General features: G+C 67.4%; 33 protein-coding genes. 7 read left to right on the forward strand and 26 right to left on the reverse strand.

What is annotated here, in order from left to right:
* Both AC1DXX_RS24295 and AC1DXX_RS24300 read left to right on the forward strand, forming a co-directional pair.
* On the forward strand, positions 1-460 hold a 460-nt coding region (locus tag AC1DXX_RS24295), incomplete at its 5' end, for a putative quinol monooxygenase (protein WP_478136774.1).
* Between the two features lie 24 nt (positions 461-484).
* Positions 485-904 carry a DUF1330 domain-containing protein gene (locus AC1DXX_RS24300; RefSeq protein WP_478136775.1) on the forward strand — a complete coding sequence of 140 codons (420 nt, stop codon included), beginning with the start codon at positions 485-487 and terminating at the stop codon, positions 902-904.
* Between the two features lie 408 nt (positions 905-1,312).
* Here AC1DXX_RS24300 and AC1DXX_RS24305 read toward each other — a convergent pair whose 3' ends face one another.
* The 5 genes from AC1DXX_RS24305 to AC1DXX_RS24325 form a co-directional block, all read right to left on the reverse strand.
* On the reverse strand, positions 1,313-1,756 hold the full coding sequence (locus AC1DXX_RS24305; RefSeq protein WP_478136776.1) for a hypothetical protein: 444 nt from the start codon (positions 1,754-1,756) through the stop codon (positions 1,313-1,315).
* Between the two features lie 193 nt (positions 1,757-1,949).
* Complete coding sequence (locus AC1DXX_RS24310) at positions 1,950-3,293, reverse strand: MmgE/PrpD family protein (RefSeq protein ID WP_478136777.1); 1,344 nt, start codon at positions 3,291-3,293, stop codon at positions 1,950-1,952.
* Position 3,294: 1 nt separating this feature from the next.
* A complete protein-coding gene (locus tag AC1DXX_RS24315; protein WP_478136778.1) occupies positions 3,295-5,400 on the reverse strand; it encodes an acetate--CoA ligase family protein in 2,106 nt (701 codons plus the stop codon).
* Positions 5,397-6,200: an enoyl-CoA hydratase/isomerase family protein gene (locus tag AC1DXX_RS24320; protein WP_478136779.1), complete on the reverse strand. Its 804-nt coding sequence runs from the start codon at positions 6,198-6,200 to the stop codon at positions 5,397-5,399. Before AC1DXX_RS24320 ends, AC1DXX_RS24315 begins: the two co-directional genes overlap by 4 nt.
* Positions 6,201-6,213: 13 nt before the next feature.
* On the reverse strand, positions 6,214-7,212 hold the full coding sequence (locus tag AC1DXX_RS24325; RefSeq protein WP_478136780.1) for a tripartite tricarboxylate transporter substrate binding protein: 999 nt from the start codon (positions 7,210-7,212) through the stop codon (positions 6,214-6,216).
* Between the two features lie 162 nt (positions 7,213-7,374).
* Between AC1DXX_RS24325 and AC1DXX_RS24330 the strand changes: the two genes are divergently transcribed.
* On the forward strand, positions 7,375-8,160 hold the full coding sequence (locus AC1DXX_RS24330; protein ID WP_478136781.1) for an IclR family transcriptional regulator: 786 nt from the start codon (positions 7,375-7,377) through the stop codon (positions 8,158-8,160).
* A gap of 14 nt (positions 8,161-8,174) precedes the next feature.
* On the opposite strand, the gene AC1DXX_RS24335 is transcribed toward AC1DXX_RS24330, so the two are convergent.
* The 4 genes from AC1DXX_RS24335 to AC1DXX_RS24350 all read right to left on the reverse strand — a co-directional run bounded on the left by AC1DXX_RS24335 (position 8,175) and on the right by AC1DXX_RS24350 (position 11,011).
* Positions 8,175-8,777, reverse strand: a complete 603-nt coding sequence (locus tag AC1DXX_RS24335) for a DUF1326 domain-containing protein (RefSeq protein WP_478136782.1) — start codon at positions 8,775-8,777, stop codon at positions 8,175-8,177.
* Positions 8,778-8,880: 103 nt separating this feature from the next.
* Positions 8,881-9,681, reverse strand: a complete 801-nt coding sequence (locus AC1DXX_RS24340; RefSeq protein ID WP_478136783.1) for a DUF2182 domain-containing protein — start codon at positions 9,679-9,681, stop codon at positions 8,881-8,883.
* A gap of 156 nt (positions 9,682-9,837) precedes the next feature.
* Positions 9,838-10,218: a cupin domain-containing protein gene (locus AC1DXX_RS24345; RefSeq protein WP_478136784.1), complete on the reverse strand. Its 381-nt coding sequence runs from the start codon at positions 10,216-10,218 to the stop codon at positions 9,838-9,840.
* A gap of 190 nt (positions 10,219-10,408) precedes the next feature.
* On the reverse strand, positions 10,409-11,011 hold the full coding sequence (locus tag AC1DXX_RS24350) for a hypothetical protein (protein WP_478136785.1): 603 nt from the start codon (positions 11,009-11,011) through the stop codon (positions 10,409-10,411).
* A gap of 100 nt (positions 11,012-11,111) precedes the next feature.
* Here AC1DXX_RS24350 and AC1DXX_RS24355 point away from each other — a divergent pair, with 100 nt between their 5' ends.
* Positions 11,112-11,354: a hypothetical protein gene (locus AC1DXX_RS24355; RefSeq protein ID WP_478136786.1), complete on the forward strand. Its 243-nt coding sequence runs from the start codon at positions 11,112-11,114 to the stop codon at positions 11,352-11,354.
* A gap of 35 nt (positions 11,355-11,389) precedes the next feature.
* Here AC1DXX_RS24355 and fusA read toward each other — a convergent pair whose 3' ends face one another.
* Positions 11,390-13,450, reverse strand: coding sequence for an elongation factor G (fusA, locus tag AC1DXX_RS24360; protein WP_478136787.1), 2,061 nt, complete (start codon positions 13,448-13,450; stop codon positions 11,390-11,392).
* Positions 13,451-13,661: 211 nt separating this feature from the next.
* Here fusA and AC1DXX_RS24365 point away from each other — a divergent pair, with 211 nt between their 5' ends.
* On the forward strand, positions 13,662-14,240 hold the full coding sequence (locus AC1DXX_RS24365) for a DUF1569 domain-containing protein (RefSeq protein WP_478136788.1): 579 nt from the start codon (positions 13,662-13,664) through the stop codon (positions 14,238-14,240).
* Between the two features lie 53 nt (positions 14,241-14,293).
* Here AC1DXX_RS24365 and AC1DXX_RS24370 read toward each other — a convergent pair whose 3' ends face one another.
* The 16 genes from AC1DXX_RS24370 to AC1DXX_RS24445 form a co-directional block, all read right to left on the reverse strand.
* Complete coding sequence (locus tag AC1DXX_RS24370) at positions 14,294-14,566, reverse strand: hypothetical protein (RefSeq protein ID WP_478136789.1); 273 nt, start codon at positions 14,564-14,566, stop codon at positions 14,294-14,296.
* Positions 14,567-14,634: 68 nt separating this feature from the next.
* Positions 14,635-14,793, reverse strand: a complete 159-nt coding sequence (locus AC1DXX_RS24375) for a DUF3309 family protein (protein ID WP_478136790.1) — start codon at positions 14,791-14,793, stop codon at positions 14,635-14,637.
* Between the two features lie 201 nt (positions 14,794-14,994).
* The gene (locus AC1DXX_RS24380; protein ID WP_478136791.1) at positions 14,995-17,655 is read right to left on the reverse strand and encodes an AAA family ATPase; all 2,661 of its coding nucleotides are present in this window, start codon (positions 17,653-17,655) and stop codon (positions 14,995-14,997) included.
* A 3-nt stretch (positions 17,656-17,658) separates the two neighbouring features.
* Complete coding sequence (locus AC1DXX_RS24385) at positions 17,659-18,810, reverse strand: metallophosphoesterase family protein (RefSeq protein WP_478136792.1); 1,152 nt, start codon at positions 18,808-18,810, stop codon at positions 17,659-17,661.
* A 92-nt stretch (positions 18,811-18,902) separates the two neighbouring features.
* Positions 18,903-24,053 carry a malto-oligosyltrehalose synthase gene (locus tag AC1DXX_RS24390; protein ID WP_478136793.1) on the reverse strand — a complete coding sequence of 1,717 codons (5,151 nt, stop codon included), beginning with the start codon at positions 24,051-24,053 and terminating at the stop codon, positions 18,903-18,905.
* Complete coding sequence (treZ, locus tag AC1DXX_RS24395; RefSeq protein ID WP_478136794.1) at positions 24,043-25,917, reverse strand: malto-oligosyltrehalose trehalohydrolase; 1,875 nt, start codon at positions 25,915-25,917, stop codon at positions 24,043-24,045. The genes AC1DXX_RS24390 and treZ overlap by 11 nt, the downstream gene beginning before the upstream one ends.
* Positions 25,914-28,076: a glycogen debranching protein GlgX gene (gene glgX / locus AC1DXX_RS24400; protein ID WP_478136795.1), complete on the reverse strand. Its 2,163-nt coding sequence runs from the start codon at positions 28,074-28,076 to the stop codon at positions 25,914-25,916. Before glgX ends, treZ begins: the two co-directional genes overlap by 4 nt.
* 38 nt (positions 28,077-28,114) lie before the next feature.
* Entirely contained in the window at positions 28,115-28,810 is a 696-nt protein-coding gene (locus AC1DXX_RS24405) for a mechanosensitive ion channel family protein (protein WP_478136796.1), read from the reverse strand.
* Between the two features lie 36 nt (positions 28,811-28,846).
* Positions 28,847-32,158 carry a maltose alpha-D-glucosyltransferase gene (gene treS, locus AC1DXX_RS24410; protein WP_478136797.1) on the reverse strand — a complete coding sequence of 1,104 codons (3,312 nt, stop codon included), beginning with the start codon at positions 32,156-32,158 and terminating at the stop codon, positions 28,847-28,849.
* Between the two features lie 11 nt (positions 32,159-32,169).
* Positions 32,170-34,212 carry an alpha-1,4-glucan--maltose-1-phosphate maltosyltransferase gene (locus tag AC1DXX_RS24415; protein ID WP_478136798.1) on the reverse strand — a complete coding sequence of 681 codons (2,043 nt, stop codon included), beginning with the start codon at positions 34,210-34,212 and terminating at the stop codon, positions 32,170-32,172.
* Positions 34,209-36,101, reverse strand: coding sequence for a 1,4-alpha-glucan branching protein GlgB (gene glgB, locus AC1DXX_RS24420; protein WP_478136799.1), 1,893 nt, complete (start codon positions 36,099-36,101; stop codon positions 34,209-34,211). The genes AC1DXX_RS24415 and glgB overlap by 4 nt, the downstream gene beginning before the upstream one ends.
* A 180-nt stretch (positions 36,102-36,281) precedes the next feature.
* Entirely contained in the window at positions 36,282-36,599 is a 318-nt protein-coding gene (locus AC1DXX_RS24425; RefSeq protein ID WP_478136800.1) for a hypothetical protein, read from the reverse strand.
* Positions 36,600-36,717: 118 nt separating this feature from the next.
* The gene (locus AC1DXX_RS24430; protein WP_478136801.1) at positions 36,718-37,056 is read right to left on the reverse strand and encodes a four-helix bundle copper-binding protein; all 339 of its coding nucleotides are present in this window, start codon (positions 37,054-37,056) and stop codon (positions 36,718-36,720) included.
* Between the two features lie 144 nt (positions 37,057-37,200).
* Positions 37,201-37,977 (reverse strand): alpha/beta hydrolase family protein, encoded by a 777-nt coding sequence (locus AC1DXX_RS24435; RefSeq protein WP_478136802.1) that lies wholly within the window; start codon positions 37,975-37,977, stop codon positions 37,201-37,203.
* Positions 37,961-39,124 (reverse strand): DUF3182 family protein, encoded by a 1,164-nt coding sequence (locus AC1DXX_RS24440; protein ID WP_478136803.1) that lies wholly within the window; start codon positions 39,122-39,124, stop codon positions 37,961-37,963. The genes AC1DXX_RS24435 and AC1DXX_RS24440 overlap by 17 nt, the downstream gene beginning before the upstream one ends.
* Before the next feature lie 27 nt (positions 39,125-39,151).
* Positions 39,152-39,379: a hypothetical protein gene (locus AC1DXX_RS24445; protein ID WP_478136804.1), complete on the reverse strand. Its 228-nt coding sequence runs from the start codon at positions 39,377-39,379 to the stop codon at positions 39,152-39,154.
* Positions 39,380-39,566: 187 nt separating this feature from the next.
* On the opposite strand from AC1DXX_RS24445, the gene AC1DXX_RS24450 reads away from it, so the two are divergent.
* Positions 39,567-40,751 (forward strand): amylo-alpha-1,6-glucosidase, encoded by a 1,185-nt coding sequence (locus AC1DXX_RS24450; protein WP_478136805.1) that lies wholly within the window; start codon positions 39,567-39,569, stop codon positions 40,749-40,751.
* 177 nt (positions 40,752-40,928) lie between these two features.
* On the forward strand, positions 40,929-42,377 hold a 1,449-nt coding region (locus AC1DXX_RS24455; protein ID WP_478136806.1), incomplete at its 3' end, for a PAS domain-containing protein.

The raw sequence follows: 42,377 nt of genomic DNA on the forward strand, positions 1-42,377 counted from the left end.
GGAGATGTATGTCGACGCGCAGGCCTACAGGGCTCACGTGCAGACGCCCCACTTCCAGAAATTTCGCGCGGAGACCGACGCCATGATGCTGCGCCGCGAACTGCATGAAGTCGTACCCGTGCGTCTTGGAGCCAAGGCAAGCCTGAGCGGCCAGCCGCTCGTGCGCGTCGCGGAACTCACGATCGATCCAGCCCAGCTCCAGGCCTACAAGGACGCCGTGACGGAAGAAATCGACACGTCGATCCGCATCGAGCCGGGCGTGCTGGCAATCTATGCCGTTGCACTGAAGGAGCAGCCCGCCCAATTGCGCTTCTTCGAGATCTACGCGGATGACGCGGCGTATCGATTGCATATCGATTCGCCGCACTTCAAGAAGTACGTCGAGGTCACCAAGTCCATGATCGTTTCGCGCAAGCTCATGGAGGCGCAGCCCATTGCCCTCGGCCTTCCCTCACGCTGAATTCACCACACCACGCTTGCATCCATGATCTCTTTCGCCCACATCAAGAGCCTGCAGATTTCCGCTCTTGCCGCCGTCGTCCTGAGCGGCTGCGCAGCGGATGCCGTGCACACGCAGGCTTCTGCCACCAAGGCACCGGCCTACTACGTCTCGGAATTCGAGGTCACGGATCCGGAGGGCATCAAGCCCTACAGCGCGCAAGTGGACTCGACCTTCAAGCCCTTCGGCGGCTACTACTTCGTGCGGGGTGGGCAGGTCAGGTCACTGGAAGGCGAGCCTGGCAAACGCATCGTCATGATTGCTTTCCCCAGCCTCGAGCAGGCACAGGCCTGGTACGACTCGCCAGCGTACCGGGCGATCCGGCCCATTCGCTTCAAATCGGCGAAGTCGCGCGTGTACATCGTCGAGGGCGCTCCGCCTGTGCCAGAACACGTCCTTCGGTAACGGGCCAAGCAAGAGAAAAAGACGAAAGCATCGTCCATGAAATCATCGAATCAGCCTGCGCTGCCTCCGGAACGCCCTGTCTGTTGATTGCCGCCGAAAATTGACCCTGAATTGGAGTCTCTTACCGAAGGTCAACCACCATCGCTAAGCCAGCGGCCTGTCAAATCAATTGCCTCAGCCAAAATCCTGGCAATCGTTTTGACAGGTGCACCAACCGGCTCTCTCCAGAGGGGAAAGCTGAATCAGTGCATGTCAAACCAAATACGTCACCCATCTCAAGATAGCCGCCCTWCTTCCTGATCAGCGGCGCTTCTGTTGCTCAAACCGATGCGCTTGAAGAGCCGCTCCCAGCGTGGCGCTCGGCCGAGAAAGCCGTCGCGAGGACCCTCGGTATCGCCCAGCCGGCGGTCAGTCGTCATATCGTCGTCCGGAACGGTCGAAAGCCAGAAGCAAGCCTGCGAGCAATGCACCGCCTGCGGCAGCGATCAATACCGCTTTCACCGGTTCGGCTGCTATCTGTTTCGCGCAGGACTCCTGCCACTCGGCCGCGCGTTCCCTGAGGTTCACTATTCTTCTCCCGACTTCGTTGACAGCGTCCTGCGCGTAGACCCTGCCAGTGCCGACGGCGTCTGCGGCAACGTCCTTCGCATCCGCTGCAATACCTCGGACGGTGTCGAGGGCCTCGCCCGCGGTCGCCTTCGCATCCGAGGCGCTTGACCGCAAGGCCTGGACCGTGTCGCCGGCAATCGTCTTCGCCTCGTCGGCGAGCCCGCTGGCCGCCGTGGATGCGTCTCGCCCGGCTTGGCGTGCTTCGTCGGCAAGTTGGGAGGGGGTCTTTGCGTCGTCTGCCATGGCTGTCTTTCAAAGGAGCAAAAGGGGTTGCGAAGCAGGTATTTAGGAGATCCCGACCGCGTTGCCGTGTCGGGTGGGACAGGCATCTCTTGTAGGCGAAAGCAAACCACCACTGCAGACGGCGTTGACTGGCCCATGAAAACTTCGAGGAGCTCGCCGACCACGGAGCGTCGCGGCTGCCCGCGCTCGGCCCTCAGGCGCCAGGCAGCGCCGCGCCGGTATCCAGCGCCCAGATCTGCGCCAGCAGCGCACGAGCACGTTCGCTTCCAATCACGGGCGAAGCCAACTCCAGAAACTTTCCCTCAAGCTCGCCATCTGTCAGCGCCTGCTCGGGGTCGCCCTTGCGATTGGGCTGGAGGTGGTCGAGGCGACGCCCGTCGCGGGTTTCGATCACGACGCGCGCGGCGCGCTGTCCCGGAAATGCCGCATCCAGTGCTGGATCGACCGTGACGTCGATGCGCTCCATCAGCGCGCGCGTGACCCGGTCATCCAGCCGGGCCGGCTCGTAAGCCACGAGGCGCACGCTGCCGTGCGTCAACGCCGTAGCCACGACGTACGTCAGGCTGAACCGCGCTTCGTTGGCCGTGGTCGGATGTGTGTAGCAGGCAATGTCGAGCGCTGGACGGTACGTCGCCACCTGCACGCGCTCTATATCGCCGGCTTCGAGACCGTGACGCTGCTTCAGCTCCAGCGCGCCGTCGATGGCGGCGAAGGTGTGACCGCAGCCGATGTGGTTCTTGAAGGTCAGCCTGGTGATGTGGAAGTCCTGTCCCAGTGTCACCCCTGCCTGCGACCAATCCGGACCGTTGCTCATGGCTTGACCCAAGCCGATCTCCCCTTCCAGCACGTCGAGCGAGCCTGTAACGCCGCGCCCCGCAAGCCGGGCCGCAAGCCGGGCCGCAAGCACGCCGGCCTCGGCGGCGCGGCCTGCATGCAGCGGCTTGGACATCGAGTCCATGCGGAATGCCTGCTGCAGGCCCGCCGTGAAGGTGGCGGCCGTCGCCAAGGCATGCGCGAAGGCCACCTCATCGAGCGACATCAAGCAACCAGCCGCGGCCGCAGCGCCGAAACTGCCGACCGTTCCCGTGCTGTGCCAGTACTTGTAATGCGGCCGGCCCATGACGACGCCGATGCGCGTCGACACCTCGTACCCCAGGACAACACCTCGCAGGAATTCGAGACCGCTCGCGCCAACGTCCTGGGCGGCGGCCAAGGCGGCCGCAATGGTCGCGGCGCCCGGGTGGTACATGGCGTCGCGGAAACTGTCGTCCACTTCCGCTGCGTGAGCGGCCGTTCCGTTGATGAGCGCTGCCGCGCGCGCTGTGGCCGAGCGGCCCAGGATGAGTGAAGCCCGACCGCGGTCGAGGTCGTCGGCCAAGGCTTCTTCGAGTTGTTGAACGGGCGCGGCGGCCAGGCCGGGGAACACCGAGGCGTACCAATCGATCACGGCGCGCTTCGCATGGTGAGCGACCTCGGGCGGCAAGGACTGCCGGCGGAACTCCGCTGCGTAACGGGCGAATGTCTCTGTAGCGTGCATTTCAATTCTCCGGATCCGCAAGCACCACCACCCCGTCGGCGGCACGCACGCCCTGCCCCTGCGGCAGCACGAAGACCGGGTTGATCTCGGCCTCGAGCAAGCGGTCGCCCAACTGGGCTGCCATCTGCGAGAAGGCGACGATGGCAGTCACAAGCGCCTCGACATCGGCCTTGGGGCGACCGCGGAATCCGTCCAGCAAAGGCCAGGTCTTCAGCTCGCGCGCCATGGAGAGCGCGTCCTCGTGGCTCAGACCACCCTGGGCGGGCAGCAGCCGCATCGTGGTGTCCTTGAACAACTCGGCCGTGATGCCGCCCATGCCCAACAGGATGGCCGTGCCCAACGCATCGTGGTGCATGCCCAGGATCAGCTCCGTGCCGCCGCCCACCATTTCCTGCACCAGGAAGCGCTGAGGCCGCACGCCTACCTTGCTCTCGACCTCGGAGGCCATCGCCTGCAGGCGCGCCCCCACCGTCTCGGCCGTCAGGTTCACGGCGACGCCGCCGACATCGCTCTTGTGCGTGATCTCGGCCGACAGAATCTTGAGCACGACACGGCCGCCCAGTTCGCTCGCCGCAGCTTCGGCTTGACTTGGCGTGGTCACGATCACCTCACGCGCACAGGGCACGCCGAAGCGAGTGAACAGCTGCTTGGCCTGGGCTTCGTCCAGGGAGCCTGCCGGCAGGTCGTCGATGCGCACAGCCGCCGCAGGCGCGCTGGACGGCTTCGGCTCTTGCCAACTGCCGACGTCCAGCATGGCGCCCAGCGCACTGGTGCAGCTTTCGGCTGCGGCAAACGCGGGCACACCGCGCTGCGTGAGCAACGCCGCGACTTCGGGCGCGTGCGGGCTCACGTAGGCGATCACGGGCTTGTCCGAGTTGGGCAGGCAGTCCTGGATGGCACCCGCCATCAGCTCCGGCATGGCCAGGCTGGAGGAGCCGACGATGATCGCGAGCGCGTCGTAGCTCGGGCTCTTGAGCAGGATATTGATGGCGCCGCGCAGCAAGTCCGGCTGTAGACCCGCCAAGGTCACGTCGATGGGGTTGCGGTCGAGCACGGCGTGATCGCCGGACTGCAACGCGCGCAAAGCCTCGGCCGTTGCAGCATCCGGCGCCGGCGTCTCGAAGCCTCGCATGCCCAGATCGTCCGAAACCAGGGTTCCAGCTCCGCCCGTCGAGGTCAGGATGGCCACGCGCTTGCCGCGCAGCCTGCGGCCCGTGGCCAGCGCGACCGGAATGTCGAGCAGATCGCCAAAGGTCTGGGCGCGAATCACGCCGACCTGCCTGAACAACGCGTCGTACATGCTGTCGGCGCCTGCCAATGCACCGGTGTGCGATACGGCTGCCTTCGCACCGGCTTCGGAGCGACCGATCTTGAACGCCACGACAGGCTTGCCCGCGCGAGCCGCCTTCAGCGCAGCGGCGCGAAATTTCTCGGGATTGCGGACGCTCTCCACGTAGAGGGCGATGACCTTGGTGTCCGCGTCGTCAGCCAGATGATCGACAAAATCCGCCAGGTCCAGATCCACCTCGTTGCTGGTCGAGATCAATTTCGACAGGCCGATTCCGCGTGCGGCGGCGCGCGAAAGCAGCGCCCCCAGGATGCCTCCGCTTTGAGAGACCACGCCGATCCCGCCGACCGGGAAATGATCCATCTCGAGCGCGCCACTGGCGGAAAGCACGATGCTGTCGGTCAGGTTGACAAGCCCGATCGTGTTGGGGCCGAGGATCCGCATGCTGCCGCCCGCCTCGATCAGTTGCTGCTGGCGACGCGCGCCCTCCTCCCCAGTCTCCGTGTAGCCGCTGGCGAGCACGATCGCGGCAGCAGTCCCCTTGGCCGCGAGTTCGCGCACGGCCTGATGCGCCCGCTCCGCGCCCAGCAACACGATGCCCACATCGGGTGTGCCGGGAATCGAAGCGATGTCGGGATAGCAGGTCAGCCCGCCAATGGAATCGACACGCGGGTTGACTGGATAGATCTCGCCCGTGAATCCGTGCTTGCGCAGGTAAGCCACCGGGCGGCCGGCGGTCTTGGCGGCATCCGCCGAAGCACCGATCACTGCGACGCTGCGTGGCTTGAGGAGCCTGGTGATGGCGTTCATCTCGGTCATTTCGTCGTCTCGTTTTTCGCGCTGCTCTTGGCCAGGAAGGCCATCACCGACTCGCGATGCTCGGTGCTGGTGTAGCAAATACCCTGCGCCTGGCTCCCCTGTGCGAACACCTGGTGCGCGGACAACTCGAAGCTCTGGTTGAGGATCGTCTTTCCGAGCGCCAATGCGGTGGCCGATCCCTTGCTCATCTCGGCCGCCCAGCGCTGCGCATCGGGGACGAGGGTCTCGGCATCCGACTGGCGATCGGCGATGCCAAGGCTGAGGGCCTCTTCGAGCTCGACCTTTCGGCCGCTGAAGATCAGTTCCTTGGCTTTCGAGAGGCCTACCCGGCGCGGCAGGAAGTACATGCCGCCGCCATCGGGAACGATGCCGCGATGGATGTAAGACCAGGTGAAGCTCGCCGCATCCGAAGCGATGATGAAGTCGCATGCCAGGGCCGTGTCGGCCCCCAGGCCGGAAGCAGCCCCGTTGACGGCAGCGATCGTTGGCTTGGGCATGGTGTGCAGGAGCGATTGGGTGTGGTGAACACGTTGCTGGCGACTCCAGCCGTTGAAGCCGACCTCGCCTGCAGGAGCCCGCATCCGCCGCTCCATGCCGGCAACATCCCCGCCGGCGCAGAAGCCCTTGCCGCGTCCGGTGAGCACCAGTGCGCGAATCGCCTTGTCGTGGGTCACATGCTCCAGCGCCGCGATGAATTGCGTGCGCATGTCGTCGCTCATGGCGTTGCGCTTTTCGGGGCGGTTCAGCCACAGCGTGGCGATGCCGTCCGCAACTTCCAGCTCGATCAGTTGTTCAGTCATTTCACCGTTTCCTTCATTCGTTGGTGATGTTGTTTTCCTTGACGACCTTGCGCCAACGCGCTTCCTCGCCCTTGGCGTACTTGTCGAAGTCCGCCGGCGAGCCTGCGTTGATCACGAGGCCCTCCCCTTCCACGCGCTTGCGAAAGGCCTCCGTCTGGACGGCCTTCCTGGCGGCGGTGTTCAGGCGGGCGATGACATCAGCCGGAGTGCCGGCGGGCGCATACAGGCCGTACCAGCTGTCGGCCACGTAGCCGGGCACACCGCCTTCGGCCATCGTGGGCACCTTGGCAAGGGCGTGGGAGGACGATCGCGTGGCCGTGGTCACTGCAAGTGCGCGCAGCTTGCCGCTTTCGACGAAAGTGCCCACTGCAGCCGCTGTTGCGAACATGACGTCCACCTGCCCACCCAGCAGATCGGTGATGGCCGGACCCGCGCCCCGGTAGGGGATGTGGGTGATGTTCGTCTTCGTCAGGTTCTTGAAGAGTTCGCCGGCGAGGTGCGCCGAAGTGCCTGCGCCCTGGGACGCGAACGAGAGCTTGCCCGGGTTCGCCTTGGCCGCGTTGATGAGGTCCTTGACCGATTTGAGTGGACTGTCTGCGCGCACCACCAACACATTCGGCGAAACCCCGACGAGCATGACGGGTGCAAAGGCCTTCTCGTGGTCGTAGGGCAACTTGCTCTGGATGCTGGGGTTCACCACATGGGCGACGGTGGCCATCACCATCGTGTAGCCGTCGGGTGCGGCCTTGGCCACCGCGTCCGTCCCGATGATCGTGCCGGCGCCGGGCTTGTTGTCGATGATGACCGGCTGGCCCAGCTCCTGGCCCATTGCGATGCCCATGGTGCGGGCGACCAGATCCGTGCCGCCRCCGGGCGCGAACGGCACGACGATCTTGACGGGCTTGTCGGGGAAGGCTGCGAGTACGGGCGTCGAGATTGCGGTGGTCGAAGCTGCGACCGAAAAAAGAACCAGGGCGGTCCTGAAGCGTGCCGAGAGCAGGCTTTTTTGCATGGTTGTCTCCGATTGGAACAGGGTCGAAAAAGGCAGGATCGATGGCGGCTTGAGTCTTCTCATCGAGCGCCTTGAGCTTAGGTTTTCAAAGCGTCCTGCGCACCCCCCTATTTCCAACGAGTGGAATTACACTTCGGGCTTGTCCTTCAGTGCCAACCCTCCGTGCCCACGCCCACCAGACGCCAACATTTCGAAGAGCCGACGCTGAACCGCTCTCTCGAGCGGGGGATCGAGATCCTCCGTGCCTTCAGGCCGGGTGCCGACGCGCTGGGAAACGGAGAAATCGYGGAGCGCACCGGGCTTTCGCGCRCCACCGTCAGCCGCCTGACACAGACACTGGTCGAAGTCGGCATGCTCGAGCACGACCGCACCCTTCGGGCCTACCGGCTTGCCGCGCCGGTATTGAGCTTTGCCCACGCCATGCGCGCCGGCTCCCCTGTGTTGAACACGGTCGCTCCGCTGATGCGGACCTTGGCGGAGAAACTTCGCATCAATGTCGGCCTGGCTGTTCCGGACCGGGACGAAATGGTCTACCTCGAATCGGTGCGCTACAACCGAAGGGTTTCGCTGCGCAACGTCGTTGCGGGCCAGCGGGTGCCGATGGAGCTCACGTCGCTTGGCCGGGCCTACCTGGCGGTCGTCGAAGAGCCCAGGCGGCGCGCTCTCATGGCGCAGTTCCGCGAAAGACGCGAGAGCGGCTGGAACCAGATTCGTGACGAGATCAGAAGCGCAGCCCGGAGCGTGGCTGAACGCGGCTTTTGTACGGCTTCCTGGCAACCGGAGGTGGTTGCCCTCGCGATGCCGGTCGTGGTGGAAGGCCGACCTGTGTACGTGCTCAACGTGAGCGTCACGACGAAGGCCAGCATTGCCGAGACTGAGTCGACGCTTGCGGGCCCGCTGGTCGAGCTCTCAAGGAATGTGAAAGCAGCCCTTGCCAGTCGATCCTGATCCGAACGCGCCGCTCAACCGGCCCAGTGGACCTTGTGCAGCGTGCTGGAGTCGCCCTCCCAGTCGCGCACATCGGGCTCGGTCCAGCGCATACCCTTCGCGCTCGCAATCTCCATCGAGGTGCTCTGGAAGGCCCCCTGCGCCGCCGTGCCCTGCACCGTTGCGGTCTTGCCCGCGCCGTCCTTGTAGCGGGTGAGCGTGCCTTTGGCCACGTCGCCCACCGAGAAAGACGGCGCATCGCCGCCTTGAATGTCGATCGGCACGCTCTTCGCGGGCAGCCACTTCGAGACCGCCGGCCCGAGCACGGCGCCGAACATGCCGCCCTTCTGGCCCGAAAACACAGCCTCGAGCGCGCTGCGCTGCGCGTCGCTGGCGCTGCTGTCCAGGTACAAGCGGGCGGTGCCGTTGCCGGCAAAGAAATTGCCGGGCCACCAGGCCGCAAGCGCGGCACGGCAGCCACCCACGTCCTGGCCATCGATCGCGCCCTTCTCGATGTCGATCAGCAACGCGCCGGCGCACCAACCCTCGTCCGGGACGGTATCCGGGCCGAGCCAGCATGGGCACAACGCCTTGCAGCTGCACATCTCGAGCATCGTCGCATCCATCTGCCAAGTCATCGTCGTCTCCTTCGGCCGCCTGAAACAGCCAACGCCCGCGCAACCCAGCCCCACATAAAGTATAGGCACCGGCGAGTCGAATTTCCAGGCGGCGAGCCTGGCCTCAGCCCAGCACCAAGACCCCCAGGCCCGCCGCGATCATCAACGCGCCGACGACGCGWGCGGCTTGGCGCCCGAAGGGGAGCGCCTTCTCCACCAGCACAGCGACGGACAGCAGCGCGATCCACAGCAGGTTCATCACACCCGCGACGAAGAGCAGCGCCATCAGCAGCCAGCAGCAGCCGACACAGAAAGCGCCGTGCCGCAGGCCCATCGTCACCGCGCCGGTCCACCCGTCGCGCCACTCGGTGAGCAGAAAGCCGAGGGGAAGCCGGCACTTCGACAGGCAGACGTTCTTGATGGGAAGAAATTGGTAGACACCCGCCGCGATCAACAGCAGCGCGTTCAACACGACGCTGGCGCTGCGCATCGTGGGGTCGAGCAGCTCGGTCGCGTGCAGCGCCCATTGCGCGGTGGTTGCAAGTACGCTGAACCCACCCCACACCAGCAGGTAGCCGAGCAGGAAAGCAGCCGTCGCTGCGATCGGCGAGAGCCCCGCGGGCCGCGAGCGGCTCACGTTCAGGTAGGCGAACAGCATCGGCGCCGCGCTCGGCACCATCATGCCGACCATCATCACCGTCCACATGGCCAAGCCGAGCGCGAACTCCCGCACGCCCCACTCTCCCATCGGCATCAGCCACATCGCGCGCGAGCTGCGCAGTGGGTTGTCCATCGCTGCCGTCGCTTCGGCCATGATCGCCAGATACAGCCACGCGAGAGCAACGAGCAGCACCAGGCACGCTCCCACCAGCCGGCGATCGCGCCGTGCGCGAGCGAGCTGCGGGTCGGCGAAGGCATTCAACATTGCCGCTCCCACTGATCCTGGCGCCGCTCCGGCGATGTCCTGCGGTTCAGCATCGTTCCCTTGAAGAACTGAGTACCGGTTGGCTGCGAGAGGACCTTCGACCGTTCTGTACGGATCGCATTCCCGTTCGACCATCCCGAATCGGGCCCGCCAAGGTCAGCTCTTGGCCTTTGCGTATTCCTCTGCGCTCATCACCTCGAGGCCAACGAACGGTTKGTCGCCTTCGACCCATGCGTCGTGGCCCGGAGGGATGGTGTACGACATGCCTTCTTCAATGGTGGTCTTCGAGCCGTCATTCATTTGCACGGTGACCCGACCGGAAACCGCGTACCCAACGTGAGCGACCTGGCAGCTGTCCGTGCCGACGACCGGCTTGATGCACTTCGACCAGCGCCACCCGGGCTGAAACTGGAAGCGTCCCAGCGTGTACCCCTCGAGGCGGACCACTTCGACCCGCGTCTTTTCCGGTTCCCGAACCTCATCCGGTTCGTCATGGGATTTCGTCTGAAGCTTGGTGACATTCATCGGACTGGGCATCACTACTCTCCTCGCACGAGTGAGCAATTGGTCCGCGGCAGCCTCGTGCTACGCCGCACGTGGAACGATTGAATGTTAGTCCCGCCCCATGCTTGCGGTGACCTATTTTTTTGCCCGATCCGAGGGCCCAGCCGGGTCTGGGCCTGACAGCCGCCCCGGCGCGCGTCCGAACGCGGGTCTCGCGCAACCTTCAAGCAACCTGAACAATCGATGTGCACCTGCTGGTGGCCGGATCATGAAAGACGAACACCGCCGCATCGTCATGAAAGTACCCGTTGACCGCGAATTGACCGAGAAACACCAACGGTCCGGCGTCGCCCATGGGCCACGATGGAGATTGCAGCCAGCGCGGCGGCGTCTTTGCGCAGCGGAACAGTTCCAGGAGCCTCCGGCGGAGCCATGCCTTTCGTTCCTTGGGCGGTAGCGGCGGCGAAGAAGCGAGCAATGAGGAAAGGTATTTCACGTCCACATCCAGCCAGCGCGGCTGGGCAGACAACAGCAGTTCGTGGTCGTCGCCCACGGCCGACGAAGAAATTGTCTCGGCGCCATGCTTTTTGAGCAGTGCTGCCAGCACGTCTTGTGCGTCGAGGAGATGGCCAGGGTTGCCGTAGTCGAGGCCGATCAGGTAGTGGAACAGCGTCGTTCCCGTATGGCAGTGGCGGGGAGCGCCCTCCTCCGACAGCAACGATTCCATGCCCGGATCGCGATAGAGCTGTTGTTCGAACTCGGAGGCCGAGGCCTTGCCGGAAACGAAGGCGCTGATGCAATCGAGGGATTCGGCCAAGGGGCGCATGGGATGAGCGGCTGTTTCAGCCGATGTGGACAGATGTGGATTGCGCGAGCCTTGCAGGCCCGACCCGTGTCATTTTCACACTGCTTGGATGGTTCGATGGATGGCCACAACTCATACGTTGGACTGCATGCAGCGGATGCAGTGGACCTCGGCGGTGCAGCCGCTGCAGTCGGGCTGGAGCAGCCGCTACGTGGGCGACATCTACGACACCTCTCCCTATCCGGCCGATGCGCCGCCGGAGATCGCACCGTATGTGAAGCGTGAAAAACCGCAGTTCATCGTCACGTCGAACTTCATCACCCGCATGGGACGGCTGATCTCGTTCATCTCGCCGGTGGCCTGAGCGCAGCCCGGCGATCCGTGCCACGGCGGCCGCCGCTAGTCTTCTTCGCGCACCCGATACTCCCCCATCAGCGTCTGCTGGACGGCCGGTGGCACGGCTTCGTAATGCGACAACGCGATGGTGTAGCGGCCCTGGCCGCTGGTCATCGCATTGAGCCGCGACTGGTAGTTGGCCAGTTCGGCCATGGGCACCTGCCCGCCGACGGTCACCGTGCCGCCCCCCAGGGCGGACGTACCGGTGACCAGGCCGCGCCGCGACGACAAGTCGCTCGTGACGTCGCCGACAGAATGTTCAGGCACGGCGATCTCGATCTGGACGATCGGCTCGAGCACGACCGGCCGGGCCTCGCGGATCGCGGCCATGAAGGCCTTGCGGCCGGCGGTCGCGAAGGCGATGTCCTTGCTGTCGACGCTGTGGTGCTTGCCATCGTGCACCACGACGCGCACGTCGACCACGGGGTAGCCGGCGATCGCGCCGCACACCAGCACCTCGCGCACGCCCTTCTCGACCGCGGGAATGAACTGGCCCGGAATCGCGCCGCCCCTGACCTCGTCGGCAAACTGGAAGCCCGTACCGCGCGCCAGCGGCTCGATGCGCAGGAAGACTTCGCCGAACTGGCCGGCGCCGCCGGTCTGCTTCTTGTGGCGGTGGTGGCCTGCGGCCGGTGCGGTCACGGTCTCGCGGTAGGCAATGCGCGGCGGCCGCGTCTGGACCTCGAAGCGGTGCACCTCGCGCAAGCGCTCGAGCACGATGCGCAGGTGGAGCTCGCCGAGCCCGTAGAGGACCGTCTCGTTGGTCGCGGCCACGTGCTCGATGCGCAGGCACGGATCCTCGGCCGCGAGCTTGCCCAGGATCTCCCAGGCGCGCTGCTCGTCGCCACGGCGCTTGGGCTCCACGGCCAGGCCGTACACCGGCACCGGGAAGGCCAGCGGCGCGAGATGGACATGGCTGTCTTCCGCCGCGTCGTGCAGCACGGCATCGAAATGGATCTCCTCGACCTTGGCCACCGCCACGATGTCGCCCGGTATCGCGCGCGACACCTCGACATGGTCCTTGCCCTGGAGCATGAACAGGTGCCCCACCTTGAAGGGCTTGCGGCCGTCGCCGATGTAGAGCTGGCTGTCGCGCGTGAGCGTGCCCTGGTGCACGCGGAAGATGCCCATCTTGCCGACATAGGGGTCGATCGTGACCTTGAACACGTGCGCCAGCACGTGCAGCGACGGGTCGGGCCTGGCCTCCATGGGCTTGGCCTCCGCACCCTCGCCAACGATGAAGTTCGGCGGATTGCCCTCGGTCGGGTCGGGCAGGAGCTTGACGATCACGTCCAGCAGCTCGGCCACCCCGGCGCCGCTGCGCGACGAGACGAAGCACACCGGGATCAGGTGCCCTTCGCGCAGCGCCTGCTCGAGCGGCGCGTGCAGCTCGGCCGGATCCACGTCGCCCTCCTCGAGGTAACGGTCGACGAAGGCCGCGTCGACCTCGACCACCTGCTCCACCAGCGCGCGGTGCGCCGCTTCGACGGGGCCGAAGTCGGAACGCCCGAAGCGGTTGAAGAAGCAGTCCACCACCTGCCTGCCGACCCCGTCGGGCAGGTTCAGCGGCAGGCATTCGCGGCCGAAGGTCGCCTGGATGTCGGCCAGCAGGCCCGCCAGCGAGACGCCCTGCGAGTCGATCTTGTTGACGATGATCATGCGGGCGAGGTGGCGCGAGGCCGCGTACTCCATCATGCGCACCGTCATCGGCTCGATGCCGGTGGCGGCATTGATGACCACCGCCGCCGTCTCGACCGCCTCCAGCGCCGGCAGGCTCTGGCCGAGGAAGTCGGGGCCGCCGGGCGTGTCGATGAAGTGGATGCGCGTGCCGGCATGCGTGAGGTGCATCACCGATGCGTTGAGCGAGTGCTGCATGCGGCGCTCGAGCGGGTCGTGGTCGCTGACGGTGCTGCCGCGCTCGATGCTGCCGCACGCTCCGATGGCGCCCGCCTTGTACAGCATGGCCTCGGCGAGGGAGCTCTTGCCGGCGGCAGCGGCGCCGACGAGCGCCAGCGTTCGCACTGCTTCCATTTCGGCCTTGAGGCCGTTCGATCGGCTTGGCATGGCATGGGCTCCTTGGCGTCCGGAAGGCCGGCCCGGCGGCCTGCAGGGGCTCGGGCGTTGCGCGTGGACGTCGGGCCAGCGTACGGGATTGACCGCGCCGATGCAAGCTGATTGCGCTGCCGTCCGTTGCGCCAGAATAAATCCGCTTAATCGGAGATCGTCGCTAATTTGACAGTTTCGACGCGGCGCCAGACATACCATCCGGCACCACATGAACACTCACCTCGCGGATGTCCGCCCTGTCTCGCGTCCCCGGCGCGCCCTGCTGGCCGGCGGCGTGCTGCTGGCGGGCACCGCCGCCGCAGGCGTCGGATACGTCGCCACGCATTCCAACCAGCCGATCGCCATGGATGAATTTTCCGACCTTGCTCACGCCATGCACACGCTCGAGCGCCTGCGCGAGGCGCCACTGCATACCCGCTCGGGCTGGGACCTGGCCCATGTGCTGCACCACTCCGCGCAAAGCATCGAATACTCCCTGGATGGCTTTCCACAGCTGAAACCTGCATGGTTCCGCGCTTCGTTGGGCAGCATGGCGTTTGCAGTGTTCTCGGCGCGCGGCAAGATGAGCCATGGACTGGAAGAGCCGATACCGGGCGCACCGGCGATTGTTTCAGGACAGCCGCTGAACGCCGCCGTGGAGCACCTGATGGACGCACTGAATCGATTCGAACGACACAGCGCGGCGCTTGCACCGCACTTCGCCTACGGCGCACTGAGTAAATCCGAGTACACGCGCGCTCACCTCATGCACCTGGCGAATCACTGGGAATTGGTAGACGCTGGCTGACGACAGCACTTTTGGCGAGACATCGAATGCGGGGCGCAGCCAGGCCCGCCTCGTCACCGTGCGTCCGACGCCAACGGAGAGGGGGAGCGTTGCGCCGAGTTCAACAGGGAGCAAGCGCGCATCTTCAGGGCCGCTTCGCCCCTGGCCGTCACCCGCCTCACCGTGGCTTGACCGGAGTAGGTTGTTCGCCCTTGGTGATGCATGAATGGCGGAATATCTGCCACTATCAGCTTTGCAGCGCGCAACAAGTCACACTTCTCGATGTCCTCATGCGCATCGATGGTCATGGGCATCTCTGCGGAGCAAAGCCGCTCGAGCAATTGCATGGGCATTGCGAATCCTCGCATCGATACAGGTGAAGTCGCCGGTTGATGAACTCGCGTACACCGCAGTACTAGATGCGCCCCGTCAACAACAAGACGATCAGTACGAGCACGATGATGCCGAGAATGCCGCTCGGACCGTAGCCCCAGCCGCGGCTGTGCGGCCATGACGGAAACGCCCCGACCAGAACGAGGATCAGAATGATCAACAGAATGGTGCCAATGCTCATGACATGCTCCTTGATGCTTGCCTGGCATCAAGTTACCAACGCAACGCATTTCGGTCTGTTCGATATCGAACAGAAGGTCACGGCATAGGCGGTCCGGGTAGCCGCCAGACAACCGCGAATACACCAGCCGTTTCGCACGCTACGGCCGTGAACCAGGAATCCGAAACGTTCGCTCGCGTCGAGAGCAACGGGCCCCAGGTCTCAGGCCAGCGCCCTTAGCGCAACACCCATGTCGCGCCAGTCTTCGGGGTGGCAGGTAAACAGCAGCACCTGGTGCCGCTGCGCAGCGTCGAACAGCACCCGCTTCATCTGCACCAGCCGCGGAGCGTCGCTGTGGACCAGCGCGTCGTCCAGGATCAGCAGCGTGGGCCGGCCGGCCTCCTGCAGCAGGTCTGCATAGGCGAAGCGGCTGATCAGCCGCAGCTGCTCGCGCGCGCCGAAACTCATCTCCTGCAACTGCCCGCTCTCGGCCACGCCGGCTGCGTTGGGCCGTGTCAGCATGGCGGGCGCAAGCCCTGCGTCCATCTGCACGGTCGCTCCAGGCATCAGAAGAGGCAGGTAGTGCTGCATGCGCGCCTGCAACGGCGCCTGCAACCGGGTCAGCGTCGCCTGGCGTTTCTGCTCGAGCTTGTCGCACAGCAGCGTGAGCGCATCGGCGCGGCGCTGCAGATCGGCATGCCGGCGCTGCGCCTGCGCGAGCTGCCCGGCCAGTGCCTCCCTCTGTTCCTCGAGGCCCTGTGCCCCGGCCTGCTGCAGGGTGTTTTCCAGCAGCAGCAACTGCTCGCGGCGCTGCTGATGACTGCGCGTGACCTGCTCGATGCTGCGTTGCAGCCGGTCGATGTCCTGCAGCACGATGTCTGGCCGTGCGGCCTGCACGTCGGCGTTCGTCAGGTCGATGCGAGCGGTCAGCGCCTCGGCCTCGGCGCCCACGGCCAGCCATTGCTGGCTGGCCTGGGCATGGCGCTGTTGCCGGCCCGGGTCCGCCAACGTGGCCTGGGCCGCCGCGAGTTCGCGCCGGGCCGTCTCGCTCGCCTCCTGTGCGACCGACTGCCGGCGCAGCGCTTCGGTCAGCGTCTGCTGGGTCGCCTGTTCGGCCGCCACGGCGGCCCCCTGCCCGGCTTCGGCCTCCTCGATCGACAGGGCGGGTTCGGCCGATGCCGCCGGCAGGCGTTCCTGCGCCGCCTGCGCGGTCGCGATACGCGACTGCGCCTGCGCGAGTTCGCCGCGCAGCACCTCCAGCCCGCGCGGCGCGACGATGCCGAGGGCCTGCTGCGCGAGCTTGACCTGCGCATCGAGATCCGCCGAGGCACTCAACCGCGCCTGGGCTTGTGCGATGTCGTCCACGCCGCAGGCCAGCAGCGCCGCACGCAACGCATCGCGCGCGTCACCGTGCGCACGCGCGAGCGCCACGAGGTCGTCGCCGCCCGGCGTGATGATCAACTGCCCGCCGCCCGGCAGATGCAGCGTCGCGGGGGTGTCTATGAGCCGTTCGCCCTGCCCGCTCAGGTCGTGAACCTCATCTCGCGCTTGCAGTGCAAGAACCTGGCCCTCAGGCAGCACGAACTGCAAGCGCGTGGCCACGGCCTGGCGGCGCAGATCGGCATCGCGCTCGGCGCGCTCGAGTTTGAGCAGCCGCTCCACATCGGTGGACCGGATCTTCGGCGCCGCCGCGGTGGTGGCTTGCAACGCCGCCAGCCGCTCGTTGGCCTCCTCCGCGCGCGCCAGGCTCTCGGCGCTGCGCGCTGCATCGGCCTGGGCCTGCTGCTGCAACTGCTGGAGATTGCGCCGCTGGGCCTCCTGGCTCGCCGCGCGCCAGGCTTCGCGGGCGCTGTCGACACGGCGCTGTGCGTCCGCCGCGTATTGGCGCGCATGGGCCGCGGCGGCGTCGCTGTCCTGCACCTGCTTCGCAGCCTCCTCGCAGGCACGTTCGCGCGCCTGCGCCACGCTCTGTTGCTGCGCGAGGCCGGCCAGTTCCTTCGCGAGCAGATCCCGGGTGTCCTGCAACTGGTGCAGGCGAGCGCGGTCGTTGCGCAGTTGCGCCTGGCCCGCCTGCAGCGCTTCGTTGCGGCCCTGCGCGGCCTGCAACTCCAGGCGCAGGCCTTCCCACGGCTTGGCCGTTTCGTCGGCCTGGTGCTGCTGGCGCATCGCCGCGAGTTGATCCACCTGCTGCCGGTAGGCCGTGATTTGCATGTCGAGCGCCCCGAGCTCCGTCTCCAGTGCTGCCACCTGTGCAATGGCCTCGGCATGGGCGGCGCGCGGCTTGCCCGTCGAGGTCAGGAGTTCGTCGCGTTGCGCGCGCAGGCTTTCGAGAATCGCGTCGCCTCCGCTCGCAGCCAATGCCGCCGCCGAATCGCCTGCGGGCTCCCGAAGGGCGTCATGCAGGTGGTCGCGCGCATGGCTGACGTCCAGCTCCTGCCCTCGCCCCTGCTCTACCCACAACAAGCCTGGAATGCCCCAGTTTTCTGGCTTGCTCGCGCCCTTGCCGGCAAACGAAAAGCCGAACAGCTGGGCCAGGTGGTCCTCGGCGTCCGTGCCGTCGAACGAACGCGCACCGGCGACCAGCGTGCAGCGCTTCTTGCCGAGAAAGCTCTTCACGAGCCGGTGGCCCTGCCCGTCGATCAGAAAGTCGAGCTCGACCTGCGGCGCTGCGCCGCTGCCCTCTCCCCACGGTCGCAGGTCTTCCACGGCCGTGGAGCGGTGTCGCTCGAAGAAGGCCGCGCGGATGGCGCGCACCAGCGTGCTCTTGCCCGCTTCGTTGGCGGCGGCCACGATGTTGAGTCCGGGCTCGAAGCCATCGAGCTCGAACGGTGCGCGAAAACGCCGCAGCTGTTCGACGCGTAGGCGGGTGATCTGCAGCTTCATGGCTTACGCGTGCTCCGTGGAGGCCGCGGCCGATGCGCCCGGTGCGCGCTGCGCCAGTTCGGCCGCCAGCAGCGCGAGCGCATCCTGGGCAATGCGCGCCTCCGGTGAGTCGAGGTCGGCCTGCGCGTCGCGCAGTTCCTGCACCACCTCGCCCAGGTAGCCGTCGGCCTGCAGGCCGGCAATGTCTTCGTCGGTGGGCACGAGCCGCAGCGCCGACAGGTCGGCCTGCAGATGGCGAGCGCGCGCCTCCGCGCGACCGATGGCCGCCTGCAGGCGCTGCAGCCCCGCGACGTCGATCCGGCCCTGCACGCGCAGGTCGACCACATCGTGCGAGCCCAACTGGTCCAGTTGCACGGTCAATGCGTCGGCGTCGCTGGCGATCTGCAACGCCGCACCGATCGATTGCCATCGAAACTGCGCGACTGCGAGCTGGGTCACCTGCGGCTCGGCACCTGGCGCTGCAATGTCCACCAGCAGCGCCTGGCCCGATCCGTTGTCCTTGAAGCGGTCCGGCTCCGGCGTGCCGGCGTACCAGGTCCGCGCGTCGATGCGCTTGCAGCCGTGCCAGTCGCCCAGCGCGAGGTAGTCGAGCCGCGCGGTCGATGCGCGGTCGGGCGCGATCGGGTTCGTCGAATCGATGTCCTCCGGCAGAAGGCCCTGCACACTGCCGTGCGCCAGGCCGATGCGCAGCATGCCCGTGGGCGTTTCGGCCGCGTCGAACCAGGCCGTGAGGTCGTTGTAGGTGTGGCGCTGCGCGAGCGGCGCGGGCAGCACGGCAAAGCGTTGCGCCTCGAATACGCGGGCTTCGGGTGCGAGCAGCGGGTGGACGTTCGACGGCACGGCACCCAGCCGCTGCGCGCGCGTCCACACGCTTTCTGCGAGGGCGGCGTCGTGATTGCCGGGAATCATGAGCCAGGGGCCCGTGTAGCTCGCGAGCGCGTTGAACAGCCGGCGCAGCGTGCGCTCCGAGACGGTCTGCACGTCGAAGACGTCGCCGGCAACGAGCACGGCATCCACCTGGTGCTCGGTGGCCAGCGCCGCGAGGCGCTCGACCACCGCGATGCGCGCCTCGGCCAGGATCGGCGCGTGCTCGGGATCGAAGGTCGCGAACTGGCGGCCGATCTGCCAGTCGGCGGAGTGAAGAAAACGTGTCATGGGGCGTGTCCGGTGCATCGGTCGCAGAGGGCGCGATCAGAGCAGGCGGGCATTGTCGCCGGTCGAGCGCAGCCTCACGCGTCCTGCATGCTTCAGCCCGCGATGCCTGCGACCAGGGCCGCCCACGGCATGTGGCGGAATGCGTCCGCCAGCCGCACCGTGCCGCCATCGGCCGACAAGGATTCGCCCGTCAGGAGGTTCTCCAGGACGATCGCATCGTGTCCTGCGGGAAGACGCACCGTCGTGCCGTTCCATCTCGCTGCATCGGGCAGCGCCGGCGCTGCGCCGTCATCGGTGCCGGGGCGCGAAAGGCCGGCGAACAACCGCCCCGCCACGATCAGAAGCATCTGGCCGCCATGCCGGCGCGCAAAGGCCACGACGTGCTTCGACAGCGGCCCTTCGACCGCCAGCGCTTCATATCCGCCGTCGCGGAACAGCGCAGGCTGCCGGCGCCGCAAGGACAACAGGCGCCAGATGAACCAGAGCTTCGCGTGGCCGTCGTGCGGCGCCCGGGCCATCGAGGCCACGCGCTCGGCGAGGCCGTCCTGGCCGGCCATCGCATGCAGCGCATCGAGCCGTTGCTGGCGCAGCGCGTAGTCCACCGGACGCCGGTTGTCCGGATCGACGAGGCTCAGTTCGATGAGCTCGCTGCCCTGGTAGAGATCGGGCACACCGGGCGAGCCGTATTTCAGCAGCGTGAGCGTGAGGCTGTTCCAGGCGCCGAACCACGCCAGCCTGTCCGCCAGCCGCTGGATGTCCGGGAGGCACGCGCCCTCCTTCGGATCGGCCAGGAGCTCGCGCACGAAACGCTCGAGTGCGGCCTCGTAGTCCGTATCGGGCTGGGTCCATCGCGTGCGCAGCTTGGCCTCGCGGGCGGCCTTTTGCATGTATTGCCAGATGCGGTCGCTGTAGTCCGGCGCGGTGCCGGCGTCGAGCCCGCCAAGGGGCAAGGTGCCGAGCAGCGTCTGGTACAGCAGGTATTCGTCGGCGCGCGATGGCGCCTCGCCGGTCGGCAGTTTCTTCCGCGTGCCACGGCACAGGCCATGCCAGCGCGTCAGCGCCAGCACCCACTCGTTGGGCATTTCGGACAGCACGTCGATCCGGTTGCGCACATCTTCCGAGCGTTTGTTGTCGTGCGTCGAGGTGGCGAGCATTGTGTGGGGCCAGCGCAGGGCGCGGTCGGCGCTGAGCGCATGAAACGCCTCGACCTCGATGCCGAACAGGTCCGGTTCGCCCCCCACCTCATTGAGCGCACTGAGCGGAAAGTAGCGGTAGAAGGCCGTGTCTTCCACGCCCTTGGCCGCCACCGGCGCGCTGAACTGCTGGAAGCGCACCGCAAAACGGCGCACCCGTTCGCCCAGGGCGGGCGGCGCCGAGGCAACGGCCTCCCCCCGCAGCGCGCACCGCACGAAGCCGAAGATCGAGCGGTCGGCATCGCCGCTCTGCCGTGCGGCTTCGTCGACCGCCTCGTCGATGAAGCGCTCGTCCTGCGCCGAAGGGCCGTCGACGATGTAGGTGCGATAGACCGGCATGCACGCGCCCACGTCGGCCAGGGCGCGGCGCAGCGCATTGAGCGTGTAGTCGCGCGTGCTGCGGTCGGCCCTCGCGATGCGCAGCAGCTCGGTCGACAGCACGTTCAGTTCCGAGGCGAGCGCATTGCGCATCACCTCGCGCCGGCCGGCGCGCGATACCGAGGCGAAGTCCTCCGCGTCGCCGGTGAAGCGGTGCCACGCGTGCAGGACGCTCGCCTCGGCGGCGGTGTCGACCAGCACGCCGTTGGCCACGTTCGCGAAGCGGTAGCCGGTGGTGCCGTGCACGTGCCAGCTCTCGGGCACTTCCTCGTGCGCCCCGGCGATCTTCTCGGCCACCACGTACAGCGGCCTTGCAGGCCGTCCCTCGGCATCGTGCGGAGGCAACACGAGCCCGGCGCGTCGCGCGTAGCCTTCCTGCAGCTTGCGGAAGTAGCCGGCCGGATCGTAGAGCCCGTCGGGGTGATCGATGCGCAAGCCGTCCACCGCGCCGGATGCGGCGAGGTCCAGCGCGAAGGATTGCGTGGCCTCGAACACCTCGTCACGCTCGATGCGCACGGCCGCGAGGTCGTTGATGTCGAAGAAGCGGCGGTAGTTGATTTCGTCCGCCGCCACCCGCCAGTGCGCGAGCCGGTAGGCCTGCGCCTCGATCAGCCGGTGCAATGCATCGCGGGCTTCCGGCAAGGCGAGGTTCAGTTCCGCCACTGACGCCACGAGCGCTTGCGCCACCGAGGGGTGGCGCTGCGCAAGCCGCGCGAGCCGAGCCTTGAGCAGTTCCTTGTCGCGCACGCGTTCCGCTCGCTCCCCGGGAGAAGAGGTGCCGCGTCCCGGCAGATGGCCGAAGGCCGCGGCAAGGCTCGCCAGCCGGCCCGCCGCCTCCGCATCGCCGAGCCGCGCCAGCGCCCGCTCGAGCACCACGGGATAGCTCTCGGGCGCGAGCGGAAACCGGTGGCCGAAATAGCCGATGGCAAAGCTGCCGGTCGCGTCCTCGAAGCGGAGCACCAGCTCGCCGTTTTCCAGCGCCTCGCCGTAGTGCACGCCCAGCACGGGCAGCAGCACCTTGCCGGTCAGCTCGACGTTGAGCGGCTGCCAGTCGATGTCGAAGTGCTGGGCGAACAGCGAGGCGGGCCCGTTCTCCAGCACATCCATCCACCATGCGTTGTCGGCGCCGAACACGCCCATGTGGTTGGGCACCATGTCCAGCAGCTGGCCCAGTCCGTTCGCCTTCAGCGCCGCGACGAAGCGCGCGAAGCCTTCGGCGCCGCCGAGCTCGGGGTTGATCTCCGCATGTGCCACCACGTCGTAGCCGTGCATGCTGCCCGCACGGGCGCGCTGGATCGGCGAGCAGTACACATGGCTCACGCCGAGCTTCGCGAGATAGGGCAGCACGCGGATCGCATCGTCGAAGCCGAAATCCTTGTGGAACTGCAGCCGGTAGGTGGCGCGCGGCACGCGGGTCTGGAGACCGGGCAGTGCATTCCGTTCGCCCTGTTCGACCTGGCGCGGCCGGGCCGCGCGCAGCGCCCGGCCGAGGCCGCGCATGCGCTCGCCGCCGGCCAGCGCCGCGAGCGGCACGGGCAGCTTGCGCCGCCAGTTGGGATGCGTGTCGACCGTGCCCGGCATGTTTGCTTGCGCCGTCGCCCCCGCCACGTCCTCGAGCTGGACCATCATCAGCGCCGATGGCGCGGCCGCCAGGAAGGCGTGCGCCGCCTCCACGACGCGGGCGGACGGCATCGCGAGCCCGGCAGCCTGCGCCACGTCCTCGCGCGACAGCAGGCCGGCGTGCTGCATGGCCCGCATCAGCTCGATGCGCTCCTGCGCCCGGTCCATCAGCTGTTTGTCGAAGACGGCCGGGTCGGGAAACAGGCCCAGCACCAGCCGCTCCCGGAGGTCGTGGCCCGTCCACCAGCCTGCGAAGGTCGCGAGGTCGTGCGTGCTGATCGCGACCAGTGCAGCCGGCGGGTAGGCGTCGGGGGGATTGAATCCACCACCTTGCCGCTTCTCGAAATAGAGCAGCCGGTAGGAGAGCACGTCGGCCCGTGCCAGCGCGGTTCGCACCGCATCTTCCACCGTGCCGAGGTCTTCGCCCACCACCAGGCAGCGGTGCCGATGGCTCTCGATCGCCACGATGGCGAGCATTTCGTCGAGCGCGTAGTAGACATACGCACCCTCGTTCGCACCGCGGCCCGGCGGAATCCAGAACAGGCGCATCAGGCCCATCACGTGGTCGATGCGCAGGGCGCCCGCGCCGCGCATGCCGGCGCGCAGCGTGTCGATGAAAAGGCGGTAGCCGTCGGCACGCAGGCGGTCGGGGCGCAGCGGCGGAAGGCCCCAGTGCTGGCCGGCGGGATTGAACTCGTCCGGCGGCGCACCGACGCTGGCGCCTTCCGCAAAGCCTTGCTGCAGCGACCAGGTGTCGGAGCCTGCGCGGTCGACCGACACCGCCAGGTCCACGTACAGGCCGACGCCCATGCCGAGCGCCTCGCAGCGGGCCGCAGCCCGTGCCAGCTGGCGGGTGGCCAGCCACTGGAGGTACTGGTGGAATTGCAGGCGCTGTGCATGCGCCACCGCGAAGGCGGTCACCTCGGCGGAGCCCGGATCCCTGTAGGCGCTCGGCCACGCGTGCCAATCCCACGCACCGGGATCGGCCGCCAGGAAATGGCCGTGCAGGGTCTCGAAGAGTGCGTGCTGCTGCAGTGCCTCGCCGCGCTCCGCAACGAAGGCCAGGAACCTCCTGCCCGTCTCGTCGGGCGCGCCCTCCAGCGGCAGGTGCCGCGTGCAGAAATCGGCGAACAGCAGCTCGAGCACTTCGAACTTCGCCGCGGCCACGCCCGCGTAGTCCACCAGGGGCGCGGCCCGCAAGGCGGCGAGCCGCGCCTGGAAGCCGGGCGAATGCACACGCTCGCGGGCCGGGGTGCAGCCCGCGAAATCGTCCACCGCCTCCACGTCGATGTACAGCACGTTGAGCTGGAGACGGGACGAGGGGCTGTACGGGCTCGCATGCGTCGGCGTGCTCGCGAACAGCGCATGCAGCGGATTGAGGCCGACGATGTCGGCACCCTGCCCCGCCATGTGCACGACGAGCTCCTCGAGATCGCTGAAGTCGCCGATGCCCCAGTTCCGCGGCGAGCGCAGGCTGTAGAGCTGCACCGCCGCACCCCAGACACGCCCGCCGCCGCGCACGGCGGGCGGCCGGTAGCAGGCGCCCGGCGAGGCAAGGACCAGCGTCTCTGCGCGCAGTCCTTCGATGCGCAGCCGGTGGTAGCCCGCCTCGAGGGCCAGCGGAACGTGCAGGATGCGCTCGCGCAGCGAGAGCCCGTCGCCTTCGAAGCGGTGGCCGGTCTCGGGCAGCGCCTCGACATCGATCTCGTCCCCGTGCATGCGCCCTTGCTCGTCGCTGAGATGCCAGCGGAGCCGGCGCATCGAATCCGGCAGCCGCAACGGCACCGACCACGAAGGGCTCGATGCCTGCACGACCTGCACCGGCGGAAGTGCCTCGGTCCAGCGCGCACGGCGTGCTGTCTCCAGTGCGCGACCCGCGTCGGCCAGGTCGTCGATCTGCACGCCGAATTCGGCCAGCAGCGCAAGCAGGCTCTGCACGGAGACCTCGCGCCGTGCCCCGAAGGCATCGAAATAGCCGGTGGCAATGCCGAAGTGCTCGCACAGCCGCCCGAGGTCGCCGTTGACGTGGCGGTGGCGTGCCTCATCCACCATGCAGGTGCTCCAGCGTCACATGCACCGCGCCGCGCGCCAGCCGGAGGTTGCTGCCTTCGCGGCCAGTCGCGCCGTCGCTGTAGACGACCTCGCCGGGCGGCAACGCAACGCCCTCCACCGGCTGCGGCCCGAAGTGGGCGAGCAGGTGCAGCCGGCCCGCCACCCCGCCCTCTTCCTTTGCCGGCCCCAGCTTCCATTGCACCTGGAGCAGGTCGTTTTCGCAGCGGTAGACGCCCGCGCCGGCCATGCCGGCCAGCCGCGGCACGATCAGGCGGTGGCGCAGGTCCAGCAGCTGCTGTACCTCGCAGAGCCTCGAAAAATGCGCGCGTGTCCCGCGCTCCCGCCAGCGCAGCTTCGAAGCCAGGAAGGTCGCTTCTGCATTCGGGTCCGGAATGCGCGCGCGGGCGGCTTCGTCCGCGAACGCGGCGAAGCCGCCGAACTCCGCGCGCCGCCCCTCGGACACCGCCGCCGCCAGGTCCGGTCCGAAGTCGCAGAAATACTGGAATGGCGTGGAGGCGGCGAACTCGTCGCCCATGAACAGCATCGGCACATGCGGCGACAGCAGCAGGCAGGCCAGCGCCGCGTGCACCAGCACCGGATCGGCGAGCGCATGGATGCGCTCGCCGAACGCGCGGTTGCCGACCTGGTCGTGCGTCTGCAGGAAGGACACGAACGCCTGCGGCGGCAACCGGGTGCTCGGCTCGCCGCGCCGCTCGCCGTGGCGGAACGCCGACGGCTGCCCCTGGTAGACGAAGCCCTCGGCCAGCGCACGGGCGAAACGGCACACCGGGTCGTCGGCATAGTCGGCGTAGTAGCCGTCGCGCTCGCCCGTGGCCAGCACGTGCACCGCGTGGTGCAGGTCGTCGTTCCACTGCGCCGTTCCTGCCATCGGCAGGCCATGCCCGTCGCGCACCAGCATCGAGGCCTGGTTGGCATCGTTCTCGAGCACCAGGTGAACGTGGCGCTGCAGGCCCGGGCCGGCCTGCAGCGCCTCGCGGATTTCCCGCACGATGTGCGGTCGCGTCTCGTCGTGGATGGCATGAACGGCATCCATGCGCAGGCCGTCGAAGCGGAACTCCTCCACCCAGTACAGCGCGTTGTGAATGAAGAAGTCGCGCACCGTGCGCGAGCCCGGCCCGTCGAAGTTGATCGCGGAACCCCACGGTGTCTGCCGCCCGGCGTTGAAGAACTCGGGGCAGTACGCATGCAGGTAGTTGCCTTCCGGCCCGAAGTGGTTGTAGACGACGTCGATCAGCACCATCAGCCCGAGCGAATGCGCCGTGTCGACCAGCGCCTTGAGCTCGTCGGGCGTGCCGTACGAGGCATCGGGCGCGAACGGCAGCACGCCGTCGTAGCCCCAGTTGCGCCGCCCCGGGAAATCCGCCAGCGGCATGAGCTCGATGGCGGTGATGCCGAGTTCGGCGAGTGCGCCCAGCCGTTCGCTTGCGGCGTTGAAACTCCCCTCTTCGGTGAAGGTGCCGACGTGCAGTTCGTAGACCACCGCCTCTTCCCACGGCCGGCCGCGCCATGCGCCGTCCGTCCATTCGAAGCGCTGCGGGTCCATCACCACGCTCGGTCCGTGCACGTCATCGGGGTTGTAGCGCGACGCCGGATCGGGCACGCGTGTGCCGTCTGCGAGGCGGTAGCCGTAGCTGTCGCCCTGCTTCGCCGCCGGTACCGACACGCGGTGCCAGCCCTGGCCATCGCGCGCCATCGGCCGCGACACGGTCTCACCGCCGGTCGCGTAGTGTTCGAGCACGATGGTTTCCGCCGAAGGCGCCCAGAGCGCGAAGTCCACGCCGTCAGCCTGCACCGTGGCGCCGAACGGCATGCGATGCGAACGGCGGCCCGGCGCGGCGCTCATGGCCGCACGTCCGGCCGGCTCATCACGACGAGCGAGCGGCACTGCAGCGGATAGCTAGCCTCCGCCCAGGGGAGCGCCAGCGATGCCGCGTCTTCGGTCGTGGGCGGCGGCGAATTGCTCGCGGTGTCCACCAGCAGCCGCCACGCGCCGTGCGGCGCCGGCGGCAGCGTGAAGGCGATCTCGTCGTGGTGCGCGTTGAGCAGCACCAGGAAGTCGTCGTCGTGCTGCGCCTCGCCGCGCGGCCCGTGGTCGGCGATGCCGCCGCCGGGGATGTACATCGCGATGCAGCGCGCATTGGTGTCGTTCCAGTCCTCCGGCCGCATTTCCTCCCCGTCGGGCTTGAGCCAGTGGACGTCGGTCACGGTCTCGCCTTCCGCGGGCTTGCCCGCGAAGAAGGTGCGGCGCCGGAACGAGGGGTGTGCGCGGCGCAGCGCCACCATGCGCTCGACGAAGGTCGCCAGCGCCAGCCGCTCGGGCGTGGGCGTCCAGTCGATCCAGCCGAGCGCGTTGTCCTGGCAGTAGACGTTGTTGTTGCCTTGCTGCGTGTGGCCGCGCTCGTCGCCGGCCAGCAGCATCGGCACGCCCTGCGACAGCAGCAGCGTGGCCAGCAGGTTGCGCTTCTGGCGCTCGCGCAGGGTCACGATCTCGGGGTCGTCGGTGGGACCCTCGACGCCGCAGTTCCACGAGACGTTGTGGCTGTTGCCGTCGCGGTTGTCTTCGCCGTTGGCCTCGTTGTGCTTCTCGTTGTAGGAAACGAGGTCGTGCAGCGTGAAGCCGTCGTGCGCGGTGATGAAGTTGATGCTGGCGCTGGGCCGCTTGCCCGACCAGCCGTACAGGTCCTCCGAGCCGGTGACGCGCCTGGCCACCTCGCCGATGAGCCCGCCGTCGCCCTTCCAGAAGCCGCGCAGGCCGTCGCGGTACTGGTCGTTCCACTCGGCCCAGCCGAGCGGAAAGTTGCCGACCTGGTAGCCGCCGTGGCCCAGGTCCCAGGGCTCGGCGATGAGCTTCACGCGGTTGAGCGTGGGGTCCTGGCGGATCGCGTCGAAGAAGCCGCCCAGGTTCTCGACCTTGCCGGCCTCGCGCGCCAGCGCCGAGGCCAGGTCGAAGCGGAAGCCGTCGACGTGCATTTCCTCGGCCCAGTAGCGCAGCGAATCCATCACGAGCTGCAGCGCGTGCGGATGCTCGAGGTTCACGGTATTGCCGCAGCCCGTGAAGTCGTCGTAGTAGCGGCGGTTCTCCGAGTTGACGATGTAGTAGGACGCGTTGTCCACGCCGCGCATCGACAGCGTGGGCCCGAGCTGGTTGCCCTCGCAGGYGTGGTTGTAGACCACGTCGAGGATCACCTCGATGCCTGCCGAGTGCAGCGTCTTCACCATGGTCTTGAACTCCTTCACCTTGCCGGAGGCGCTGTAGCGCGTCTCGGGCGCGAAGTAGTCCAGCGAGTTGTAGCCCCAGTAGTTCTGCAGTCCCTTCTCGGCGAGATGCCGGTCGTTGAGGAAGCTGTGCACGGGCAGCAGCTCCACGGTGGTGACGCCCAGCCGCCTGAGGTAGTCGACCACCGGCGCGCAGCCGAGCGCAGCATAGGTGCCGCGCAGTTCGGGCGGCACGTCGGGGTGCGTCATGGTGAAGCCGCGCACGTGCATCTCGTAGATCACCATGTCCTGCCACGGCACGGAGGGGCGGCGGTCGTCGCCCCAGGTGAAGGCGGTTTCGAGCACGCGGCCCTTGGGCATCAGCGGCGCGCTGTCGCGGCGATCGAAGGAGAGGTCCTCGCGCTTGCTGCCCACGGTGTAGCCGTAGAGCGCGTCGCCCCACCGGAGTTCGCCCACCAGGTCCTTGGCATACGGGTCGACCAGCAGCTTGTGGGCGTTGAAGCGGTGCCCCTCCTCGGGCTTGTAGGGCCCGTGCACGCGGTAGCCGTAGGCCTGGCCGGGGCGCGCCTCGGGCAGGTAGCAGTGCCACACGCCGTCGGTGCGCTCGCGCAGCGGTATGCGCTGCAACTCGTGGCGGCCGCGCTCGTCGAACAGGCAGAGCTCGACCTTGTCCGAATGCTGCGAGAACAATGCGAAGTTGACGCCTGCCCCGTCCCAGGTGGCGCCGCGCGGATAGGGTCGGCCGGGCCAGATGGCCGTGATCGTCGGATTGTTTTTTCGTGTCATTCGGCGGCCCGGTGGGCGAGGTTGCGGGAGACGGTGTGTCAGCGTGGTGGCCGGTCGTTGTTGTCCTTGATCTGCCGCGGCCACCAGCGCTCGATCTGGGCCTTCGCCCAATCCTTGCCGGCGAGTCCGAATGCCAGGGCCAGGGCAAAAACCACCCCCGCCAGGATCACGAGGAAGCTCTCGCGCACGATGTCGCCGCCGACCTTGATCTGGTCGAGCGCGATCAGGATCACGAAGGCCATCACGGCGTACTGCGCGACCTTGCCGAAGAGTGCCGCATCCTGCATCTTCAGGCTACGGAAATAGCTGCCCACCGCTTCGCCCACGAAGCGCGCGAAGTAAGAGCCGAAGGCCAGCACCAGCAGCGCCACGAACACGTTCGGCACGAACCAGACGATGCGCCCCAGCAGATCCGCGATGTAGCTCAGCCCCATGCCGTTGAAGGCAATGAGCAGCGAGGCCAGGATCACCAGCCAGTACGTCAGGATGCCGAACAGGCTGCTGGTGTCCCCCGCCAGCCCGCCTTGGTGCAGGAAGTTGTCGAGCCCGGCACGCTCGGTCAGCACGTTGAAGTTGATGGCGCGCAGTGCCTTGGTCACCGCGAAGCGGGCCGCCTTGGCGACCAGCCAGCCGACGAACACCACCACCAGCGCGATCAGCAGGCGCGGAACGAAGGCGCCGACCTGGTAGAGGATGGCGCGCAGCGGCTCCAGGTGAATGCCGAAGTTTTCCATGGTGTGTCTTCCCTCGAGGTTGCGTCGGTGGTGGCGTCAGGCGCGGGACTGCCGGATCAGCGCGAGCACGCCGTGCAGCGGGACCTGCGCCCAGTCGGTGCGGTTGTTGAGCTCGTAGCGCAGCTCGTACAGGGCCTTGTCGAGCTCGAACAGCGCGAGCAGTTCGGTGTCGAGGGCGGCGCCGTACCCGGCCAGGAAGGCGTCGCGGGTCGCCTGCTCCCACGCGATGGCCGGCGCGGCCAGCCGCTCGGCCTCGTCCAGGTTCTGCGCCACCCGGCGCAGCGCCGACCAGCGGGCGTAGTTGAACGAACGCAGCATGCCCGCCACATCGCGCAGCGGCGAGCTCTTGGCGCGGCGCTCCTCGAAGGCGCGCGCGGGTTCGCCCTCGAAATCGATGATGACGAAGTCGTTGTCCTTCACCAGCACCTGGCCCAGGTGGTAGTCCCCGTGGTAGCGGCTCTTGATGCCGGCGCCTTCCACCGGATGGCGTGCCTCGATGCCGGCCCGCAGTGCGTCGGCCGCGGCGAGCAAGGTGCGTGCATCGGCCTGCGCGGTGGGCGGCAGCAGGTCGAGCCGCTCGCGCAGCAGCGCGAGCGTTGCCGCCGCATCGTCCGCCGCGTGCGTCTTGAAGCCGGCAAAGTCGGCGGCCACCAGCGGCTCGGGGTCGAAGGCCGCCGCGCCGCTGCGCGTGGCGAGCGCGCGATGCAGCTCGGCCGTGCGCCGGCCCAGCGTGGCCATGAGCGCGAGGAAGCCGCCGTGCACCGCGGACACGTCGGGCCCGTCGGGCGTGGTGCCGTCGGTGGTCGCCGCGTCGCGCAGGAAGCGCTCGAGGTAGCCGAGCGTGTAGTCCCAGCCGTCGCCCTGGTTGGACACGTAGCTCTGCACCATCGCAAGGGTCATCGTGCGGCCGTCGTTGGCCATGTATTCGAGCGCACCGAGCACCGGCACGCAATGCGGGTAGCCCGCCACCTCGGTCAGGAAGCGGCCCATCTCCAGCTCGGGGTTGATGCCCTCGCGCAGGTGACGGTAGCCCTTGAGGAACAGGGTCTCGCCCAGCGTGAGCACGGTGTTGCTGCTCACGCCGCTCGGACGACCGACGGCCAGCGCGTCGATGTCGGCATCGCTCTGCACGAAGGCGGCCGTCGGCTTGAAGACCAGCCTGCCGTTGACCGTCGGCAGTTCCGCGCCCTTGCGGATCGCGCGCACCAGCTCGCGGCAGAACGCCTCGTCGTAGAAGGCGTCGCCCATCAGGCCGACCTGCGCCTGCTGCCGCACCTTGGCGAGCGCGGCCTGGGCCACGCCGGCCATGCGCTCCTCGTCGCGCTCTTCCCAGGCCAGCGCGAGCGGCATGAAATAGGTGGCGCCGCCGGGCGGGCCGTCGAGGTCGAGCAGCGGCAGCATCCAGCTCATGCCGCCGGTCTCCCAGATCGCGTGGTCGACCAGCCGCGCGCGCTGGATGGCCGTGCCCTTCGAGGCGTACCAGCGCTGGATCTCGATGTGGCGCGGCAGCGTCTCCAGCTCGAACTGGTTGCGCATGCGCTCGGACATGCCGATGCGCCACGGCATCACGCGGTCGCGGAAGAAGCTGGTCCAGCCGTCGAACAGCACCAGCGTCGGCCACTCCTGGAGCGCCACGCCTTCCTGGTGCCAGCTCGGCGCGTCGACCTCGGCCGCGAGCTTGAACCAGTAGAACCCGTACGAGGCCAGCGTCAGCAGGTACGGCAGCTCGCCGATCGGCGGAAACGGCGCCCGGCCCAGCATCTCGATGGGCACGCGGCCCTTGAAGGCCGACAGGTCGAGTTCCACCGGCTGCGCCGCCCGCGAGAGGTTGAAGACGGTCAGGATGATGTCGTCGTCGTACTCGCTCAGGTAGGCCAGGATCTTGCGGTTGCCCGGTTTCAGGAAACGCCGCCTGCCGCGGCCGAAGGCGTAGCTGGTCTTGCGCACCGCCAGCATGCGCTTGGTCCAGTTGAGCAGCGAGCTGCTGTCGCGCGCCTGCGCCTCGACGTTGAGCGCCTCGTAGCCGAACATCGGGTCCATGATCGGCTGCAGGTACAGGCGCTGCGGGTCGGCGCGCGAGAAGCCGGCATTGCGGTCGGGGCTCCACTGCATGGGTGTGCGCACGCCGTTGCGGTCGCCCACGAACACGTTGTCGCCCATGCCGATCTCGTCGCCGTAGTAGATGATGGGCGAGCCCGGCATCGACAGCAGCATGCCGTTCATGAGCTTCACGCGGTCGAGGTCGTTCTCCATCAGCGGGGCCAGCCGCCGGCGGATGCCCAGGTTGATGCGCGCGCGCATGTCGGCGGCGTACATGGTGTACATGTAGTCGCGCTCCTTGCTGGTCACCATCTCGAGCGTGAGCTCGTCGTGGTTGCGCAGGAAGATGGCCCACTGGCAGCCCTCCGGAATGTCGGGCGTCTGCTGCATGATCTCGACGATCGGGTGCCGGTCTTCCTGCGCGATGGCCATGTACATGCGCGGCATCAGCGGGAAGTGGTAGGCCATGTGGCACTCGTCGCCGTCGCCGAAATACTCGCGCACGTCCTCCGGCCACATGTTGGCCTCGGCCAGCAGGAACCGGTTCTTGTACTGCGCGTCGATCGCGGCGCGCAGCTTCTTGATCACCGCGTGCGTCTCGGGCAGGTTCTCGTTGGTGGTGCCGTCGCGCTCCACCAGGTAGGGAATGGCATCGAGCCGGAAACCGTCCACGCCCATGTCCAGCCAGAAGCGCATGGTGCGCAGGATCGCCTCGAGGACGGCCGGGTTGTCGAAATTCAGGTCGGGCTGGTGGCTGAAGAAGCGGTGCCAGAAATACTGCTTGGCGACCGGGTCCCAGGTCCAGTTGGAGGTCTCGGTGTCGGTGAAGATGATCCGCGTGCCCTGGTAGAGCTGGTCGGTGTCGCTCCACACGTAGAAGTCGCGCTCGGGCGAACCCGGCGGCGCGCGCCGCGCGGCCTGGAACCACGGATGGTCGCTCGAGGTGTGGTTGATGACCAGCTCGGTGATCACGCGCAGGCCGCGCTCGTGCGCCTCGGCCAGCATCTCGCGGAAGTCGGCGAGCGAGCCGTACTGCGGATGCACGTTCTCGTACTCGGAGATGTCGTAGCCGTCGTCGCGCAGCGGCGAGGGATAGAACGGCATCAGCCAGATCGTGTTGACCCCCAGCTCCTTCACATAGTCGAGCTTGGCGGTCAGGCCCTGGAAGTCGCCCATCCCGTCGTTGTTCGAGTCGAAGAACGCCTTCACGTTGAGCTGGTAGATCACCGCGTCGCGGTACCACAGCGGATCGTCGCTGGTGTCGATCTCGACCGTTTCGAGCGTGATGTGGGAGACGGGAGCGTTCATGGGCAGCGACCTCAGAGGAAGTAATCGAAGTCGCGCTCGTCGCCATGCCGTCTGCGGACGACGAAGATGTGCGCGGGCATGGTGCCGGGATCGAGCCGGATGTAGTGCCAGTCGCCCTGCCAGACGAAGCGCTGGCCGCTCAGCAGGTCGTGCATCTGGAAGGCGCGCGAGCGCGGAACGCCCACGCTTTCGGGCTCCAGCCCGAGCCAGCCCGACTGCGGGGTGTGCGGGTCGAGGTTGACCACGGTGACGATCACGTTGTCGCCCTCGGGCGAGGCCTTGGCATAGGCCAGCAGATGCTCGTTGTCGATGTGCAGGAAGCGCAGGCTCCTGTCCCACTGCAGCGCCGGGTTCTCGTGGCGGATGCGGTTCACGCGCGTGATGAAGGGCGCGAGGCTGGCCGGGTCGTCGTGGTTCCAGTGCCGCAGCTGGTACTTCTCTGAATCGAGGTATTCCTCGCTGCCGGGCGAGCGCGGCAGGTGCTCCCGCAGTTCGTAGGTGGGCCCGTAGATACCGTAGTTGGCCGCCAGCGTGGCGGCCAGCACCAGCCGCGTCATGAACACGGCGGGTTCGCCGGTCTGCAGCTGCTCGTGCAGGATGTCGGGCGTGTTGGGCCACGCATTGGGGCGGAAGTAGTCGATGCCCGGACCGCTCGAGAGCTCGGTGAAGTATTCGACCAGCTCTTCCTTGGTGTTGCGCCAGGTGAAGTAGGTGTACGACTGCGAGAAGCCGAGTTTCGCGAGCCGGTGCATCACCTTCGGCCGCGTGAAGGCCTCGGCAAGAAAGATCGCCTCGGGATGGTCGCGCTTGACCTCACCGATGGCCCACTCCCAGAACGGGAAGGCCTTGGTGTGCGGGTTGTCCACGCGGAAGATGCGCACGCCCTCCCCGATCCAGTGGTCGATCACGCTCTTCAGCTCGGCCCACAGCGCGCGCCAGCCGTCGCACTCGAAGTTGAAGGGGTAGATGTCCTGGTACTTCTTGGGCGGGTTCTCGGCGTACTGCACGGTGCCGTCGGGACGCCAGCGAAACCAGTCGGGGTGCGCCTTCACGTAGGGATGGTCGGGCGCGCACTGGAAGGCGATGTCGAGCGCGATCTCGAGCCCGTGCTCCGCGGCGCGCGCGAGCAGGTGCCTGAAGTCTTCCTCGGTGCCGAGCGCCGGCAGGATCGACTTGTGCCCGCCTTCGGCCGCACCGATGGCCCACGGGCTTCCGACGTCCTCGGGGCCGCTCGCGAGTGCGTTGTTGGGCCCTTTGCGCTGCACGCGGCCGATCGGGTGGATCGGGGGGAAGTACAGCACGTCGAAGCCCATGGCGGCGATGGCCGGCAGGCGAGCCTCCACATCCCTGAAGGTGCCGTGCACGCCGGGCTCGGCAGCGGTCGAGCGCGGGAACAGTTCGTACCAGGTGCTGAAGCGAGCCCGCTCGCGGTCGGCGACCAGCGGCAGCTCGGCCGGATGGCGCACCTCGTGCCGGCGGTCGGGATGGCGGCGCGCCAGCGCGGCGTACTCGTCGTCGAGCGCCAGGGCCTTCAGCGAGGTCACATCGGAGGCAGGGTCGGCCGCCATCGCGTCGAGCTCGCTGGCCCAGCGCTGCAGCGCGGTGCGGTCGGCGCCCTCGGCCCGCGCGGCGGCGGCCGCGATCTCCAGCGCGCCGACCTGCGCGGCGACGCGCACGTCGTCGGGATCGACACGCCGCGCCATCTCGTGCCGCCACGAGTCGAACGGGTCCACCCAGGCCACCGCCGTGTAGACGTAGCGCCCCGGCGACGGCGGGGAAAACGAGGCTTCCCACACGTCGTTGCCGAGCGGCTTCATCGGCACTTCGCGCAACTCCGCATGGTCGTGAGCGCGCCAGCACAGCTGCACGCGCAGCACGTCGTGCCCGTCGGTGAAGCAATGCGCCCGGACCTGCACCCGCTCGCCGGCCACGCACTTCACCGGGAAGCGGCCGTTGTCCACGCACGGCAGCACGGCGTCGATGACCGCGCGGACGGTGCCGTTGTCGATGTCGGCCGCCGCGGGAGCCGGCCGTGTCGCAAAGATGTTCTTCATGAGGGGCGGTGCTCCAGGATCAGCGTGGACAGCGGCGGCAGGGTCAGGCACACCGATTGCCGGCGGCCGTGGGAACGCACCGGCGCCGCCTCGACGCCGCCGAGGTTGCCCCAGCCCGAGCCGCCGAACTCCGTCGCATCGGTGTTGATCACCTCGCACCAATGGCCGCCCAGCGGCACGCCCAGCAGGTAGTTGGTGCGCGGCACCGGGGTCATGTTGCTCACCACCAGCAAGGGGGGGCTGCCGTCGCGCGCCTTGCGCAGGAAGGCGAACACGCTGGCGTCGGCGTCGTCGGCCGCGATCCATTCGAACCCGGAAGACGAAAAGTCGACCTGATGCAACGCCGGCGCGCTGCGGTAGACGCGGTTGAGCTGGGCCACCAGGCGCTGCAGCCCACCGTGCCCTTCGAGCTCGCAGACCCACCATTCGAGTTCGCCGTCGTGCGTCCACTCGCGGCGCTGGCCAAACTCGCCGCCCATGAAGAGCAGCTTCTTGCCCGGATGCGCCCACATGAAGCCGAACAGCGCCCGCAGGTTGGCGAACTGCTGCCAGGTGTCGCCGGGCATCTTGTTGAGCAGCGAACCCTTGCCGTGCACCACCTCGTCGTGCGAGAGCGGCAGCACGAAGTTCTCGTGGAAGGCGTACACCAGCGAGAAGGTCAGCTTGTGGTGGTGGTACTTGCGGTGGATGGGCTCTTCCTTCATGTACGACAGCGTGTCGTGCATCCAGCCCATGTTCCATTTCTCGCCGAAGCCGAGGCCGTCCATGTCGGTGGGCCGGGACACGCGCGGCCAGGCGGTCGACTCCTCGGCCACGGTGATGGTGTCGGGGTGCTCGCGGTAGACGGCGCGGTTCAGGGTCTGGAGAAAGTCGATGGCTTCCAGGTTCTCGCGGCCGCCGTGGCGGTTCGGAATCCATTCACCATGCTGGCGCGCGTAGTCGAGGTACAGCATCGACGCGACGGCGTCCACGCGCAGCCCGTCCAGGTGATAGAGGTTGAGCCAGAACAGGCCGGACGACACGAGGAAGCTGCGCACCTCCGATCGGCCGTAGTTGAAGATGCTCGAATTCCATTCGGGGTGGAAGCCCTGCCGCGGGTCGGCGTGCTCGTAGAGGTGCGTGCCGTCGAAATACGCGAGACCGTGCTCGTCGGTCGGAAAGTGCGAAGGCACCCAGTCGAGCAATACGCCGATGCCCTGCTGGTGCAGGTGGTCGACGAAGTACATGAAGTCCTGCGGCGATCCGAAGCGCGCCGTCGGTGCGAAGTAGCCGGTGGTCTGGTAGCCCCACGAACCGTAGAACGGATGCTCGGTCACCGGCATGAGTTCGACGTGGGTGAAGCCCATGTCGTTCACGTAGTCGGCGAGCTGGTGCGCCATCTCGCGGTAGTCCAGGAACCGGCCGTCGCGGCGCCGCCATGACCCCAGGTGCACCTCGTAGACCGACATGGGCGCGTCGAGCGCATTGCGCGGTCCGCGGTTTGCCATCCACTGCGCATCGCCCCAGTCGTACGAGAGTTCGCAGATGCGCGAGGCGGTGGCGGGCGGCGGCTCGGCGCTGAAGGCGACGGGGTCGGCCTTGTCGACCGTGTAACCGCCGTGGCGGGAGTGGATGCGGTACTTGTAGGCCTGGCCGACCGCCGCGCGGGGCGCATGGCCTTCCCAGATGCCGGTGCCATCGGGGCTGGGTGCCAGTGGGTCGGCATCGCCGGACCAGTGGTTCCAGTCGCCGACCACCGAGACCGACTCCGCATTCGGCGCCCACACCGCGAAGCGGGCACCCCCCTCTTCCTGCGGATGGCAACCCAGAAGGTCGTACAGGCGGGAGTGGGTTCCCTCCCGAAAAAGGTATGCGTCTTGCTCGTCCTGGCGTGAATGGTTCAACGGCACCGGCGTTCCTTGATTGAATTGAAGGCCAGCGGAGCAGTTGTTCAAGGAACGACTCCGGTCCTCGCATGGCCTGCGCTCAATCTGCAGGGTCGCCGGATGCCGCAGATAAGGCCTGCGCCGCCTCGCCGTGTCGGAGAGTTGCCCGTGTCGCGCGTGCGCCCGCCGTCGAGCGGGGAGCGTTCAGACGTTCACTTCGCAGGCAGTCGCGTGAGCCTGCTGCAACGGGGAAAGATTCCGGCGAGTGCGAAAGTCGTCGAGGGTGAGTTCGATCGCATGCCGGGGATCGGCCCTGTAGCGGGCAATGGCGGCGGCCTGAATTGCATCGAAGTACTTCTTGCACACATCCAGCAACAGGTCACCCATCTCGCGCACGCCGAACACGTCGTGCAGGGTGTCCTCGGAAATCTCCACCACGATCCGTACGCCGTCCGGTCCGTTCGGATAGACGGCGAAACGCACCGTCGCGGTATCGAAACAATAAATACCCTCGAAGTCCATGCCTGTCTCCTTTTTCGGAGTGTTCCGCGCGGCGGACATTGAACGCGCATTGAGGTGCGCCGGACGATGGATTTCTACGCGTGTTCAGGCAGGACCTTGCCTACAAACGGGGCCGGTTTCAGATGGTGACCATGCGCTGGCATTCCGTTGCGCACTGCCCGCAGGCTTCGGCGCAGCGCCGGCAGTGGTCCATGTCGTGGCTGGCGCACTCGGCCTCGCAGAGCCTGCAGATGTCGGTGCACAGGCAGCAGAAGAGGCCCGCGTTTTCGCTGTGCCTCGCCATCGCGCCCGCGGCCGTGGTGCAGATCGCCGCGCAGTCCAGATCGAGTGCAATGCATCGCGCCAGGGTGCTGGACGCTTCCTCGACGCACGCCGCGGCGCAGCGGTTGCATGCGGTCGCGCAGGCATTGCAAAGCGAGATGCAGCGATTGAAGTCAAAGGAGCTCGGGTTCGTCATTTCTGCTCCCTGGGAAGCCTGGAAAGAGACAGGACGTTTCCTTTTCCTCCCGCGGCAGGCAGCCCGATGTGGGAAGAGACCGCTCCCGGGTGTCGTCCGGGCCATGGGTTGCGGCCGGGACGCCGCCGTGAAGCCTCTCGCCTCTCAAGCCGGGCTCGTGGACACCGGCTTGGTGAGCGTGGACGTGGCCTTGGCGCCGAGCGTCATCTCCGTGATCCAGGACACCAGCAGCGACCCGTAGGCCTGGCGGGATTCCTGTTTCGACAGCGCGTGGTCCGCGCCCGAGAGCACGCGATAGGTCACCGAGCGGACGCGCTTGAAGGCGGCGAGGTAGTTCTCGACCACCGGATGCGGCACGATGTGGTCGTCCTCCGACTCGACGATCAGGACGTCGCCAGCAAAATCGGCGCAGGCAGCCAGCGCGCGGTTGTCCTTGGGGCCGACCAGCGAGCGGCGGTAGGTCACGAGGTCGGACCGGCTCAACTGCCCCTTGGGCGTGTCCCATTCGCGGTCGCGGTAGAGCGCAGGCGCGCGCAGCGCCAGCCAGCGCACGGGCCGCATGGCGCTCACCAGCGCGGCGAGATAGCCGCCGTAGCTGCTCCCGACGATGGCGATGGCCTCGGGATCGACCGTCGGGTGGCCGACCAGCACGTCGTACGCCGCCAGCACGTCGCGCAAATTGTCTTCGCGGGTCACTTCCAGGCGCTGGGCGGCATGGCGGGCATGCCCTCTCAGATCGAAGGTCAGGCACACGCAGCCGAGCGCCGCGATCTCGCGAGCCCGCCTCAGGTACTGCTCCTGGCTTCCATCCCAGCCGTGGACCAGGAGCACGCCCGGCACCATCGTCGACGCCGCGAACAGCGTCCCCTCGATGTGCTGGCCATCCACGGGGATATCGATGGTGCTATGGCGTGTCGGCATGCGGGGTCAGCAACGTGTATTTGGCGAGCGGCCCGACCTGGCTGTCGACGCCCTGGTAGGACACGATGGCGTTCGCGGGCACCGCGGCGGGTCCGTACACCTCGAAGGACGATGCGCGAACGCGGTCGCACCCGGGATGCCTGTGGAACGATTCGAGCGCCGCGATTTCGGCACCGGTGGCACCGCCCACCCGCCACGACTGCTCCAGCACGCCGGAGCGCCAGGCCCCCCCGGTGCCGGCGCCCTGCACCACGTCGTAGTTGACGCGCGAGGCGAAGAAACCGGGGTAGCACGCAATCACCGCCCGGTGATAGCGCCGCGCCTGGTCGATCGCGTGACGAAGCCGGGGCGCCAGGCCCGTGCCGGCGAGCGTCTCGAAGTCGCCGCGCACCAGCGTCAGGTCGGAACCGCCGTACACCTCGTCACCGGCGTTGTCCCGGGTCAGGCGCTGCTGGCCGTAGTAGCTGACGACCATCCGCTCCACGATCACCTGTCCGACGCTGAAGGTTTCGGGCCGCTCGAGGTTCTCTTCGAGCACGACGCCGTGGACCGCGATATCGGCCTCGTCCATGGCGTCGATGCAACGGTCGAGCGCATCGGCATCCCTCGCGACGACCTGGCCGCGGCCGCCCGTTGCCCCCACCGGCTTCACGCGCACGACGCCGGACCCGAGCAGCGCGCGCCCTGCCCTGCGCGCCTCTTCGCGCGAGAAGCACGAGAAGCCGGCCAACGCCGCACCGGCGATCTCGGAAGCGAAGCGGGTGCACCAGCCCGGCGGCCGCGGTGCATCGGTACCGGCCACCGGGTGAGTGATCGCCTTGGTGGCGACAAATGCATGCGGTACCATGCCGCCGAACAGGTCGTGCACCCCCGCGATGCCCATGGCATGCGCCAGCCCCGGGTCTGTCACGGTGTCGCTCGGCACGAAGTACGGCGGCTGCGCATACGGCTGCCGGGAATCGTAGGCGCCCGCGAAGGCGCAGCCCTTGAGAGCGGCGAGCCGCTGCGCGAAGTCGGTTCGCGTGGCGTGCTCATGCTCGCTGCAGTAGTCCTGCGGATCCAGGTCCCACGTCACGACGCTGCGAAGGTTCGGCAGCGACGCAGGCGGGCTCGATGCGACAGGCCTGGAACCGGAGACCGGGTTCACGGCGATGGTCGAAGAGGAGTGCCGCGATCAAGGCCTGTGCACCTTTGCCTTGTCCTTCTCCGCCGAAGGCAGCTTCACCTTCGTGACAGTGACGGACACCGGATCGCTGGCGGGAAAGGATTCTTCAACACCGCTGTCCAGCGCCTCTTCACTGGCGGGCTGCTCGGTGGGTTTCACGGCCTCGGCAGGCGCCTTGCCGTGATTCTTGGAGGTGGGGAAAGGAAATGCCTTCTGCTCTTTCTGTTCCGAAGTCATGGTGCCTCCTGGCATGTACGCCCCGCCTCGAAGGAGGAAGAAGCTCCGCCATGTTCGCCGCAGGTTGCCGACACGCCCGGTCGGAAGGTGCAGCGGATGCGCGTGGGAACAGTCTGGCGCCGGCCACCGGCCCGGCGAACAGCCGGCGGATGATAAAAAGGCAGTCCCCAGGCGACGATATGCGTTCATGACCGACCTTGATGCCCCCGCGCGCGCGTTGATCGACACCTGCTCGCAGGCTTCACTCGCGCTTCTGGAGTGCAACCTGACGCCGCACGGCATCCTGGCCGCCAGCCCCACCGAGGCCGCCGTGGCGCGGCGCTACACGCGCATCTTCGGGCGCGACGCCGCGATATGCGTGATGGCCATGTGCGGCAGCGGCGTGCCCGCGCTCGAGCAGGGAGCGGTGGCCAGCCTCGACGCGCTCGCGGCACAGCAGGCGACCAACGGACAGATCCCCAAATACGTCGACCCGGAGGGCCACGATGCCGACTTCTGGTATCTGGGCTGCATCGACGCCACCTTGTGGTGGCTGATTGCGGTCGATCATGTGCGCCGTCATGGACGCGTCGGTCTCTCGCACTGGGACAGCGGGGTGCGCCGCGCGATCGGCTGGCTGCTGGCGCAGGAGCACCAGCACTTTCGGCTGCTGCAGCAGAACGAGGCCAGCGATTGGGCCGACATCATGCCTCGCTCGGGGTATGTGCTGTACAGCAACGCCCTCTGGTACGACGTCAAGCGCCGCTACGCGCTGGACCATGCCGAGGAGACGCAGCACCACTTCAATCACCTGTTCAATCCGTTCCAGCGCGACCTGCCTGAGTACCACCGGGCCCGGCTGCTGCGGCACTATGCGCGCCGTGGCCGGCGCGATCCCGGCCTGTACCTCAGCTTCGTCAATCTGGCCGTCGTCGGCAACGAGGGGGACGTGTTCGGCAACGTGCTGGCCCTGCAGAGCGGACTGGCCGATGCCACCATGGCACGCCGCATCGTCCAGACCATCATCGCGGCACGTGCCGGCGATCCCTACCCCGTGCGTGTGGTCCTGCACCCGCTGTCGCGCCAGCATGAACTGTGGCGGCCGTACATGGCGCGCCATCAGCAGAACAGCGTGCACCAGTATCACAACGGGGGCATCTGGCCCTTCGTCGGGGGCTTCTGGGTGATGGCGCTCGCCCAGCAAGGCCTGCACGAACTGGCCTGGTCCGAGCTCGCGCGGTTGGCGCACGTCAACGGACTCGACGACTGGCGTTTCACCGAGTGGTTTCATGGCCGGACGCTGGCGCCGATGGGGATGGCCGGGCAGAGCTGGAACGCCGCGACCTTTCTGCTCGCACAACGCGCCCTGCTGGGCGACAAGGCGGCTTGCTGACGGTGCGCAGCGGGTATCTCAACCGGATTCGAATTGGGATTGCGGATACCGGGGCATCGCATATATTGGGTCAATCCGTTTGCGCGAGGCGGCCTTGAAGCGATTCATGGAAGGCGAAGATCGACAGCCGGTTGCGCCGCTGCCCTCTGCTGTTTGACAACCTGCGAGCCCATGCCCATGCAAACCCCACCTGCCCCCACCRCAAGCTCGGCCCCGTTGGCGGAGACGGCGCCAATCGTCGAGCAGTTGCCCGTCGGCATTTTTCGCAAAGACGCTGCCGGGCGCTTCATCTTCGTCAATCCCCGGTTCTGCCAACTCAAGGGCACGCCTGCAGACCAGATCCTGGGCCGAACGGCGGCCGAGATCGCCTCCGGTGCCGCGCAAGACGGGCACTCGATGTGGCGTCCCGATCTCGCCGCGCAGGAAAGCCTTCACCACACGCTGATCATGCAGACCGGGCAGCAGGTCGAGCGGCAGGAAGCGCTTTCCGGTGCTGGCGGCCAGCCGCTGTCTTTGCAGGTTGTCGAGTCCGCAGTGAGGGGCCCTGGCGAGACGATCGTTGGCAGCCAGGGGGTCTTGTTCGACGTCTCCCCTCGCATGCAGACGGACGAAATGCTGGTGGACGACCATGAATTGCTCCGGGCGCTGCTGGACAACTCTCCGGACCACATCTATTTCAAGGACACCCAGTCTCGTTTCATCAAGTCCAGCACGGCCCAGGCCCTCGAGTTCGGAATGGCCACTCCCGACGGGCTGGTGGGCAAGTCGGATTTCGACGTCTTTTCCGACGAGCACGCCCGTCCGGCGTTCGAGGACGAACAGGAAATCATCCGCACGGGCTTGCCGATGGTCGGCAAGGTGGAAAGGGAAACCTGGATAGATGGGCGGCCCGACTCCTGGGCCTTGACAACGAAGATGCCTCTGCGCAACCGTGCAGGCCAGATCATCGGAACCTTCGGCATCACCAAGAACATCTCCGACCTGAAGGAAGCCGAACGCCAGGTCGCCGAGGTGAACAAGCAGTTGATCGAAGCCTCGCACCTGGCTGGCATGGCCAGGATCGCCATCAATGTGCTGCACAACGTCGGCAATGTGCTCAACAGCGTGAACGTCTCCACGGCGGTGATTCTCTCGGGCCTTCGCGCCTCGAAGATCCACGGGCTCACGCGGGCGGTCCAGCTGATGGAGGCGCACGCAGACGACCTGGGTGCGTTTCTGGCGTCCGACGCCAGAGGAAAGATCCTTCCCGGCTACCTGTGCCAATTGGCCCCCGTGCTGGTGGCGGAGCAGCACGATGCCATCAAGGAGCTGATGGCTCTGAGCAAGAACGTGGAGCACATCAAGGAAATCATCGCCGCACAGCAGACCCATGCCGGAGCCTCCAGGCTGCTGGAGACGGTGCAGATCCACGAACTGGTGGAAGACGCATTGCGCATCAACGCAGAGGCGTTGGCGCGACGCCGTATGGTGGTGGAAAAAGAGATGGCGCCCGTTCCCGAGTTGCCACTGGACAAGGGGCGGATACTGCAGATCCTGGTGAATCTGATCGCCAATGCCGAGCAAGCCATGGAGGGTGTGTCAGATCGCGAGCCAAGGCTCGCACTGCGGGTGGATCTGGCGCAAGGC

This window comes from Variovorax sp. P4_B10, from assembly GCF_056402375.1.

Excerpts from the sequence above, each read along its gene's own strand:
- AC1DXX_RS24435 (WP_478136802.1), bottom strand. The coding sequence starts at position 37,977 with ATGCCGACACGCCATAGCACCATCGATATCCCCGTGGATGGCCAGCAC.
- AC1DXX_RS24305 (WP_478136776.1), bottom strand. The coding sequence starts at position 1,756 with ATGGCAGACGACGCAAAGACCCCCTCCCAACTTGCCGACGAAGCACGC.
- AC1DXX_RS24300 (WP_478136775.1), top strand. The coding sequence starts at position 485 with ATGATCTCTTTCGCCCACATCAAGAGCCTGCAGATTTCCGCTCTTGCC.
- AC1DXX_RS24380 (WP_478136791.1), bottom strand. The coding sequence starts at position 17,655 with ATGAAGCTGCAGATCACCCGCCTACGCGTCGAACAGCTGCGGCGTTTT.
- AC1DXX_RS24315 (WP_478136778.1), bottom strand. The coding sequence starts at position 5,400 with ATGACCGAGATGAACGCCATCACCAGGCTCCTCAAGCCACGCAGCGTC.
- AC1DXX_RS24350 (WP_478136785.1), bottom strand. The coding sequence starts at position 11,011 with ATGCGCCCCTTGGCCGAATCCCTCGATTGCATCAGCGCCTTCGTTTCC.
- AC1DXX_RS24405 (WP_478136796.1), bottom strand. The coding sequence starts at position 28,810 with ATGGAAAACTTCGGCATTCACCTGGAGCCGCTGCGCGCCATCCTCTAC.
- AC1DXX_RS24355 (WP_478136786.1), top strand. The coding sequence starts at position 11,112 with ATGGCCACAACTCATACGTTGGACTGCATGCAGCGGATGCAGTGGACC.
- AC1DXX_RS24425 (WP_478136800.1), bottom strand. The coding sequence starts at position 36,599 with ATGGACTTCGAGGGTATTTATTGTTTCGATACCGCGACGGTGCGTTTC.
- AC1DXX_RS24445 (WP_478136804.1), bottom strand. The coding sequence starts at position 39,379 with ATGACTTCGGAACAGAAAGAGCAGAAGGCATTTCCTTTCCCCACCTCC.
- AC1DXX_RS24365 (WP_478136788.1), top strand. The coding sequence starts at position 13,662 with ATGAACACTCACCTCGCGGATGTCCGCCCTGTCTCGCGTCCCCGGCGC.
- AC1DXX_RS24390 (WP_478136793.1), bottom strand. The coding sequence starts at position 24,053 with ATGGTGGATGAGGCACGCCACCGCCACGTCAACGGCGACCTCGGGCGG.
- AC1DXX_RS24370 (WP_478136789.1), bottom strand. The coding sequence starts at position 14,566 with ATGCAATTGCTCGAGCGGCTTTGCTCCGCAGAGATGCCCATGACCATC.
- AC1DXX_RS24430 (WP_478136801.1), bottom strand. The coding sequence starts at position 37,056 with ATGACGAACCCGAGCTCCTTTGACTTCAATCGCTGCATCTCGCTTTGC.
- AC1DXX_RS24450 (WP_478136805.1), top strand. The coding sequence starts at position 39,567 with ATGACCGACCTTGATGCCCCCGCGCGCGCGTTGATCGACACCTGCTCG.
- AC1DXX_RS24320 (WP_478136779.1), bottom strand. The coding sequence starts at position 6,200 with ATGACTGAACAACTGATCGAGCTGGAAGTTGCGGACGGCATCGCCACG.
- AC1DXX_RS24385 (WP_478136792.1), bottom strand. The coding sequence starts at position 18,810 with ATGACACGTTTTCTTCACTCCGCCGACTGGCAGATCGGCCGCCAGTTC.
- AC1DXX_RS24375 (WP_478136790.1), bottom strand. The coding sequence starts at position 14,793 with ATGAGCATTGGCACCATTCTGTTGATCATTCTGATCCTCGTTCTGGTC.
- treS (WP_478136797.1), bottom strand. The coding sequence starts at position 32,158 with ATGAACGCTCCCGTCTCCCACATCACGCTCGAAACGGTCGAGATCGAC.
- AC1DXX_RS24415 (WP_478136798.1), bottom strand. The coding sequence starts at position 34,212 with ATGAAGAACATCTTTGCGACACGGCCGGCTCCCGCGGCGGCCGACATC.
- treZ (WP_478136794.1), bottom strand. The coding sequence starts at position 25,917 with ATGAGCGCCGCGCCGGGCCGCCGTTCGCATCGCATGCCGTTCGGCGCC.
- AC1DXX_RS24335 (WP_478136782.1), bottom strand. The coding sequence starts at position 8,777 with ATGACTTGGCAGATGGATGCGACGATGCTCGAGATGTGCAGCTGCAAG.
- fusA (WP_478136787.1), bottom strand. The coding sequence starts at position 13,450 with ATGCCAAGCCGATCGAACGGCCTCAAGGCCGAAATGGAAGCAGTGCGA.
- AC1DXX_RS24310 (WP_478136777.1), bottom strand. The coding sequence starts at position 3,293 with ATGCACGCTACAGAGACATTCGCCCGTTACGCAGCGGAGTTCCGCCGG.